We start from the raw sequence: 56,408 nt of genomic DNA, 5'->3' as shown, positions 1-56,408 counted from the left end.
TTGCCCAGAAACCACTTTGTTTCATGTTTGTATCTGTTTCCTTTTTCTTAAATACGTGCGATTTTAAAATATGGTGAATGGAAATATAAAGAAGATAAATGGCACCAATGGCTTGAACTTGCCACACATCCACTAAAAACGAAATAAGAAACAGAGAACCAAATCGCATAATAAATGCTCCTGCAAGTCCGTAAAACAGTGCCTTTTTTCTTTGTTTTTCTGGAAGGTGTTTGACCATCACGGCCATGACCAGCGCGTTATCAGCTGCTAAAATCCCTTCTAATCCAATCAGTACGAGCAGAACCCACCCGTACTCTAAAATAATGGCTGCATCCATCATCATTCCTCCTTGTTTTTTTCTATTGTCCCACAACAGACAAAGGCTTATGAATGCAAAAAAGACCTTTGCCTGTAATGGCAAAGGTCTTGCTAGACATGTGATATGTAGAATCATGCCAACAAAGCCGATGAACATCAGTCCATGTAATGACGACTTTGTTTCCGGTAAAAACCGGACGCTACTCCCCTTTGGCGGGATTTAGAATATTTAGATTACTTATATCATAATCAATAGACACTCGATTGTCAACAGGTGACTTTCTGTTCGATCCATTGATTAGGCAGTTGGCGTTTCTGTTTTTCTTTTTCTTCGTTTTATAAATAGGTAGACAACAAACAATAACACAACACCGACCCCAATTGGTAAAAGATAAGGATCTATCATGGCGCCAACCTCTTTCCAATTCTCCCCAAGCATAAACCCAAGATACACATACACAAACGTAATTGGTGTAATTGCCAAAAACGTATAAAGGCAAAAGACCCACACATTCATCTTGGCAATACCGCACGGGATGGAGATCAGCGTTCTGACTCCTGGTATGAACCGGCCGCTGAATGCGACGAATCCGCCATGCTTTTCAAAGAAAGCATCCGATTTATCAAGCGACTCAGGTTTTATAAAAAAGTACTTTCCATATTTATTTAAAAAGGGTCTGCCGCCGTAACGTCCTAACCAGTACAAGGTCAAAGGGCCAGCCACGCCGCCAATAGAGCCGGCCGCCACAACACCGATAAAGGCCATGTCTCCTTCTGAGACCCAGTAACCCGCAAGAGGCAAAACCACTTCAGCAGGTACAAATTCAATGCATAATGCGAGGAAGATGCCAAAGTATGACAAGTTCTTAAAGGCATCAGCTAAAGAAATAATAAAATCTTCGATGTTTATCAATCCCTTTCACACATAATCATTTGACTGATTCTATCTCTTTTAGAATCACACCATATATTAAACGAATAAAACCGAAGAAACGATTCGCTTTTTATCGTTTTTTTACATTAAATTTGATTTTACTATAAAAGAAGGGTGAAAAAAACGTTGATTGTTGTATTTAAGTGAAGGAAAGGTGAACACAGAAGCCATTCGATCCGATATATTAAGTATATGTCTGTTTTAAGATACAGGAGGTTTTCTTACATGACCCATTTAACAGGAAGCTACAATGGATGGCTTGTCTTTCTGTCAATCGCTGTCGCCGCTGTCGCCTCCTACTCAGCTCTTCATATAGCCAGCAGGGTAGCACAGTCAAGCGGTGCAAAGAAAAAGGTATGGCTGCTCATTGGTGCAATGATCATGGGAATGGGGATATGGTCGATGCATTTTATTGGCATGATGGCATTTCAAATGCGTGTTGGCATTACATATGATACATCCTTACTGATTCTATCGATTTTGGCCTCATTTATCGGATCCTTGATCGCTTTTTCAATATGCATTCAAAAGCAGCTCTCTACAAGACGGCTGCTCATTAGTTCAATCACCATGGGTACAGCTATTTGCAGCATGCATTATCTTGGAATGGAATCAATGGCCAATGTCTCAATCAGCTATGATCCCGTCCTCTTTTTTCTTTCATTTTTCATTGCTGCCATTGCCTCCTACTTTTCATTGAAGCTCTTCTTTCGTGTTGAGCACATTAAAAGTAAACAGAAGAATTATCTTTTAAAGAGCTTTGGTTCAATGTTGATGGGCGGTGCTATAGCAGGTATGCATTATACTGGTATGGCTGCCTCTACCATGTTTTATCATTCAAATGGACAGGCTGCTGCAGGTGGTTTTCTTGAAATGTCACCTTTTAGTCTGTCGCTTTTCATCGGATTGATGACACTTATTGTCCAAACGCTGATGATCTTTGGTGCCTATATTGATCACCGGATCATGACGCAGTCAGATCAGCTGAAAGAAAATGAACAGCGGTTTCAATCGCTTATCAAACATAATATAGACGGCATTATCGTGTTATCTGTCGATCGAAAGGTTCTTTCTGCAAATGACTCTGGTAAACAAATCTTAGAGTTGTGCAATTCTAAGATTGGTGATGATCTCAGCCAATATGTGATGCCGACTGAGTTGTGGGAAGAATTTATTTCTCAGTCAAAAAAAGCCATCACACGCGAAGCAGAACTAAAAGCAGCAGATCGTTTTTATTATTATCATGTCACTTACATACCTGTTCATGTGAACAATTCACTCGACAGCATTTATCTTGTTTTAAAAGATTTAACGCAGCAACGGATTGCAGAAAAGGAAATTCATGTGATGGCACATTATGATGCACTAACAGAGCTTCCTAACCGCCGCCACGGCATCAATCATTTAAATGATGTTCTCTCCGCTCAAGAAAAGTCAAAAACATCAACAGCGGTTCTGTTTCTGGACTTAAATCGTTTTAAAATTATTAATGATGCACTCGGGCATAACATAGGAGATTTACTGCTGAAAAATGCCGCAAACAGACTGACGCAATGTTTACCGGACAATGGCTTTATCGCAAGACTTGGCGGTGATGAATTTTTAATGATCTTTCCCCACATGGATCATGATACACATAAAATCGAACAATTTTCTAAAAATATCATCCATCAATTTGAACGTCCTTTTTTCATCCAGAACCATCAGCTCATTACTTCGATCAGCATTGGGATCGCCATCTCTCCGCAAAATGGCAAAGACGGGATGGAGCTGATGAGAAAAGCCGATATGGCCATGTATTTATCCAAAAAACATAAGCAAAGCCGATATGAGTTCTTTACCGAATCCATGGAAAGATTAAGTGAGGACAGGTTAAACCGGGAGCTGGAGCTGAGGGATGCCATTCAAAGAGAGCAATTTGTCCTTCACTACCAGCCGCAAGTCAGTGCCAAAACAAGAAAGGTGACTGGAGTTGAAGCCCTTTTAAGAATGAAGGCACCAGATGGTTCCTTAAAATCACCTGAGGCTTTTATTGAGCTGGCAGAGGAATCAGGACTGATCATCGATATTGGCAGATGGGTCATTGATACGGCTGGCAAGCAGGCAAAAATGTGGTATGACGATGGGCTGAAGATCCCTGTGGCTGTCAATTTATCTGCGAAACAATTCAATTCTGAAGACTTAATTGATTTGATCAAGCTCACACTGAAAAAATACGACCTAAAACCGTCACTCTTGGAGCTTGAAGTCACAGAAAGTATGACAATGGACAATATCAAGCAATCAAAACAGGTGTTAACGTCGCTAAAACAGCTTGGCGTCCGCATTAGTATTGATGATTTCGGTACAGGCCACAGCTCATTAAGCTATTTAAAGGATTTACCGATTCATCGACTGAAAATTGATAAATCCTTTATTGAGGATATTTTAAGTGATTCAAAGTCTGAACAGATTACAGGGGCTATTATAGCGATGGGACACCAATTATCTCTCGAAGTGATAGCAGAAGGTGTTGAAACATTTGCACAGGCTCAGCTTTTATCTGCCCAGGGCTGTGACGACCTGCAAGGGTTTTATTATGCCAAACCGCTGCCAGCAAGCGATATTGAAAAATTCATCGCCTATCCGGCGCTGCTTGACACATAAAAAAGGTGCCATCATTGGCACCTTTTCGTTTTATCTAAATAATAAATGCTGACTGTGAATACCTGCTTTTTTCAATAGACTAATCAATTGCTCTTGTTCTTCACGTGTCAGACCAGAGAATGCACGCGCAATCCGAAGAGAGTGGATCGGATAAATCTTGTCAAGATAGCTTCGCCCTTTTTCCGTTAAATGGGCATAAACCGACCGTTTATCCTTGGGGTCCTGTTCTCTTTCAATGAAACCATTTCGTTCTAATTTGTCAATTACGTACGTCACATTCCCGCTGACAAGCAGGAGTCTTGAGCCGATTTGCTGAAGCTTTTGAGCACCTCTTGTGTACAGTAATTCAAGAACGGCAAATTCAGTTGGATTGAATCCATGCTCTTTGCTGTCTCTAATACTGTGTTCTGAAACGCTTTTAAATGCTCTTGCAAAAACCTTGTAAAGCGTCATTGAGCGTTCTACTTCTTCTTCATTAAACGATAGTCTCATCACATATCTACCTCTTATAATATTTTTTTAACTTCAAGGCTGTCTTGCGGTGCAGTTGGAGCCTTTCGTAAAAAATAGAAGTACGTTTTTGAAAACCCTTTCAACCACATAAGTGACTCCATTCGTGTTATGTATAAGGTTTCGATATAAACTTTTAAAATCCTTCTTATTTTTCACAATCATCTCGAAAAAAAGCTTTTTCAGCAAACCATCAAGATGTGACACACTTTAACAAAATCTGTAAAGAATCTATGGTTTCTTGCACTTCATTCGCCAAATTTCTACAAAATTCAATATTGCTATAATATTAAACACAAAAAAAGAACCCTTTATGTGACATACGCACATTTCAAGGGATTTTTACAGATAGCGCTCTGTTTTGTTGAAAAAGAAATGATACTCTTTTTTTAAGTCACTAATTGTCATGTTCTTGGCCGCATCAGGGCTGTAAACTCCTAATGAACATAGCTGCTTCGTATAATAATGTCTTTCCTTTGCTAAAGCTTCTTTTAATATACGCCGCACCAATTATCCCTCCTATCAAGTGATTTGGATCGGGTGCTTATGAAGACTTCTTATACAAATCATTTTGCATGGCCCTTAGAAGCGCATGTGCATTCTGACCTGCTGCCTGCATGAATTGCTCAAGCAATTCATCCCTCTTCACATCTAATGCGATGATTTCTTTTGCCATACGAATGATCTGTGCTTGCTCCATCATATGCTCCTCCTCCTATGTCAATTCACCATGATTATATGCTGCCGTAAGATGTATTGCACACTCTCTGTTATCTTTCCTTCCATGGTTTTTTCATTTTTTCGTTTTTGTGTTATATTTTCTAACAAACGATAGGTTTTTTCACTTCTCGTTCTATATAATATGAAGAAAAGACTTGCAGGGGTGAGTATATGACGCAGGAAGATGTATCTTATAAAGATAAAAAAGTCATTTCAATCGGGATTGTCAGTGAGTTAACAGGGCTTTCCGTGAGGCAAATCCGATATTATGAGGAACGTAAACTCATTTACCCCCAGCGCTCAACAAGAGGCACACGGAAATATTCTTTTGCAGATGTTGAACGTTTGATGGACATCGCCAATAAACGAGAAGACGGTGTGCAGACAGCTGAAATTTTAAAAGACATGAAGAAAAAAGAACAAGCGCTAAAAAGCGGACAATTTAAGAAAAAAATGCTGGAAGGCCAGATTAACGCACACTTTCGGTATAAAAATCGTTAAACAAAAAAAGAATCGCTCTTTTGAACGATTCTTTTTATTTAGAGGAAGCTTCAGTACCTTCTACAACCCCTACAAAATCAATCAGCACGCCGCCTCTTTCAGGGTCTTCTTTCACCCGCAGGGCAAGTGCCTTTTTCTTCCTGGTTTTTGCATCTTCATAATTCGCATGGAATACATGAATGCTGGCTTCTTCCAATTGAAAATCCTCATAAGAAAGCGTGTCTATGCCCCATTTTTTTTTCAGTTTCAGAATGTCATCCGGGCTCGGGACCGCACCTTCGACGTAGATGTCTTCCATTTTTCTTTTATTTCCTTCAGTGATGGCTTCAAGCATATGTTCTGCAGCCACTAGTCTCCGGTCTTTCCCCTCGTCCTCCCTTTGACATGCACTCAGTAAAAGCATACACATCAAAATGAATAAGAATTTCTTCATGTTTCTCTCCCACCTTCTCCTTAAAATGTAAAGGATGGAAGCGCTATATGCAATCTTTATACAAAAAAAGACTGTAAAACGTCATGTTTTACAGTCTTCTTGCTACATAAGTGTATGAAGGAACGCTGTCGCAATACCAAAATAGATCAGCAGTGATAAAATATCGTTCAATGTTGTAATCAGCGGCCCAGATGCAATCGCAGGGTCGACGTTTAATCTGTGTAAAATAATAGGCACGATCGTACCTGCCATCGTTCCAATAATCAGTGTGGCAAGCAGTGAGGAACCGACAACAAATCCTAAAATCATATTGCCCTGCCACACCATTGCGACGACTGTAATAATGATGGAACAGACAATCCCAATGTAAATACTTGTTCGGAGCTCTCTAAAAATCAGGCGCATAATGGTTTTTTTCGTTAATTCTTCTTTTGAAAGCCCTCTAATGACGACGGCAAGCGACTGTGTGCCTGTATTCCCTGTCATCCCGGCAATCATTGGCATGAAGAAGGCTAAGGCGACGACTTGCTGAAGGGTATCTTCAAAGTAATTTAAAATACTGCCTGAAATCAGCCCAATGAATAAGAGCAAAATGAGCCACGGGAGACGGCGGTATGCCGCAACAAAAGCGGGCGTGTCGAACGTAATATCTTTACCAGAGGCAGCGAACTTCTCATAGTCTTCTCCTGCCTCTTGAATGACGACATCAATGATATCATCGACTGTGACGATTCCGACCAGGACATTGTTCTCTTCTACAACAGGAATAGCAAGAAAATCATACCGTTCAATCAACTTTGCGATTTCTTCCTGATCCTGAAAGGCTCCAACGGCAATGACTCTTGTAAACATAAGATCCTGCACTTTTTCATCTGGTTCACCTAAAATGAGATCCCGGTACGACAGAACCCCTACAAGCTGCTTTTGATCATTAATGACATATAAATAGTTGATCGATTCTGCAATTTCAGCAAAGCTTTTCAGCTTTACAACTGCGTCCTGAACCGTATAGTGCTGAGGAATCCATACGTATCGGTTGGTCATGATCCGGCCTGCTGTCTCAGCAGGATAATTCATGAGAAGCTGGACGGCCTTTGATTCCTCTGCCTCCATGTTTGATAAAAGCTGATCTTTCAGCTCATCATCCATTTCATCAAACAAGTTGGCTAGGTCATCGTTATCCATTTTGTTTGTGACGAAGGTGGCTTTGTCTTTCCCTACTTTTTCAAGCACAATTTCTTGGTACTCGCGCTCAAGCTCACCCATCATTTCCGTCACATCATCGACTGTTAAGAAGCTGAGGAAACGGCCGCGGTGTTTTTCTGGAAGTTCTTTAAATAAATAGGCCATATCATATGGCTGAAGTTCTTCCATAATGTTTTTAAATTCTTTGCGTTTGCCATCTCTTAATAAAATAATGATTCTTAAAATGAGTTCATCGTACGTAATGTTCTGTATCATCGCTGTTACCTCCCCAAAGTCAGGAGATACCCGAATCCCTTAGAATGTGCGGGGGTCAGGATCTCCTCTATCTGATGCGTCAATCTGATCTTTTGACATACTCTCTATGTGTCTCGAATCGGGATGATCCATCCCCACACCTCCTTTTCTCATAAAAAAGCACCTTCAACCGAATGAAGGCGCTTTGTAAGCATGACAAAATAAACACTTGCTCCTTCAATCGTAGAGCTTTAGCACTGTATGGCATAGGATAAAATCCAGCTGCATTAAAAATCACCTTATGTCGATGATTTCTGTTGACCCATTGGCGTCTTTGGACATTTTTGGGCAGCAGCGTATCTCCATACAGGAGCCTCACCTAACGAAGTCTCATATTGTTAACACACTGAGATTACAGAAAAAGCGGAATGATGTCAATAAGCAAGATGCCAAGTATCCTTATGTATTCGCTTACTTTTCAAAAAAAGAGCGATAGACAGCTCAGCCATCGCCCTTTCATGTTTTTTATTCTTCTTCCGGCTGATTCATATCCTCTTGGGAGAGGAGATGAAAGGAATCATGCAAAAACAAAGCATATCCTTCTCCATCAGGATGCGGAACGTATTCCGCGTGATCCATTGTGTGCTCTTCTTCTTTTTTCTTCATATTCTCTCGCCTCCTTTCCCGTAGTTTGTCCCAATGAAAAAACCTTACACATGAAAGTGTAAGGTTTGGTCATAGCTTAATCATCCCATTCTTGCTTCAGGATTTTGCCTGTTTTAGCGGAAATCTCAAAATCAACTTCCTCGCCGTTTGGTGTTGTGATTTCAATTTCGTAAATGTACACACCATTTTCTTTATCTAGATCAGAATCAGTGACTGTGCCTTTTACTTTTGCAAGAGCCGTTTTTTCTGCCTGTTTTTTCGTGATCTTCACGTTCTGTTTCTTTTCTTTGACTGGATCATTCAGCGCTTTTCCAGTTTTTGCATCGACATATACTTTATATTCAAAGCCGCCTTTTTTAATCTCGACCTCATACACCCATTTTCCTTTTTTACGCTCAAGATCCACATCGTCCACATAGCCTTTCACCACTTTTAAGGCTGCTTTTTCAGCTTGTTTCTTTGAAACAAATGACGATTTCTTTTGCACGACTTGCTCGGCGTTTGCTGTTTGATTTGTATTTTGCGCTTGAAGTGTGAAACCACCTGCGACAAGAGTTCCCGTTAATGCTGTAGCTACTAGTACTTTTTTCATCATGTTCATTTCCTCCTCTGTTTGATTTCTTCTATATCTTAAAAAAACAAGATGATAAAGGAAGGAAAGAAACATGAGAATATCATGAGAAAAGGATTAGTTTTCGTACGTAATGCCCTCAATGTCTCCTGTATAGGCGTTCACAAGCACCTCTGCCTCTCTGCCGTCAGGCAAATCCAGCTCTACCTCAAATACGAGCATACCGCTGAATGTTTCAAGATCAGCATCATCCACTGTTCCTCCAACTTCTTTGACGGCAATTTGGATGGCTTCCTCGACGGTGATTTTCGTGAGCTTCTTTTCTTTAGAGGTTGGTTTTTTCTTTTCTGCTTCAAGCACCTTAAATGACTGTTTGTCGACCTCGACTTGATACAATTCTTTTTTTGATTGGATGGTAAAAATGAAACGATCTGACGTCTCCTTTTTTTGAATGACGGTTCCGCTCACCTTTTTAACAGCCGCCTCTTCTGCCTGGAGCTCAGCATTTTTTTCATTTGGCTTCTGATAGCTTTTTAACTGTCTAATTTCTTTCATTTGACCGCTTGCAGAAGATGCAATGATTTGATAGATGCCATTAGCATTTTCCAGCGTCATTGTGTAGTCCTGTTTATGATTGATTAACTCAATATGTGTAATGTTTCCATTGTAGTCTTTTGAGATCATTTTTTTCATTTCTGCTTCACTTAATATTTTTTGATCAATGGTTTGAATCATGAGCATTGCAAAGGCCGCAAGAATCACAAGACATCCTGCGAGCGCAAGCACCATTTTCGTTTTTCTAGACATGCAGCGCCTCCTTCCTATTTCCTATTTTATAAGGAGGAAATGAGAAATTGATGAGAAAAGACCCATTTATTTCTGAAAAAGAATGGTCATGGCTGTTCCTTCGCCGATACGGCTGTCTACCTTCAGCTCGGCCTCATGTTCTTCTGCAATTTGCTTCGCAATTGAAAGACCGAGTCCGGTTCCGCCCGTCTCACTGTTTCTCGCTTCATCCACACGGAAAAAGCGGTCAAAGATTTTCGGCAGATCCTCTTCTTTTATGCCAATTCCTTGATCAATCACTGAAATAAATGGCTTGTCTCCTGCCCATCCGCAGGTCACATCAACTGGCTCTCTGCTATATTTGACCGCATTATCAATTAAGATAGTCAAAAGCTGTTTGATTTTCTCTTCGTCTCCTTCTGCGATCAGCGGCTGATCTGTCTGCACATGAGATTGAATCGTTCGATTGGTGGCCACTTCAAGTGTATGACATAGCTGCTTGCACAAATGACCAAGATCAACCGGCTTCATATCCAAGTATAACGGCTGGCCGTTTTTCGCCAATGTCAATAATTGATCTGTCAGTCTTTTCATTTTTTTCGCTTCATCATGAATCGCTTGGGAGGATTCTTCTACAACCTCTGGACGTGTTTGCCCCCAGCGTTTGAGTAAATTGCTGTAGCTCATAATGACGGTAATCGGTGTCTTCAATTCATGGGAGGCATCATGCAAAAATTGCTGTTCTTTTTCATAATGCTTCTCGAGAATCTCGGACATTTCATTAAAGGTTTGTCCCATTTGATATAGTTCATCCTTTGAATCGCCTGTTAATTCAATTCGTTTAAACGCCTTCTCTTTCATACTTGCCTTCATGGTATTCGTCATTCTGCTAATCGGCCGGACAATTTGCTTTGTTAAAACGTGGCCTGCAAAATAGGAAAGCACAATAAACAAAACGCCGGTAGCGATTAAAATCATTTTTAATAACGCTAAGTTCTCTTCCGTATTTTCGATTTCTTCATATACTTGAAGCGACATAATCTCACCATTTGTCCAAATGACCGGAATAGCAGCGAACGCAATCATATGCTTATTGTATTCTTTGATTTCTGCTGTCTGGCCAGATTCGTATGTAAAAGGCAGTGAGCTAAACGTTGATTCCTTTGTGACAGTCAGTTTTGACTCTCCCGTTTCTGTCACGACACGGATCATACCATTTTGAGGCAGGTACGCCTTCAGCAGCTCCGAGGACGGAAGACCCTCTTCCTCTGATTTTTTTAAAGCAATCGCAATATTTTCAGCCACCTCAGACAAGCGGGACATATCTTTTTGCGTCAAGGTCATCGAAAAAATAAAATAAATGGCTGTATGAAACAAGAGCACCATTAAAAACAAAGACAACGACGTATAAAGCTGAATCTTATTTTTTAATCTCATTCTTTATCCTTTCATCACATAACCCACACCTCTCACTGTGTGAATCAGCTGTTTTTCGAATGGGTAATCGATTTTTTTCCTTAAATAACGGATATAGACATCTACCACGTTTGTATCACCGAAATAATCAAAACCCCAAACCGCTGTTAAAAGCTGATCTCTTGTGAGCACTTGCTGCTGATGGTTCAGTAAGTGAACAAGCAGGTCATATTCTCTCGGTGTGAGTTCAAGCATTTGCCCAGCCCTTTGTATTTCTCTTGTTTTCTCGTTGACCGTTAAGTCTGCTATGCTCAGCTCTGTCTCCTTTTCTTCTTGTGCATGTATATTCAACCTTAGCTGTGCGCGAATTCGCGCTAATAATTCTTCTATGTCGAAAGGTTTTGTTATATAATCATTCGCCCCAAGATCGAGCCCGCTTACTTTATCAGGAACACTTCCCCTTGCTGTAATCAAAATAATAGGTGTCGCTGTATTTGTCTTCCGAACCCTTCTCAGCACTTCAAGCCCGCTTAACTCTGGAAGCATGACGTCAAGCAGAACCAAATCGAAGCTATCTTCTTCAAGAGCCTGAAGCCCGTCTATTCCTGTCTCTTTGACTGTCACCTCATATCCTTCATATTCAAGCTCAAGTGACAGCACCCTTGCGATTTTCTTTTCATCTTCGACTACGAGTATCTTCCCTTTGTTCATCTCTATCTCTCCTATCTAAAAGGCAAGCTTGTCTTTCCATTATTATATGTTGCCTTTCTTATTTGGAACAGTCACAATCTTCACATCTATTTTTTTATGGAGGGAACTATTTTTGAGAAAAAACATTTAACTTGAACCTTCTTCTCAATTTGTTACTTGATCTCATTATTTTTTAGTCTGCCTCTTTTAGTTCTATTCACCCATTTTGTTCTGTACAGGTGCAACCTCACTATGCAGCATTTCCTTCTTTTTCATATGATATCAAGAGTTTTCTTCAAAAGGTGAGCTCTTTCGTCAATATGTGAGGAGAACTGCACTTTTGATAATAGATTGATTATTTGAAAAATTATTACAATTGACCCTTTCCGATCAAAAGTTTCTTTTATACAATAACATTATGCAGCCTGAATCTACTTTGAAAACAAAATAAGGAGGGCTTTCTTATGAAAGGTGAAATTCGCTTAATTCCGTATGAAGTAAAAGCCAATGTGATGGAAGCGAAAGAGACGCCGGAAAGTATTCAGGAGATTAAAGCACCCGAACTTTGGTCAAGTGGCTTCAAAGGAAAAGGCATAACCATTGCTGTCCTTGATACAGGCTGTGACACAGAGCATCCCGACTTAAAGGATCAGATTATCGGTGGGAAGAACTTTACCGATGATGACGATGGAGATGCTGAAAATGTAAAAGACTACAATGGGCATGGTACCCATGTAGCAGGAACGATTGCCGCAACCGATCAAAATGGCGGAATTTTAGGGGTTGCCCCTGAAGCCAAGCTTCTCATCGTGAAAGTTCTTGGCGGTGAAAATGGCAGCGGAAAATATGAGTGGATCATTGATGGCATCAACTATGCCGCAGAGCAGAAGGTTGATATTATCTCCATGTCTCTCGGTGGTCCAAGCAATGAGCCTGCCCTGCAGGAAGCCATTCAAAATGCGGTAAAAAGCGGTGTGCTTGTTGTGTGCGCAGCAGGAAATGAAGGGGACGGGGACGAGCGTACGGAAGAGTTCTCCTACCCAGCAGCATACAATGAAGTCATTGCCGTCGGTTCTGTTTCCCTTGCTAGAGAATCCTCTGAGTTTTCTAACGCCAATAAAGAAATCGACCTCGTCGCTCCAGGAGAAGACATTTTATCCACTCTCCCTAACCATAAATATGGCAGGCTCACAGGAACTTCAATGGCTGCCCCTCACGTAAGCGGTGCACTAGCCATTATTAAAAATGCCGAAGAAGAAGCGTTCCAGCGCACGCTGACAGAGCCTGAGGTTTATGCTCAGCTTGTCAGAAGAACCCTCCCATTAAAACAGTCGAAAGCCCTTGTAGGGAATGGATTTTTATATTTAACTGCGCCTGATGTCCTTTTAGAAAAAACATTGGAAGCAGATCTTTTATCTCTATAGCTTAAATAGAGGTCCTGAGAAAAGATAGAATTTTCTCAGGATTTTTTTAATTAAAATTATTCAAAATTTACTTTGACGAAATGAAGTGAACGTTATATAATCGAACACAATAAATTCATAGTTTGAGAGTCGGTAATTCGATTACACGTCGAATTTTAATTGGGAAGACCGGTGAAAATCCGGCGCGGTCCCGCCACTGTGAGTGAGGAGAGCTTTTCTCATGAATCCACTGTCATTAGGATGGGAAGGATGAAAAGCTTGCAGATTCACCAGCCAGGATACCAGCCGCTCTATCACATCAAACCCCCTACGGTTGATAGGAGATGTCGGAAAAGCGTCAGTGATACTCACGCCTTATTTCGCACACACATTTTGTCTTTTAAACCAGACATTTACCTCATCAATCATGATCATGAGCGTAAATGTCTTTTTATATTTAGAGGAGGAATTGGAATTGACAATTGTTAAAACAAGTAATCTAGGCTTTCCGCGAATTGGTTTAAACAGAGAATGGAAAAAAGCACTTGAGTCTTACTGGAAAGGTCAAACAGACCGCGAAACCCTCTTAAGCACACTGGATGAACAATTTTTAACTGCCATTAAAACACAAATCGATCAACAAATTGATGTTGTTCCTTCTGGAGACTTTACCTTCTATGATCACGTGCTGGATACCGCTGTTATGTTCAATTGGATTCCAGAGCGCTTCCGCAGCTTAAAAGACCCGCTAGATACATACTTCGCGATGGCAAGGGGAACAAAAGATGCCGTCTCAAGTGAAATGACAAAATGGTTTAATACAAACTATCACTACATCGTTCCAGAATACGAAAAAAGCACAGAATTTAAACTCACACACAACAAACCGCTTGAAGCTTACGAAAAGGTGAAAAAGGCGTTTGGTGTTGAAACAAAACCGGTTGTACTTGGTCTATATACATTTGTCTCACTTTCTAAAGGTTATGAAGCAAATGAAGTGAAAGAAATCCAGCAGCGTCTAGTGCCGCTTTATACTCAGCTTTTAAAAGAACTTAAGGAAGCAGGCGTCAAATGGGTTCAAATTGATGAACCTGCACTTGTCACAGCTTCAAGTGAAGACGTAAAATCCGTAAAAGAAATCTATCAAACGATCAAAGAAGCCGTACCTGGGTTGAACATTCTTCTTCAAACATACTTTGATTCAGTAGATGCGTATGAAGAGCTTGTCACATATCCTGTTGAAGCAATCGGTCTTGATTTTGTCCATGATCAAGGGCGCAACCTTGATCAAGTGAAAAAGCACGGCTTCCCGAAAGATAAAATTTTAGCAGCAGGCGTCATTGATGGAAGAAATATTTGGAGATCAGACCTTGGCGAAAGATTATCCTTTATTTCTGAAGTCATTGCTGACGTTCAGCCGAAAGAAGTATGGCTGCAGCCATCAAGCAGCTTACTGCATGTGCCAGTTGCCAAACACCCAAGCGAACAGCTTGAAGAAAAACTATTAAACGGACTGTCTTATGCCACTGAAAAGCTGGCTGAATTGACACTGCTAAAAGAAGGTTTAACAAAAGGAGCAGCTGCCATTGATGCTGATATTAACGAAGCAGCACAAGCACTTCTTACCTTAAAAGAGTTCGCAAAAGGAACAAATGCGGATCTAACAGCGGAACGCAACAATCTTTCATCGAAAGATTTTAAACGTCCAGCTGCCTTTGAAGAACGCCTGCGTATCCAAAACGAATCTCTTGAGCTCCCGCTCTTGCCAACAACAACAATTGGCAGTTTCCCACAGTCTGCCGAAGTGCGCAGTGCTCGTCAAAAGTGGCGCAAAAATGAGTGGACAGATGCAGAGTATGATGAGTTTATTAAGAAAGAAACAAAACGATGGATTGATATTCAAGAAGAAATTGGTCTGGATGTGCTCGTACATGGAGAATTTGAACGTACAGACATGGTTGAATACTTCGGTGAGAAGCTAGCCGGATTTGCCTTTACGAAATTTGCTTGGGTACAATCCTATGGATCACGCTGCGTGAAGCCGCCAATCATTTATGGAGATGTAGAGTTTACAGAGCCAATGACAGTGAAAGAGACGGTTTACGCACAAAGTTTAACAGAGAAAAAAGTCAAGGGCATGCTGACAGGACCTGTTACCATCTTAAACTGGTCTTTCCCAAGAACAGATATCTCTCGCAAAGACATTGCTTTCCAAATCGCTTTCGCTTTGCGTAAAGAGGTAGAAGCTTTAGAAGCAGCTGGTATTCAAGTGATCCAAGTGGATGAGCCAGCGCTAAGAGAAGGACTTCCGCTCAAAGAAAGTGACTGGGCAGAATATTTAAACTGGGCAGCAGAGTCATTCCGTTTATCCACATCATCCGTTCAAAATGAAACACAAATTCATACACATATGTGCTACAGTAACTTCGAGGATATTGTCGATACCATCGAAGACTTGGATGCTGACGTGATTACAATTGAACATTCACGCAGTCATGGCGGATTCCTCGATTACTTAGAAAAGCACCCGTATTTGAAAGGACTTGGACTAGGCGTTTATGATATCCATAGCCCGCGCGTTCCATCTGTTGAAGAAATGAGCGAAATCATTGATGATGCGCTGAACGTTTGTCCGACAGATCGCTTCTGGGTGAATCCCGATTGTGGTCTAAAAACTAGACAAGAGCCTGAAACCATTGCTGCTTTGAAAAACATGGTCACAGCTGCTGAAGTCGCTCGTAAAAAGCTGGCGCAGCACGCATAATTGAATGTCTCTCCCCTGCTGAACGCGGCAGGGGTTTTTTATGCGCAAATTGGCCTGTTCGATCTCCTACTATGATGATTTCTTTTCTAGCATGATTCGTTTATACTAGAGAAGTCAGTCGAACAAAGGGAGGAAGACAATGAATCACGAAGATTTTTTACAACGCGCAATTGATCTTGCAGTAGAAGGAGTCAATAGTGGTACTGGCGGCCCTTTTGGAGCAGTCATTGTCAAGGATGGTCAGATTATTGCCGAGGGCAGCAACAACGTGACAACGAGTAACGATCCAACCGCACATGCAGAAGTCACAGCCATTCGCAAAGCGTGCCAAACTCTACATACATACCAATTAGAAGATTGCATTCTATACACAAGCTGCGAGCCTTGTCCGATGTGCCTTGGCGCTATTTACTGGGCTAGACCAAAAGCTGTGTATTTTGCTGCTGGACATCAGGATGCAGCGGATGCTGGTTTTGATGACTCATTTATTTATGAAGAAATCAACAAAGAATACGAATCAAGAAATATACCATTTTATAAGCTGACACCTCAAAAAACCCTTGCGCCATTTGAAGCATGGGAAACATACGATAAAAAGAAAGAATATTAAAAAAAGACACCTGCTCGTAAGCAGGTGTTGCAATTGTTGACAAGGGCTAAAATGGAGTATATTTTAGCCCTTTGTCTTTCACTATTACTCCGCCACTTCAAGCTCTACTTCAATGTTCCCTCTTGTTGCTTTTGAATATGGACAGAATTCATGTGCAGCATGGACAAGCTCTTTCACTTTGTCATGATCATGACCTTTCGCAGATACAATCAGCTTTACGCCAAGCTTAAAGCCGCCGTCACTTTCATCTTTTAAAAGACTGACATGTCCTTCTACTTCCGATTCTATTTCTATCCCTTGCTTCTTGGCTACCTGCTCAAGTGCTCCTCCGAAACAAGCTGCATAGCCTGCTGCAAATAATTGCTCTGGGTTTGTACCAGTCTCTCCATCTTTCTTAGCGTTAGGCATGACAATGTTATGATCGAGCACACCATCCTCTGAACGAACATGTCCAGCTCTTCCATGCTGCGCCTTTACTTTTGCTGTGAATAATGGTGTCATCTTCATCTCCTCCTTCATCTATTCATCCTTTTCACGTTTTATTCATTTCTCAAACATTTATGGCACATTGAAGAATTTTTCATTTTTCGTCTGTATTTATTTTAAAAAGGAAGAAAATCTTATACAATGATAAGTATGACAAAAAATAGTTGGTGACTGACATGACAAATGAATTTGAACATATGAAGCTGGAAAATCAGCTTTGTTTCTTGTTATATGCAAGTTCACGAGAGATGACGAAGCAGTATAAACCGTTGTTAGAAGAATTAAACATTACGTATCCGCAATATTTGGCACTGCTTTTATTGTGGGAGCATGGAACATTAAATGTGAAAACGATGGGAGAGCTTCTCTATTTAGACTCCGGTACACTCACGCCCATGCTGAAACGAATGGAGCAAAACGGACTCATTATCCGAGAACGTTCGAAAGAAGATGAGCGGTCTGTACAAATTCGTTTAACGGAATATGGAGAGCAGCTAAAAGAAAAGGCCACTGCGATTCCGTCTCACATGCTGACTGGGACAGGAAGATCGGAAGAAGAGCTAAAAACACTGCGTGCCTCTTTACATGAGCTTTTGCAAAATTTAACACAATCAAAAGGCTGAGGGAATGTTCCCTCAGCCTTTTATTGATATCTATTATTGTGCGACAGCTACTAGTTCTACTTCGATGTTTCCTTGAGTTGCTTTTGAATATGGGCATACGCCGTGTGCTTTATGAACAAGTTCTTCTAATGCAGACTGCTCAATTCCAGTTCCCTTTACTTCTAATTGAACACCTAGTTTGAAGCCGCCATCTGAACTGTCTTTTAATAAGCTGACATGTGCTGTTACTTCACTTTCAAAACGGATACGCTCTTGTCTTGCTACCATTTGAAGGGCTGAATCAAAACATGCAGAGTAGCCTGCTGCGAATAATTGCTCTGGATTTGTTGCTTTTTCAAGTTTTTTTGCTCTTGGTGTTCCAGGCATTGCTACATCATGCTCAAGTACACCATCTGTTGAAACAACCTTTCCTTCTCTTCCTCCGACAGCTGATACCGTTGCTGTAAATAAAACGTCTGACATGAATATAACCCTCTTTCTCTCCAATAATATTTTCTACAATTGAATTGTACACAATTTAAATTGCGGAGTCAATCAATAAATACTCTTTTTTAAGTTTTCCTGTCTGAATCCTTTTTATGAGCATGTCCGAAAATTGTTAGACAGTAAAAAAAGCCCTTTAACAAGGGCTTTTAGATCGTGTCGTGCTGCGGATTCGGTTGTTCTAGCGTATGGTTTCTGTTATCTGGGTCGGCATTTGCTGCTGCCAGCCACAATGCCATGATGGTGATGCTTGTACAGACGACTGCCCATTTTTTAAAATTCATATAAACAATCCCCTCTCTGAATATAGATTCGAGCATGTTCCGCTTCCCCATAGAACATGGAAGATTTTTCATAATCCCCCATTTCATTATAATACTTTGCGGTATCTAATGCCAGCTCCTCTATATCTGGATATGCATAGGCAGACTCTAAAAAATGGAAAATCCGTTTAATATGCTCAGCATCTTGTCTTAAATACAATGCTTCTAGAAATATGGTTTTCTGAAGATGAATGTCATCTTGAAGAGCTTCTGCTCGCTTCATACATTCTTCTCTGTAGTGTAATGCTTCATCGTGTTTTCCTTGTTTGTATAATATCTGAGCGGCTGTATAAAGAGGGTCTATAGATCGACGAAGATGATCGGATTGATTTTGATCAAATAACGAGATGGATTCTTTCATTAATTCGAGTGCGCGGCCCAAGTCTCCCATTCGGTAATAACTGTTGCCCATATTAAACAAAGAGGAGGCAATAAAACGCACATTTTGAAACTCTCTTGATCTCGCAAGTGCTCTTTCGAGATGTGGTAATGCTTTTTCATGCCTTCTCATATCATCGTAGTTACCGGCCACAATAAATTCACACTGAATCGTGCGAAGCGCATACAGTTCATGCTGAACATAAACATCCAGCGCTAGTTTAGCATGGTGCATCGAGATATGTGTTTGTTTCATGTGATAATATATTTCTGACATTTTAAAATGAAATTCCGCACGTTCAATATCATCTGATACAAAAGAAAGCTTGTGCTCTGCCTTTTGATAAGACGATATGGCAGCAATATACTCCCTCCGTCCGAATTCATACATGCCTCTAAAAAAATGATAGTAGTATTCAAGCATGCCTGTGACATGCGTTTGATGCTCATCTATTTCTTTCGAAAGCTCGGAAAAGTTGGCGCGAAGCTTTCCTTCCTTTAATGGCTTTAAATAATCGAGCATGACCTCATGCCTAAATTCCATTAAAGAAAAATAGAGAAGCAAATTCTGATCTTCTTCCATTGAATCAAGAGAGGTGCGAATTTCCTGTTTTAACTGTTCTGCTTGTTCTGAATCAAATCTGCGGATTAATTCATACCACTTGTTGATTTTCACTCCAATATCCGAAGAGGGAATGATTTTCGCCATACGTTGCCTTCTCCAATCTTCTCAAAATATAAAACATTACCATATTTTATCATACTTGACCGAAGAAATACAAAAATGAAAGGAAAAAGAGAGCCTGTTGTCACAAGACTCTCTTTTGAATTCGTTATTCTCTTATTTGTCCTTGACCACGAATGACAAATTTTTCAGACGTTAAGGCTGGCAGACCCATTGGCCCTCTTGCATGAAGTTTTTGTGTACTAATACCTATTTCCGCTCCATAGCCAAACTCAAAGCCATCTGTGAAACGAGTAGAGGCATTATGATAGACAGCGGCAGCATCGACAGCTGTTAAGAAAAGGGCTGCATGCTCATCATTTTCCGTAATGATCGCTTCAGAGTGCTTAGAGCTATATGTTTGAATATGCTGAATCGCTTGTTCTATGTTTTCTACAATTTTAATACTGACAATCGGCGCTAAAAACTCCGTTGCATAGTCCTCTGCTGTCGCTAATGCAGCACTAGGAGCAAGCGCGCAAACGGCTTCATCACCGCGTATTTCTACCCCATTTGATTGAAGGGCTTCAAATAACGAAGCACCGTAGGTTTTTGCCCATGTTTCATGAATGACAATGCTCTCGATCGCATTACAAACAGATGGTCTTTGGGTTTTGGCATTCAGCACAATCCGCTCAGCCATTTCGTTTTTCGCTGTTTCATCAATATAGATGTGACAATTTCCTGCACCTGTCTCAAGCACCGGCACAGTTGACTCTCTCACGACAAGATCAATTAAATTCTTCCCGCCGCGCGGAATGAGGACATCCAGGTATTCATTTAAGGTGAACAGCGTTTTCGCCGTTTCACGGCCAGTATCTTCAATCAATTGCACACTGTCTACTGGAATATCCGTCGTATGAAGCGCTTCATGAATCACCTTTACAATTGCTTTATTACTATGAATAGCAGATGAGCTTCCGCGCAGAATCACAGCATTTCCAGTTTTCAAGCAAAGGGTCGCAGCATCGACTGTCACGTTTGGTCTTGCTTCATAAATCATTCCAACCGTTCCAAGCGGTACACGGACCTTTTCGATGAACAGACCGTTTTCTTTTTGAATGGTTTCTAACGTTTCACCAATTGGGTCTTTTAGCTGAATGAGTTGAAGGGTCGCGTCTGCAATGGCTTCAATTCTCTCTTCCGTGAGTGTGATCCGGTCAATGACAGATGGCGTGAACTGCTTTTCCTCAGCAGCCTGAACATCCTTTTGGTTCTCCTCTATTAAATAAGCTGAAGATGCTTTTAGTGCACTTGCGATGGCGTGCAGGGCAGCATTTTTTTGTTCCGTCGTTTTTAGAAGCAGCTGATCTTTGGCTACACTTGCTTTTTTTGCTTTTTCAAGAACTTCATTCATCGTATTCCCTCCTCAGTTTTGTACATGCTGTACCCAGTGATCTCGGTGTATGACCTCAGGCTTCTCTTTTGAAAGCTCGTCACTTCGCATTCCTTTAATGCCGAGAAGCTCATCGGATGCGTACAAGGTTTGTCCCTTACCAACTAATCCGTTTGGACCGACGACTTCTACGACTTCTCCTTTAGAAAAGTCACCAGCGACATCAATGACTCCTGCCGGAAGAAGACTTCTGCCATTATGCAAAATCGCCGCTTCTGCTCCTGCATCAATCATGATCTTCCCAGAGACCGGTGAGTGGAATTGAATCCATTGACGGCGGTTGTTCACGGCTGATAAATCTTGTTCACCGATATACGTTCCATCTCCTTGTCCCGCAAGAATGCGAAGCAGTTTGTCTTCCCCAGTGCCTGTGCCAATGAAGACTTTCACGCCAAGTGAAAGTGCCGTTTGTGCAGCAGACAGCTTCGATTTCATTCCGCCTGTTCCAACCTTTGAACCGGTGCTCTTTGCATATGAAAACAATTCTTCTGAAATGTGGGTCAGGACATCAAACCGCTTCGCCTCAGGATGCTCATTTGGATTTGCATCATAAATGCCATTGATGTCTGTTAATATGATCAATTGGTCTGCATGGATTAATCCACTGACAAGAGCTGACAGCATGTCATTATCCCCAAAGGTAAGCTCCTCGATGGAGACTGAATCATTTTCATTTATGATCGGTAAAATCTTTCTTTCCAGCAGCTCCATCATCGTTGCGTAAGCATTTCGATATCTTGTTCGATCTGAAAAGTCATTACGTGTTAAAAGCATTTGAGCAGGTGTCATGTGAAATTGTGAAAAAAGCTCTGTATATTTCTGCATTAACAAGCCCTGACCAACGGCGGCAGCTGCCTGTTTCCCCTTTAAGGTCACAGGTCTTGATGGATAGCCTAAGCTGCCAAATCCTGCTGCAACGGCTCCTGATGAAATTAAAATGATTTCATGACCTGCTTCTTTGAGCTTTGCTATGGCTCTTACATGATCCTGCATCTTTTGTTCATCAATGGCTCCTTTTTGCTCTGTTAATGAACTGCTGCCAATTTTTATGACGATCCTTTGCTTTTTCATCCTTGATTCCCTCCGCTATACCTTTAGGCACAAAAAAATCCCTATTTCTCCTTATGTAAAGGACGAAAAGGGATTTTCCGTGGTACCACCTTCATTGAATAAGCATACGATCTGCTTATTCCACTCAACTCCTGTAACGCCAGGCACGCGCTTAGATTTTTCCTCTAAGGCTCAAAGGGCAGGTTCAGCAGCTGTCTGCGGCAAATGTTTCAGCACATCATTTGCTCTCTTTACGCACCAGTTTCTGCTTACTATTCCTTTTCAACGCTCGTTAATTTTTTTATATTATCACCAATTGCTAAAGAAAAGTCAAGCGGTCAATTAAAGACAATCGTTTTATTCTCATGAACAATAATTCGATCTTCAAGGTGCCATTTGACAGCACGTGCAAGCACACTGCGCTCAATTGTCCGGCCAATATTTTTTAGGGCTTCCGCATCATCCCGGTGATCTACCCGCTCAATATCCTGTTCAATGATCGGGCCTTCGTCTAAATCATTGGTGACATAATGAGAAGTCGCACCAATTAATTTGACTCCCCGCTCATATGCCCGCTTGTATGGGTTTGCACCAATAAACGCTGGCAGGAACGAATGATGAATATTAATGATTTTGTTCGGATGCTCTTCAATGAATCCAGGCGTTAAAATTTGCATGTATCTAGCAAGCACAACCACATCAATGTCGTACTCTTCTAATAAGGCGAGCTGCTCTTTTTCAGCTTCTTTGCGAATGTCTTTGTTCGCCTTTACAAAATGGAATGGGATTCCAAGCGATTCTACTGTATCTTTTGCCGTTTCATGATTGCTGATCACAACTGCGATTTCAGCCATTAAATTTCCGCTTTGCCATTCCCACAGCAGCTCATGCAGACAATGAAGTTCTTTTGAGACAAAGATTGCCAGCTTTTTAAGCTCACTTGCACGCGACATGCTCCACGTCATTTGAAATGATGCTGCGATTGGCTCAAAACTATTTTTCAATTGATCCATATTCGCCGAGATGTCTTTCCAGTCAAATTCAATTCTTAAAAAGAACCGGCCGCTTTCATGATCGGTTGTGTATTGGCTCGATTCAATGATGTTCGCTCCGTGCTCAAATAAAAAGGAAGAAACAGCTGATACAATACCAGGCTGATCTGGGCAGCTGACAAGTAATCTGCCTTTTTGCTCGTGCTTTTGTCTGTGTAATTCAAGTTTTTCTGTAATCAATGTTCTCATGTATCATGACCTCATTTACGTTTTCATTCTAATGAAATATTATACTGGACTGGAAAGAGAAAAAGCAATGAAGAGTCCATTTTTTATTGAATATTCATTCAATTCTGCACCTAGCGTGATATAATGTGAGTAGACCTTTTATCACAAAAGGAGTGATGGAGATGAAAAGCATGACTTTGTTTGGTAAAGTGAGCTTTTGGCTCGGCATCGTATGTCTGATCACAGGTATTTATCTTTTTATGGCCGGTGAGAGACTCATTCCTTTGCTCACATTTGGTGTCTGTTTTCTTCTAGTGAGTCAGCTTTACCGCAAAAATGAAAACGATTCCAATCATCATTCGATGTAACAAAAAAGGGCTAAAATGATTTTTATTTTAGCCCTTTTTCTCCTTTTTCAGCATGATAGAAAACCTTTGCAGGCCTGACAAAGAATGCGTGGGTTTGTCTACATGCTGAGGCTGGCAGACAGATGACAGCCTTTTTTATTCAATGATTTTTAACCCGACCGCCGCAGATAAAATCAGTGCGATAAAGAATATACGTTTTGCGTCCTTCGACTCACCGTAAAACAGCATGCCGACAATGGCTCCTCCAGCAGCTCCAATGCCAGTCCAAATGGCGTATGCCGTTCCCATCGGAATTGTATTCATCGCAAGAGAGAGCATGAGAAAGGACAGCGAAAATCCAGCGGCAATGAATAAAATCCATTTGACATGCCGGTCTTTCTGGAATTGATTCATCATGGTGACACAAAGCATTTCTAAAATGCCTGCCCCAATGAGTAAAAGCCAGCTCATGATTCAGTCTCTCCTTTCTTTTCACCTGTGGTTAGTTTAAGCCCTAATACACCGCTTAAAAGCACCATGATTAAAAGTAATTTCACTAGCTGTACTGGCTCTCCCAGTACCATACCTACTATGACAGTACCTGCTGTCCCAAGTCCGGTGAAAACGGCATAAAGTGTGCCAACTGGCAGTACAGTCGTGGCTTTCAGGAGTAAATAAAAGCTGACGACAATACAAACGATGGTTGCGGCCCATTCCAATAAAGAGTCAGCATATTTCAACCCCATCACCCAGCCAACTTCAAAGATGGCTGCAATCAATACATTTCCCCATTTCATCCGATTCTCTTCCTTTCTGAACGATTCCAAGCAATAAAAAAAGCCCGGAAATCGATCGGTTGATCAAATCTCCCGGGCTTTTATCCCTCCGTGTCCATACGGTCTATTGTCTAGACCCTATGTGTTTTCTCTCGGTCCAGACTGCGCCACCCGCACGGAACCCTAGAAAACCATTTCTTAATAAGCAGATCTGACTTAAAGCAGATTCTGTGTGTCAAAATTGTATCACACCCCGAAATACCGGTCTACCGCTTTGCTTTCTACATGCAAATATACTTGTTCATTTTTCGAAAGAATTTTTATGGTACCGCCGTATACTAAAGGTTAGAAACAGGTCAACTGATAAAGAAGATTTGCGGGCTGTTTCGCATGCTGCGGACTGAAGGGAAATGAGCGTATATGACAATCCATTTATTTTTTATGACATTGACGATCAAGCGTAAATACAAGGACATGGAGACCGTACTTTACGAACAAGAAGTTGAAGCATTTTATGAAGAAATGAAACAGAAGCAGCAAAAATATATGAACTAAAACAGGAATGAGAAAAGGAGGAGATTGACATGTTTATGATGCTTGATTGTAAAAAGGATCTATTCCGCATTCCTTAAAGCACGGGTACGTCAATGATCACATCGCTGATATAATGAAATCAGATTGATGTGATGAACGTTCAACTTAAGGATGATGTATTTACAGATCATCCGTCGTACCCCAAACAATGCTGAAAAACATTTTATAGAAAATGAAGAGGTGGATTCATATGATGATGACTGATGAACAAAAACATGAATTTTATCAAGCACTTGTTGACAAGAATCCGCAATATGACGGCACATTCTTTGCCTGTATTAAGACTACCGGTATCTTCTGTCATGCCACATGTACGGCCAGAAAGCCAAAATTTGAAAACTGTGAGTTTTTCTTTACAGCGGAGGAAGCACTGCTGGCAGGGTATCGCCCGTGCAAGCGCTGCACACCATTAACATACCCTAACAGCATTCCTGAAGAAGTCAAAACACTCGTTTCAGCAGTAGAAAAAAATCCTGAAAAACGCTGGAAGGAAGAGGACTTCCGCCAATTAGGGATTCACTCCGCCACAGCTCGAAGAAAGTTTAAAGACATTTACGGCATGACCTTTGTTCAATATGCAAGATCACGCCGAATGGGCCTTGCCTTTAAAGAAATTTTGAACGGAAAAAAAGTAATCGATCAGCAGGTCACTTTCGGCTATGAATCTTCAAGTGCCTTCAATGATGCATTTACGAAAATCATGGGAAATCCCCCTAAAAAAGCGCAGACTCACATTCTTTATGCTAATTTTATTTCCACACCGATCGGGCGAATGATGAGTGTGACAGATGCCACACATGTGTATTTACTGGAGTTTATGGACAGGCGGGGACTCGAAAAAGAAATTGAAACATTAAGAAAGAAGCATCATGCCCGCATTTTAGTTGGAGAAACAAACGTCCATCAGCAATTAGCAAAGGAATTGGCCTTATATTTTGAGAAAAAGCTGACCAAGTTTACTGTACCGCTTTCTTTACATGGCACCCCTTTTCAAATGAAGGTGTGGGACCAGCTCTCACGCATTCCAGCAGGCGAAACGAGATCCTATCGAGATCTAGCCACGAAACTGGGTGATCCGCATTTGGTTCGTGCCGTTGGTAATGCAAATGGTGCCAATCAATTGGCGATTATCATTCCCTGCCACCGCGTGATTCAAACAAGTGGTGAGCTTGGAGGCTACGGCGGGGGGATTGAACGGAAGAAATATTTGCTTCAGTTAGAACAGCGTGCATAAAAAAACGGCTCTGCTTAATCGGTAAGCGAGCCGTTTTCTCCGTTACGGGTGATGCTGTATACATCAATGATTTGGTCCCATTTTGAAATGGTTTTTTCTTTTTTCATGCCCATTTTTAAAGCGACCTTCACCGACGCTTCATTCTCAGGACGAATTAGGCTGACCATCCGTCTGACCTTCATTTCTTCAAATCCATAGGTAAGGCAGCCTTTTGCAGCCTCAGCAGCATAGCCATTCCCCCACACCGCTTTCTTTAGCATATAGCCGATCTCAAGCTCCGTTTGTCCTTCGATATTTTGCAGAACAATTCCGCTTTGTCCAAGACATTCATTTGTTTCTTTATCTTCGATGATCCATAATGAGGTGTGGTACGTGCGGTCATTTTTTTGATTCCATGCAATCCACTCTTTTGTCTGCGCTTTATCCTTCAAAGAAGGATAATACTTCATCACTTCTTCATCTTGAAACAGCTCGTCATATAAAAATGACGCATCATGTTCATTCATCGTTCTCAGTTTCAGGCGCTCTGTTTCAAGCACTGTCCTTGTTTGATAAGTCATTGATGATCCCCCTTTTTTACTTGCTAAAAATATCTCCGAACAATCCATTTGAATCTGGGGCAAAGTAATGGAAGCCCGCACCGGTTAAACTAGCAGCCAGCGCTGTCCACATCATTAAACTGACGGTCATCCACACCGCGACTTGCTTTCTTTTCGTTCCAAAGCTCATGCACATCAAGGCCGCTAAATGACTGCCGATGATAAAAGGACCAATGAGCGCTAATCCAGGCAGACCGTATCGTTCCCAAATCTTTCTCGCCCGCAGCTGCTTTTTCTCTCCTTTTTCATCACCTTTTTCCTCTTTTCTTTTTAACCACCATGCTTTAAACCGGTCGACGAACACAATGAGAAGCAAGACTGTGAGAAAGTTGCCGATGAATCCAATCACAGCCGTTGTCACAGGATGCAGTCCACTTAAGATTGCGAATGGAACGACACCAATCACTTCAAAAAAAGGCAAAGCAGCCAATACAAAAACGAGCACATATCCCCATATGATATCCAAAAACAGAACCCCTTTTCATTTTTGTCCTCTCCCCATTGTAATGAAAAATACAATTCCATTTCTACATTTTTTTAGAAAAAGAAAAGCACATCGGATAGGATGTGCTCAGTTTACATTCGTATTTTCATTTTTCTTATTTGTCCGGCGCAGGACAATGAGTATAAGCCCTATTAAAATCACAATAGATAGCAGACTTTGCAGCAAAATCACACTTGGTGACGTCCAGCCAATCCATTCGAATATGAGCTGCGGACCGAAAAAGATGATCGGAATGAATGAAACGACATTCGCCTTTAAGATTGCATTGAATACAACGATGCATAGCAGCATGAGCAGAATGACGCCCCACCTCTGGCCAGAAGTAAGGACAAGTAGTGGTGTGCCGACCTTTTGATCCAATAGTTTGATTGTCACCATCGCTGTCAGCTGAAAGATTCCTAACATCCAAAAGTAGAGAAATAGCCGGCTGCTTGTTTGAAAGGCGGACGCTCTAAACATCATAATGATCATGATGACATTGGCCACTAAAACGAGCGGGTATCCAATCAAAGCAAACCAAGAATACGATAAGTTTTGGCTGATTGCATCTGCTAAAATCATGTAAAAAAGCGATCCAATTAAGAAAGCACTGACGAATGGCACCCAATCTTTATGATTTCCTGTCAGCTCTTGTGCCAGTTCATCAGCATAGCTCCGCGGATCTCCGCCGAACACATCCTCACCTGTTTTCCCGTCTTTTTCAGCCTCAACCGCATGTGCTGTCAGTTCGTCCATCAGCTCATCAACCTCATCCTGATTTTTTCCCTTTGATATGAGATAAAGTTGCAGCTCTAGTAGAATGTGTCGTGTTTCTTTTGATACCATAATCTCACTTCCCTTTTTGTAATAAGCGGTTTACATTTTTTGAAAGCTCATTCCAGCGGTCAATAAACTCTGTGAGCGCTTGTTCTCCCGCTTGTGTGAGCGTATAGTATTTCCTTTTCGGGCCGGTCACTGACGCTTTTGTGACGGTGGTCACCAGCTGTTCCTTTTGCATACGCAGCAAAATCGGATAGATACTGCCTTCACTTATTTGATGAAACCCATAATGCGCGAGCTTCTTCGTCATTTCATACCCATAAATTTCGCCCTCAGAAATAATCGACAGCAGGCAGCCTTCTAAAATTCCTTTTAGCATTTGTGTGGATGTTGTCATGATTGTTCCTCCGATTCCAGTACCTTGCATCACAAGATAGCTTCATCTTACCATACACTATCTTGCCATGCAAGATACTGGCACAGAAAAAAATCACCGCTTAAAGGGTGATTTTTACGCCCAAGGCTTATCTGTCCCAAGTGCGTCAGCAAGCGCCTTACTATGCTTTCGGCGGCTTTTCCTTTCTTCTGCCCGCTGCTTCGCTGTTTGATGAAGCATGATCTCTTCCTCTGTTTCCGGCATCACCTGCGGGACTCGTTTAGGCTTTCCGTTTTCATCTAATGAGACAAATGTCAGAAATGAAGTCGCTGCGAGTCTGCGTTCTCCAGACATCAAGTTTTCTTTAATGACTTTGACGAACACTTCCATAGAAGACGTGCCGACCCATGTGACATAGGATTCCAAGCATACTGATTCCTTTTGTCCAATCGGCTCTAAAAAGTCAACAGAATCCATTGAAGCTGTGACCGTTTCACTGCGGCTGTGTCTTGCTGCCGAGATGGAGGCAATGTCATCTATATAACTCATTAATTTCCCGCCAAATAACGTTTGGTGGTTATTCGTATCAAGAGGGAATACCCTGCTGGTTTTAACAACTTTCGATTCCTTGCAGTATTTGAAATTTTCTTCACTCATCATCATAGCTCCTTCTTGCTGTTTTCGTGAATGCGGAACGACTTTTATTAAACACTATTCTTTTAGGTTTGTCTAAACTTTTTGCTTTAGTCTTATGTGAGAGATTTTCTTTCGGAAATGTTTCAACCATGGCTAGAAGAAGGAATAATAGAACTATGAACGAACAAGGAGGCCATTTGATGGATTCTATGAGAGCAGAGCAATTATACAAAATGCCGCAATGCATGAGTGAATACGACGATTTAGAAGAAGTTCTTTTATGCAGTCCCATTTATATGGAAATCAAACAAATTATTAACGAAACCCAGAAACATTTTGCGAAAGAAAATATTTCTCAAATGAAAGCAGTTGCTCAGCATAAGCAATTGATCCAAACCCTTAAAGATCATCAAGTACGGCCCATCCTGCTCCCGGCGAATGACCGCTTCCCTGAGCAAGTCTTCACTCGGGATATTGGGTTTACGATTGGACATACACTGTTTGTTTCAAGTATGGCCGCTCCGGTTCGGCAAGGGGAAGAACAATACCTAAAAGAATGGGCACAGGCAAAAGGGTGGTCAGCTGTCACTTTGACAGACGGAACGATTGAAGGCGGCGATGTGCTTGTGGATCAGAATCGTGTGTTTGTTGGCACGAGCAAAAGAACTAGTCCAGCCGCTATCTACCAGCTCAAAAAGGAACTGCCGGATCATGACATCATTCCGATTCACCTTCCTCCTCACATCTTGCATCTTGATTGTGTGATGAATATTCTGTCTCATGACGAGATCATCATTTATCCTGAAGCGTTCAAGCAAAAGGATCTCCAGCTGCTCAAAACGTATTATGATTTGATTGAAATCAGCGAACAAGAGCAATTCACACTTGGACCAAATGTTTTATCCATTGGGCAGAAAAAAGTGATCAGCTTGCCCAGCAACCAAGAAACAAATGCTGCGTTAACCGCTCACGGATACACCGTTATTGAAGTGGACTTTTCGGAAATTATTAAGTCTGGCGGCTCTTTCAGATGCTGCACATTGCCTATTCGGCGTTCATCTATTAAAAAAGCCATCGTGTAGAACAGCTTGTCTACTTGCTGGCTTTTGTCTAGCTTGTCCTATTTTCTATTATATAAATGACAGGCGACTTCATGACCTTCTTCCACCGCTTGTAATGTCGGCTTTTTTTCAGCACACACATCCATCGCGGCAGGACATCGTGTTCGAAATACACAGCCGCTAGGTGGGTTCACTGGACTTGGAATTTCTCCTTTTAAAATAAACCTTTTGCGCTTGTCCTCTACGTCAGGATCTGGAATGGGGATTGCAGACAGCAAGGCTTGTGTATATGGGTGAAGCGGTGTTTGATATAATGCATCACTCGTCGTCAATTCAACGAGATGACCTAAATACATGACACCGATCCTGTCACTAATATATTTCACCATGGACAAGTCATGTGCAATAAATAGAAAAGTTAATCCTTCCTCTTTTTGCAGTTTCTTCAGCAGATTCACGACCTGCGCTTGGACGGAGACGTCTAGTGCAGAAATCGGCTCATCTGCCACAATAAATTTTGGCGCTAAGGCAAGTGCTCTTGCAATGCCGATTCTCTGCCTTTGCCCCCCGCTAAATTCGTGCGGATAGCGGGTAGCAAAATCATAGCTTAATCCTACCGCTTCAAGCAGTTCTTTCACGCGGGCAATCCTTTTCTTTTGACTGCCATAAAGCTGATGAATCTCCATTGGCTCCAGCATAATATCTTTCACTGAAAGTCTTGGATTTAAGGAGGAATATGGATCTTGAAAGACCATTTGCATTTGCCGGTTGAAATCAAATGATTCTTTTTTAGAAAGGTGGTGAAGACTTTTCCCTTCATATAAGGCTTCACCATCTGTTGGTTCATAAAGACGCATGAGCACTTTTCCAAGTGTGGATTTGCCGCAGCCAGACTCACCAACGAGACCAAAGGTTTCACCTTGTTTCAGCTGAAAAGAGACACCATCCAGCGCTTTTAAGGTTCTCCCTTTCGATAGATGAAAATGTTTTTTAAGGTTGTTTACTTGTAAAAGTGGTTCAACTGTCATGATCGCTCCTCCTCTCGCTTGGTAAATACCGCCTTGCACCTGCCCATTCCTTTTCATATGAAGTGCCAGAAAGGGAAAGAAGCTCAATTTGTCTGCCGGTTTTAGGCGAATGAAGCATCATCCCGTTCCCAGCGTAGATCCCTACATGTCGGACCGCTCCCTTTCCGTTATCATTTGCAAAAAACAGCAAGTCACCTTGTTCTAAATGGCTTGATGTAACCGGCGTTCCTTGAACGGCTTGGTCACTTGCGTCTCTCGGCAAAAGATATCCGCACGCTTTGTACATGCTGTAAGCAAAGCCTGAACAATCATAGCCAAAGCTGCTCATGCCTCCCCATAAATAAGAAAGGCCCATAAATTGTTTTCCTGCGTCTACGACATCTTTGCCGGTCATAGAGAAAGCTTGCGAAACTGGGCGTACATCCGCTTTGTTGATTTCTCTTATTCCTAATGGGGTGACAACATGAAATTGATCATCTGTTTCTTTGGCTGCTGCCAGCTCTGTTAAAAAGCTAATCTCCATATCAGGTTCCCCGTTTTGATAGAGTGTGGCTTTTTTCTGACAAACGATAAGAGATGCAGCTGACGCACTTCCCTCTGTTACTTGTTTTAATTGCTCAGCAGGTATATAGCCTGGATAGCCTTGCGGATGTTTCCGGCTGGCCTGCTGCGGAATGACGACTTTCATCCAGCCATCTGTCTCTTCTAATCCAATCACTCGTCCGCCGAGCAGTACTTGAGATTGAATCAAATTTTCTTCACATAAAACCAGCTTTTCTTCATATGTTTGCTGGTCAATCCATTCTTTGATGTTGATGGAGTCCTGAAGTACCTTTCGATCGATTTCTCGGGGAGACTGCGGCGCTGTCCAAACGTTAGCGACTGGAACCTTTGATTCGTATATCATCATGAGACTCCTTTCACCCCTTGAATGCCTAACCCATGATGCAGTGGTAAAAATATATCTTTTCCTTTGTACACGATTCCTCCGTCTATCATGTCCTCTTTCAGCATAAGCGGGGCATCAAAATCGCAGCGGGTGATATTCGGCTGGCTTGCGGCGAAATGTGCCGCTGCTGTAATGCCAAGCTTTGACTCAATCATACTGCCAACCATGCACTGAACACCGTAGGCTTCGGCAAGGGCATTGATTTTTAATGCTTCTTTTATGCCGCCTGATTTCATTAATTTTAAATTGATCAGATCACAACTTCTCGTTTCAAGCACCTTGATGGCATCATGAAAACTGAAAATGCTTTCGTCTGCCATGATCAATGGATCAACTGCTTCTGTCACACGGCGCAGACCTTCGATATCTTCTTTCGGCACTGGCTGTTCTACTAGTTCAATATTCAGCGCTTCCATTTTTCGAATGGCTATGATCGCTTCCTTCCACGTCCAGCCCTGATTGGCGTCGAGCCTGATCTGAATGTCCGGCCCGACTTTTTCTCGAATCCGCTTGATCCGCTGAATATCCGTGTGTATATCATCTTTTCCTACTTTGATCTTTAACGTCTGAAAGCCTTCGGCTGCGTATTGCTTCGCATCTTCCGCCATCTCAAGCGGACGGTTTACACTGACCGTATAGTCGGTTTCGAGCTGATGACGATATCCGCCAAGGTATTGATAAAGCGGAAGTCCTGCCTGCTTTGCTAAGCCATCATAAATGGCCATATCGATTGCAGCCTTTGCGCTTGTGTTGCTTGCGAGCACGCGGTTCATAGCAGAAAAGATTTGCTCATACTCTGCCAAGGAAGCCCCGAGCAAAATGGGTCTGATCACTTCACGGATGGCATAGTCGATGCTTTCCAGCGTTTCTCCTGTAATCACCGATGTGGGAACTGCCTCTCCGTAGCTGGCGTCACCTTGATCATATGTGATGATGACGATCAGAGATGCTGCGTCATACACCGTTCTTAAAGCGGTTTTGAAAGGCTTTTTTAGCGGTACACTCGTTCTGCATGTACGAACATCCACGATTTTCATTTGATCGCCTCTTTCGCTGCAACGCCTGGAGAAATGTGCAGTTTTTTCCCTGCCGCATCTAGTGCAGCCTGCACGCCCATCGGAATGGCAAAGTTCGGTGATGAATGACCGATCCGAAAGCCGCCGAGTGCAGGTTTCTTTTGCGGGACAATATAGGTTTCCCATAGCTGTTCCAAGGTTAAGGACTGGTCTTTCTTTTTTGGTTCACATTGATGAAAATCGCCAATGATGAATCCTGCCGCATCATCCAATTTCCCAGCAGAGGTAAGGTGCTGCATCATGCGATCGATTTTATAGGGCTCTTCGTCAATATCTTCAATGAACAACAACTTCCCCTTCGTATCAATTTCAAAAGGTGTGCCAAGTGTTGTCACGATGAGGGCAAGATTCCCTCCTATGATGTCACCTGAAGCGGTGCCGGGGTAGAAGGTATGAAGAGGTGACAAGTGATGCGTATACGTAAAGGCCTTCGGCGTGAACAGCTGCAAAAAGGTATCCTTCGTATACGGATGGACCTCTTCAAGTCCCACATCAGAGGAAAGCATTGGTCCATGAAAAGTCACAAGACCCGTCTGCTGCTGGATGGCCGTATGTAAAAACGTAATGTCACTATAACCCCAAAAGATTTTTGGATTCCGGCGAATGAGATCATAGTCAATGGCTTCCGCAAGTCTGCCAGTTCCGTACCCTCCGCAGGCACAAATAACTGCTTTGACTTCTGGATCTTGAAACATGCCATGAAGATCTTCCACTCTTTCATGATCACGCCCTGCTAAATATCCGTACCGGGAATCGAGATACTTCCCTTTTTTCACCTTCAGCCCGAGGCTCTCTAAAAAGGCAATCCCTTTTGCTAATTTCAATTCATCAGGCGGGCTTGCTGGTGCGATAATCCCCACCGTATCCCCTGTTTGAAGCGCCGCTGGCAGCTGGTTCATGCCAATCCCCTCTTTCTCTTTATTTCTTACAATCTATGGGCATCTTCTCCATAACATGAACAAATAAAGGAACAGACGCTTTTGTTCAAAGCGTCCCATATTGTTGACAAAGGGCTAAAATGATCTTTATTTTAGCCCTTTGTCTTCTATTCAACGTGACCTGAAAACCTTTGCAGCCCTAGGAAGGACGAGCATCGGAGCGGAGCGAATTTGACATTCGTGAGCACCGAAGCGCAGGACTGACAAAGAATGCGAGGGTTTGTCCGCGCGCTGAGACGCTTTTGTTCAAAGCGTCCGTATCCCTCATTCCCTTCAATTACTCTCCATCTACTTGTGCCCATTTCAAATCGATATACCCAACAGGGTGGCGGACAATTCCCTTCACGCCCTCTTTTTGCAAATGAACTTGGTTATAAAAATGAATTGGAATGATCGGTGCTTCTTCAATGAGAAGTGCCTCTGCATCATGAAGGATGCTGTTTCTTTTTTGTTCATCTGCTTCCTGGCTCGCCTTTTTAATCAGCTGATCATAGGTGTCGTTTGACCATCCAGTCCGGTTCATCGCATTCCCTGTTTGGAAGCTCTCTAGGAAATTGATCGGATCTGCATAGTCTGCTAAAAATGAACTTTGCGAGAATTGAAATTTCAGCGCCTTTTGATCTTCTGCAAATACATTGGCTTCCATGTTTGCAAGCTTCACGTCCACACCAAGCGCTTCTTTTAATTGCTGCTGGATGGCTTCAGCTTTTTTCTTGTTCTCAGGCTTTGTGCTATATGTTAATGTGACGGGCGGCAGCTTTGAATAGTTCTCTTCTTTCAGTCCTTTTTCTAATAGCTTCGTAGCTTCACTCGTATCTTGTTTGACAAGATCGCCGCCAGCTTCTCTGAAATCCTCACCCTTTGAATCTAGAATCCCCGGCGAAACGAAGGCGCGGGCTGGCTTTTCTTTATTCTTCGTTACATAATCCACGATATCTTGCGGGTTGATCGCCATTTGAAAGGCTTTGCGAATGTTCTTATTTTGAAAAGGTTCCATATTCACATTCAGACGATAAAAGAACAGTCCAGCCTGATCTTCAATTTGTACATCTTTATTTTTCAGCAAATTTTCACTTTGTTCTGCTGGGACGAAGGCAGTATCTAAGTCTCCCGATTGATACATTTGATAATCAGTGTTTCGATCGCTGATCATCAGCCACTTTACCTGATCCAGCTTGACTGATTTTTTGTCCCAATACGTCTCACTTTTTTCCATAGTGAAGCTCTCATCATGCTTCCATTCTGTCAGCTGAAACGGTCCATTCCCAACAAAGGTTTTGGCATCCTTTGCCCAGTTTGGATTCTTCTCTGCTACCTTCTCATTGACAGGGAAAAAGGCAGGGTTTGCGGTCATATTTAAGAACGATTTCTGCGGGTATGCCAGTGTGACCTTTAGCGTTTTGTCATTTTCAGCACTGACTTTTACATCCTCTTTCTTTCCTTTTCCGCTGTTAAATGCCTCTCCGCCTTCAATCATGTAAGCTAAGAACGATGCAGAAGAGCCTGTTTTCGGATCAAGCAGACGCTTCCACGCATATTCAAAGTCACTCGCTTTCACTGGATCACCATTCGACCACTTGATGCCGTCTCTTAAATGAAATGTGTACGTTTTTCCATCCTCTGAAATTTCCCATTTTTCCGCCATTGCAGGAGATGGTTCGTGCTTTTCATTCAGTCTTGTTAATCCCTCCATTAAGTTATTCAGACCTTGCCACGATACATTATTAAAACCAATCGGCGGGTCAAATGACGTCGGTTCGTTTTCGTTATTTAAGGTTAATACTTTCTTTTCATTCTTGTTGCTCGATGATCCTTTACCTGCTTGCTCATTGGCTGTACATCCTGCGAGCAGCATGATGATGAACAAACAAACACTAATGATCCACCCTTTTTTTCTCATCAAAAACTCCCCCTTTGTGTTGAAGATAACATCGCTTGGTTCGCTCGCCCATCCTGGAGCCAGCAATGCACTGTATGAGTAGGTGACCGCTGCGTTTCGTGCGGCATGATATGATCGCACACTTTCATGGCAGCCGGGCAGCGATCGGTATACGGACAGCCCTTTGGCGGTGCAAATAAATCAGGCGGGCTTCCTTCAATTGGAATCAGTTCATCTTTCATATCAAGTCTTGGAACGGATTGCAGGAGCCCTTTTGTATAAGGATGCTGCGGACTGTAAAAAATATCTTGCCTTGTTCCGGTTTCAACCATTTTCCCTCCGTACATGACTGCTACCCGGTCGGCAACTTGGGCTACGACCCCTAAGTCGTGTGTGATTAAAATAATGGTAACCCCTGTTTTCCTCTGAATCTCTTTAAACAGCTCTAAAATTTGTGCCTGTATGGTCACATCCAGCGCCGTCGTCGGTTCATCTGCGATCAGCACCTTTGGCTCACAAATCAGTGCCATGGCAATCATAAGCCGCTGCCTCATTCCCCCGCTGAATTGGTGCGGATATTGCTTTAGTCTCTCCTTCGGCTGCGGAATACCGACCAAATCAAGCATCTGTATGGCGGCTTCTTTCACTTCTTTTTTCGTCAGCTTTTGATGCTCCTTCGCCGCCTCCATCAGCTGATCTCCTATTGTCAAGGTTGGGTTGAGTGCTGTCATCGGATCTTGGAAGATCATCGAAATATCGACACCTCGTATGGCGCGCATTTCTTTCTCGGATAATGACAGCAAGTTGCGGTCTTGAAACCAGATTTCTCCCTGATCGACTTGCGCGCTGTATGCAGGCAGAAGCCTCATAATGCTTTGTGATGTCACACTTTTTCCGCAGCCTGATTCTCCCACAATGGCGAGGGTTTCTTTTTCATATACATCGACATTCACTCCGCGTACTGCTTGAACTGAACCGCCGTATGTCCGAAAACTGACGTGCAGATCGATAATTTGTAGAACTTTTTTCAAAGCGCTTCACCTCTTCATCTTTGGATCAAGCGCATCTTGCAAGCCATCACCTAAATTGTTAAAGCAAAACATCGTGAGTGAAATAAAAAATGCCGGGAAAAATAAACGCCACCAATGTCCATTGTCTGACAGCACAGTCGGCAAAGCGTCATTAGCCATCACGCCCCAGCTTGCAAACGGCGCTTGAATACCTAAACCGAGAAAGCTTAGGAACGCTTCAGCAAATATCGCGGTCGGTACAGTCAGGGTCATTTGGACGATAATCGGCCCCATCGTATTCGGCAGCAGGTTGCGGCGAATGATCCGCAGGCTTTTGGCACCAAAGGTCTTTGAGGCAAGGACATATTCCTGGCTTTTCAGCTGAAGAACCTGACCTCTCACAATTCTTGCCATTCCAATCCATCCGGTGACAGTGAGCGCTACAATAATAGTGACTAGCCCTGGCCCCATCAGCACCATCAATAAAATGACGACCAGTAAATAAGGAAGTCCGTAGAGCACCTCGACAATCCGCATCATGACATGGTCATAGCGTCCACCTTTATAGCCGGCTATGCCCCCATAAATTACACCGATGGCAAAATCAATCAAGGCTGCCATGACACCCACAAATAATGAAATACGGGCTCCGTACCAAGTACGTGTGAACACATCTCGTCCAAGCTCATCTGTTCCAAACCAGTGAGCAGCCGAGGGCGGCAGATTTTGCATCGAAAGACGCTGCTCTGTCACACTATTTGGCGCAAGCAATGGGCCTAAGACTGCCATGACAAAAAGAAAAATCAGAACCGATAGGCTAAACATCGCAAGCTTATTTTGCTTCAGCCGCCTCCATGTATCTGCCCAATAGGAAAGAGATGGTCTTTTAATGGCATGGGCTTCCTTTTTCTTTTGCTCTCGTGGAGAAAACCATTCGTCCGGCACTTCAGGATGCCTATTCGATGGATCGTGCTGAAGGTGTATACTCATGCCTTTCCTCCTTTCTGATGCAGCTGAATCCTTGGATCAAGAAGACGATACGCCACATCGACAATGAAGAGAAGTGTGATTAAAATAATGCTGTAAAAAACAGTGGTTCCCATGATGACAGGATAATCACGGTTGTTAATACTCTCGACAAAGTATTTTCCCATTCCAGGAATGGCAAATATTTTTTCAATGACAAAACTTCCTGTTAAAATACTTGCGACAAGTGTTCCAAGAATAGTTACAACGGGTAAAAGTGCATTCCGAAGCGCATGTTTAAATACAATTTTAAAGGGAGAAAGTCCTTTTGCTTTGGCCGTACGGATATAGTCTTGCGACAGCACTTCAATCATGCTCGATCTCGTTAACCTGGCGATAATGGCCATTGGACTGACAGCAAGGGCGATTGTAGGCAGCACCATATGCATTGGACTTGTCCACATCGCTGTAGGAAAGAGCTGCAAATTGACAGCAAGCTGCTGAATTAATAAGGTAGCAAAGATAAAGTTTGGAATGGATATACCGAATACAGCAATCGTCATGGCGATGTAATCAATCAAACCATTATGCCGGAGGGCAGCCATAACCCCTAGCAGGATGCCAGAGATAACAGCAATCAATATTGAGATAAGACCAAGTTCTAATGAGACTGGGAAGCCTCTCGCCAATAGATCATTGACACTTTCAGAAGGCTTTTTAATGGAAGGACCAAAATCAAAGGTAACAATGGATTTTAAATAGATGACATATTGAACATAGAGTGGTTCGTCTAAGTGATAGTAGCTTTCGAGGTTTCGCTGGACGGTTTCGTTTGTATTTCGTTCTTCATTGAAAGGCGATCCTGGGATGACCTTCATTAAAATAAACGTTAAAGTCGTAATCGTTAAGATCGTAGCGATCATCGCAATAAAACGCTTGAGCAAAAAGCTGGCCATCTGCTGTCTCCCCCTCACTTAACAAAATGTTGTACGTGCGGCAAGCTCTGTCATGACAAGCATCGCTTGATAAGCTTCTAATATATTGTCTGCTTGGTACGTCACCGTCGTTGTTCCTTCTATGATGGCAGTACCCGGCATTAAATTCGCCCATTCAGCTTGTCCATAATTGGCAAACTCAATCTTAAGCAGCGGCTGATCAGGAGGCGTCAGCGGCTTCATTTGATCAATCTGTTTCATCGCGGCTTCCACTTGCTGTGAGATTTGTTTATTGACTTTGGCTGGAGATAAGCATTTCACAGCAGATCTTGAGATGGTCTCTTTCACTGCCACTGTTTTCACACCAGGCATCAGCTTTTCTGCCTCACGTGCTGCTTGATCATCTCCGCAAACAAGAATCACCGGCACACCATAGTAGCCTGCAACATACGCATTAAAGCCCATTTCGCCAATTGGATGATCATTTATGTAAAAATGTCTGACCCCAAAAATCATACTGTGCGACATCACACCTTTCATTGATGCCCTTGCATGATAGCCTAAGAAAACAGCTGCATCATAGGTTTGATCCAATCCTTGCACCATTGAATAAGGCTTTACGTCACCTGATATGAGAACTGCCTCTTCATGCAGTTCTTCGATCAAAAGATTATTCATTTTAGAATGACTGTCATTCACCAAAATGTCTGTGGCACCATGCTGGACAAGCGCCTCTACACAGGCGTTCACTTCACCGGTCATAATGCGTCTGCCACGCTCGTAGTTATGCTGTTGTGAATCAACAAATGTATGATCAGCTAGACCAGTAATTCCCTCCATATCGACAGATAGATAGAGCTTCATTCCCATCCCCCTTTAATTAAACATAAAATTTGTGTATATTTTTCTAAATTTTCTAAAAAATTATATGAGAACTTGATTGATTTTTCAATACAATGTCCGAAAATAAGGAGTTTAGACTTAGATAATACAGGTCAAAAGACTTTTTTAGAAAGGATTTTTTTAACAAATAAAACACCACTAACTATGTCTTTAGTGGTGTTTATCCGCTTCGTTGATCTGAGATTTCAGCTGTTCATATTTCTTTATGGTTTGTGTAAATAAATCATCAAACATCTGAGGCGCCTGCTGTTGAATGACCTCAGCACCTTCTCCTGTAATTCCCCCTTTTGTCGCCACTCTATCGACAGTTTCAGCAAAGGTTAGGCCTCGTTCTACGAGAACCTGGCCAGTTCCTAAAAGGGCATACGTTAAAAATTCATTCGCTTCCTCTAAGGAAAGATCACTATTTCTCACAGCCGCTTTCGCCATTTCTTCAAAAAGAGCAGCGATAAAACCAGGAGATGAGCTTGTCAAATTGCTCGCCGCATCAAATCGGTCTTCCTCTACCTCCCTGACGATACTAAAAGCTGAAAGCAGCCGGTGCAAGCGCTCCTTGTCCTCACGTCCTGCGGCTGCACCATGCGCAACAAGAGATACGCCTGTCCCAACAGCTGACGTGAGCGTTGGGATGTATCTGGATACTGGCTGTGTTGTATGCGCCTGTAACTTTTCTAATGTTACAGCTGCTGCTACTGACACAATATGTACCGCTCTCCCTTTAGAAGGCAGCTGATCCAGAACATTTAGTACAGCAAGCGGCGGCACGCAGACAAACAATATATCACATGACGCAGATAGTTCCTCTAATGAACAAATGTTGATTTCTTGTTGCTTTTCTTTGAGCTGATGAAGGCGCTCCGTTTCACTTCTTGTATGGATCATGATTTGATGAGCATCTAGCACCCCATTTTCCAGCCACTTTTGCACCATCATATCAGCCATACTTCCATATCCAATGATTCCAATTGTCTCCACAGTTTAATCTCCTCTATCTTGCTTAGATTCACTACTTATTTTAACAATTTCCCACAATGTTTTCATTTTTATCCCACACTTTTTTCATACGATAAAGTCAGTCCCCACCACATACGGTAAAACACCCAAACACATACATGAAAAAATCATTGAAAGAGAGTGATTGAAATGACACAGCACAAAGATGACAAACAAACAATTGAACAACCTCAAAAACAGAAAAAGCCAAACGGCTGGTTTAAGCCATTTCTCAGCGGTGTTGTAGGCGGTACATTAGCGTTAGGTGTCTACGTTCTTACGCCATATGCTCAGCATTCATCAGACAGCACCGCAAATGATTCGGCAGCAAAAACAGAAGCAGTATCGACAAATCACACAAATTCGTCAAAAACAACAGCCGTCCAAACATCAAATTCATCAAGCAACATCTCCAGCATGGTCGAAAATGTATCACCAGCTATTGTCGGCATTACAAACTACCAAGCGCAAACTCAAACAGACACGAGCTTTGGCGATTTCAATACGCCTTTTGATGAATTACCGCAAAACAAAAGCAGTCAAGAGGAAAAAACCGGTACAGGCTCAGGAGTCATTTTCAAAAAATCAGGCAATAAAGCCTATGTCTTAACAAACAACCACGTCATTGAAGGGGCAAACAAACTAACCGTATCCTTACACGATGGCAAAACCATTGAAGGAAAACTGGTTGGAGCTGATCCGCTCACTGACTTAGCCGTTGTGGAAATTAGCAGCAGTCATGTGACAAAGGTTGCGGCATTAGGCAATTCCTCCTCACTGCGTGCTGGAGAAACCGTCATTGCAATCGGAAACCCGCTTGGTGAAGATCTTTCAAGAACGGTGACACAAGGAATTGTCAGCGGCGTCGACCGAACAGTCTCTATGAACACATCAGCAGGCGAAAGCAGCATTAATGTCATTCAAACAGATGCAGCCATTAACCCAGGTAACAGCGGCGGCCCGCTTCTGACGACAGACGGAAAGGTTGTGGGGATCACGAGTATGAAAATATCTGAAACAGGTGTTGAAGGCATTGGGTTCGCACTGCCAATCAATGATGTCAAACCAATTGCTGATCAGCTTCTCGCAAAAGGAAAAATTGAACGTCCATATATCGGCATCAGCATGCTGGATCTCGAACAAGTTCCAGATGTGTATCAGAAAGAAACTCTCGGACTCAAAACCAGTCAGCTCGATAAAGGCGTTTACGTCAAAGATATCGCCGCAGGTTCACCTGCCGCCAAAGCTGGCTTAAAGTCAGAGGATGTCATTACCGGCATCAATGGGAAACAAATCAAAACTGGCAGTGAATTACGTCATGAGCTATACACGAATGCAAAAGTAGGGGACACCGTGAGCATCACCCTCATTCGAAACGGAAAACAAGAAACAAAGCAGGTCACATTAACACAATCTGAATCTAAGCAGGTCAGTTCCTAATAAAAAAACAGCTCAGTTGATGAGCTGTTTTTTTATGACGACTGAATTGGCGTTAATCTTTGTTCAATTTCTGCTCGTTTATGCTCTAGGAACGGCGGAAGGGCTAATTGATCACCAAGTTCGTCCACCCCTTCATCCACTGTAAACCCAGGGCCATCTGTTGAAATTTCAAATAAAATACCATTTGGCTCTCTAAAGTAAAGAGCTTTAAAGTAAAAGCGTTCTACAACACCAGAGTTCGTAAAGTCTGCTTTTGAGATTTTTTCATACCATTTTTCAAGCTCCTCTGCATCCTTCACGCGAAATGCGACGTGATGCACACTTCCTCTGCCGGAACGTTCAGAAGGCCCTTCTGTTTTTTCCATCACATGAATTTCTGTTCCAGCACCGCCATTTCCTGACTCAAAAATGGTCACGATCTCTCCATTATTTGATTGTTCACGTGCTCTTTCAGTGAAACCAAGGATGTCCGTTAAAACACGGATCGTCTTGTCAGCTTCTGCAACGGTTAATTCAACTGGACCTAAACCTCTAATCGCAAACTCTGCCGGAATATCGTCATGCACTGGCGGTGAGCCTGCCTCTTGCGTATTCGGTTCTACTGTTAAAAACAGCTGCTGCCCTTCTGGGTCTTTAAAACGCAAAGCAGGTCTTCCGCCTCTCAAAGAAGCTGTTTCTTGCTGCACGCCTTTATCTTCAAACCTCTTTTCCCAAAACGTGAGTGCCTCTTCAGAAGAAACGAGAAGACCTGTGCTTGTGATCGCATTCGTCCCTTCCAAACGGCGGGCAAGCATTGGAATTTCAAAGAATGTAAGCTCTGTTCCTGGTGAAGCGACCTCATCTCCATAAAACAAATGATACATAGACGGGTCATCCTGATTGACTGTTTTCTTTACAAGTTTCAAGCCAAGGATTTGGCGGTAGAAATCAACATTTTTCTGAGCATTGGCTGTTAACGCAGATACGTGGTGAATCCCATTGATTTTCATTATTTTCACTCCTATTTTAAATTATCTCGAATTCGAGATAATATCCTTATGAATAAAATAGTTCATTTTTCAAGAAAAGTCAACCATTTGGCTGCACGTTTACTGGATGTTCGGTTTCCGGTCATTAAATTAACATTTAATCAAGAATAAACTTTAAATGTTCGTTTTTAACACAACATTTACCCTAATATCTCCAATAAATGAACACTTTCAAATACAAATACGAAAATCAGAAAATTTTTTTAATTCTTGTTTTCCTAAAATCGTATTACAATGAACAAAATACATGTCACAGTAACGTACGAAAGTGATGCAGGAGGTCGTGTGTAATGAACAAAGAACAACCAGCGTTAAAACAAGACATCGGCTTATTTTTCGCCCTATCTCTTGTCATCGGGACCATTATCGGGTCAGGCGTCTTTATGAAGCCAGGCAACGTCCTTTCCTATTCAGGAAGCTCAGACATCGCCTTATTCGCTTGGCTGTTAGGTGGGATCTTAACCCTTGCAGGCGGACTGACTGTCGCTGAAATTGGTACACAAATCCCGAGAACCGGCGGTTTGTACGCCTATCTTGAAGAAGTGTATGGTGAATTTTGGGGCTACTTATGCGGCTGGGTGCAGATTATTATTTACGGACCAGCCATCATTGGTGCACTTGGTCTTTATTTTGGTTCATTATTAGCCAATTTATTTTCTCTTTCGACTTTATGGTCTACAACGATCGGCATTATCACCGTTTTATTTTTATGTATCATCAACATCATGGGAACAAAATACGGCGGATTTGTTCAGGGGCTGACCACTATCGGAAAGCTTGTCCCAATTGCCGCTATTATTGTGTTTGGCATATGGAAAGGTAACGAAAACATCTTGATGGCCGTCAACGATAGTATCGCTCAAATGAACTTCGGTGCAGCGATTTTGGCTACGCTGTTTGCCTATGATGGCTGGATTTTACTTGCGGCGCTTGGGGGAGAAATGAAAAACCCTGAGAAACTGCTGCCTCGCGCGATGGCAGGCGGAATTTTAATCGTGACGGCTTGTTATCTCTTTATTAATGTCGCACTTTTGCACGTGCTGCCAGCTGATCAAATCGTCCAGTTAGGTGAAAATGCGACAAGCACTGCTGCTACCATGCTCTTTGGACCAATTGGCGGGAAAATCATTAGTATTGGGATCATCATCAGCATCTTTGGCTGTTTGAACGGCAAGATTCTTTCATTCCCACGTGTGATTTTTGCGATGGCAGAACGAAAGCAGATTCCTTTCGCCAATGCGATTTCGCGGATTCACCCAACGTTTAAAACACCTTGGATCGCTGTATTTGTGCAAATTTTGATCGCCATTGTGTTTATGATCGTCAGTAATCCAGAGAAGCTGTCTGAGGTCTCGATTTTCATGATCTATATCTTTTATGTGATGGCCTTTTTCGCCGTCTTTAAGCTGAGAAAACAAAACAGCGGAATGAAGCGTGCTTACAGTGTACCACTTTACCCGCTGACACCGATCATTGCGATTATCGGTTCATTATTCGTTTTAATCAGCACCATGATCACCGATTGGAAAAGCTGCCTGATCTCCATGCTGATCGGGATGGCTGGACTGCCTATTTATTATTATATGAAAAAAGCACAAAAAAAAGCAGAGCACTAATCAGTGCTCTGCTTTTTTTCCTTCTTCTCAGCGTAATAGAAAACCTTTGTAGTCTAGGAAAGACGAGTACCGGAGCGGAGAAAATGTGACATTCGTGAGCACAGGAACGGAGGACTGACAAAAAATGCGAGGGTTTGCCTACACGCTGAAGCAGAGCGCTAAAAGGTCTCTGCTTCATTTTTTATATTGTTTGATCACTTTGTATGATTCGTTTAAATATCTCATCAGCCGGTATGGCTTACTAAGCACGCGGATTGGGAGCCTTGAGATAAATCCATTCAGGTTCGACTTATATTCCTGCGTGATCCGCTTTGGCTTTGTCGCTATTTTCTCGTATACTTCCTTGTAAAATTCCTTCATGATGTCGACTTGCACACTGATCTTTTGATGACACTCTGTACACTCAACGCTTTTCATCTGATCATTCACATAAACGATGCTGTGGAGGGTCTCTTCTTGGCACCGAGTACAGTGTAGGTTTGCTTCCATTTCGGTTTTCTTCAAGATACACAGCTCCTTTCTCGTTTGATGTTGCTCTTGTTATACCATTCGAACGCTGCCAGCCTTTTATTGAACGGATGCTTCCTTTAAAATGGCTGCCGCCGTTAGTTCGTCTGTCACCAGTACTTGGATGAAGCCGCCATTTAAAGCCCCTAAAATGCTCTCAGCTTTATGGGTTCCTTCTACAACAGCGATGACCGTTTTGACGCTCTTTAATTGTTCCAGCGATAAGCCAATGACCTTTTGATTCAGTTCATCTTGGACAGGTTTTCCTTCTCCATCAAAGAAACGAAAGCCAATATCACCGACAGCCCCTGATTGCCTTAAACCAGATAAGTCCTCTTCTTTTAAATAACCGACTGTTTTTAAAGTTGACCCTTTATGCGGGTTGCCAATACCGATGAGGGCAATATCCACATTTCTGCCTTCTTCAAGCACAGCTTCTATGTCCTGCATCGCCATAAGCCGTTCTTTTAATTCTTCTGTTTCTAAAATCGCAGGGGCATATAAATAGGAACACGTGCCGTTCATTTTCTTTGCCAGCTCATATGCCAGCTGATTGGCATGAATGTCGACCGCCTGCCTGCCCATTCCGCCCTCTAAAGGAATGACCTTCACATCGTTTCTTCGTTCAAACGGATATTCTTTGACAAGTTCAGCAAGCGTCGTGCCCCATGAAATACCGATTTTCTCCGCATCTTTCATGTTTTTAGACAAATAATAGGCGCCTGCTTGACCGACTGCCCGCTTCACCATCTCAGACATTGTCCCGACACTTGGGACAACGACCGCATCTGTTAATTGAAAGGTTGTTTCTAGCTGCTTTTCAAGTTCCACCGTATGAATGCTTTCGTCTTTAATGTACACTTCAACGATTCCCACATCTTTTGCTTTTTGTAAGAGCTTTGAAATGACTGGTCTTGAGACATTGAGCTTTTTTGCAATTTCCTGCTGCGTCCACCCGTCTGTATAATAAAGATGAGCAACTTTGACGAGCTGTCGTCTTTCTTCCCAATTCAGCATGTGACATCATCCTTTTAATATACTATGATTACCAGTATACCAAACATTCGTTTCCAATTGGAACAATTGTTATGAAAATGACAAAAAGAGCGATTAACTCTCCGCTCTTTTTCCCTCAGTATATTTCGGCTGATACGTTCTCCCTCCGTCTAACAGGATCATTTGTCCGTGCAAATAGCTCCCCTCGCCACGTGTGAGAAATAAAGTGAGCCCTGCGATATCCTCAGGCTTTCCTAATCTTCCAATGGGAATGAGAGATTGCAGCTGCCGTTTCTCCTCTACAGTAGGATAGAGAGTATCAAGCATTTGAGATTCAATTACGCGGGGGGCAATCACATTGATGCGTATTTGATGCGAGCCTAGTTCCTTTACGAGCGAACGCATCAATCCAAAAGCCCCTGCTTTTGATGCATAATATTGAATACCGCCGCCTGATCCGGTGATTGCCGATCCCGATCCAATAATGACAACACTGCCTTCCTGCCGCTTACACATATAGGGTGCCAACGCTTTGATGCAATAGTAAAGACCATATAAGTTCACAGCCAGTGTCTTTTTCCAAAGTGAAAAATCGACTTCTAAAAAAGGCAGTGATTTTGTCATCCCTGCTGAATACACAAGGTGAGCAATACCGCCCAGCTCCCTTTCAGCTGCTGATATCATTTGCTGAACACTTTCCCACGATGAAACGTCAGCTTGAAATATCAGCAGCTGAGGATACTGTGTCTTTAAGAGCGAAAGTCCCTTTTCGTCTATATCTGACACGGCGACTTGGTGCCCTTCTTTTAAAAACCGCTCAGCAATTTCTTTTCCGATCCCTTGGGCTCCGCCAACGATGAGAACTGGTTTTTGAACATTAGCCAGCACTCTCACCCCCATCAAGCATAATCGCCACGCCATCTGTAAATGCACCATAGGATGTACTGAGGAACACCGTCATATGGGCCACAGTCTCCTTAATTTGCTCTGTATCAGGAACCAAATGGAGAGGCGGCGGCAGCAGCGCAAGCACCCGGATGCCTTTGTCTTTAAATTCTCTCGCTAACCCTTTTGTCATGGCATTCAGCATAGAATTCGATGTAGCATGTGAGATCCCGCCATCACCTGTGATACTGCCTGATGACGATATATTAATGATGCAGCCTTGCCTCTGATCAACCATATGCCATACGGCAGCCTGACTGGAAAGAAAAACGGTATTTACAGCCGATTCCACTTCATCCACCCACTCATCAGGGCTCACGTCATCAAGCTCTGCGTCCGCTCCTTGCTCTGCTTGATTGACCAAAATATCCAGTTTACCGCATGTATCAATCACTTTCCTCAGCATCCGTGTGGCATCACGCGGCGTTTCCAGCGGGTTCTGAATAATACTCGCTTGACCGCCCATTTTTTGAATGTCTTCACGAATGGTTTTAGCCTTTGATTCATCATGAAACGTGTGTAAAAAAACATGTGCACCTGCCCGGGCTAAAGCCAGGCAGATGGCTTCTCCAAATCCATCTGTGCTACCTGTCACAAGTGCCGCTTTCTGATGAAGCTGGACGTGCACATGCATCTCCTCCCTATCCCTTGTTTGGCCATTATTTTCTCAGCTTACTCACGATATCAAGTGCTGCTTCATAAAAACCTTCTGAGATGGTCGGATGCGGATGAATCATTTTCGCCATCTCTTCTGCTGTTCCTTCTAAATACATAAAGGAGGAAGCTTCTGAAATCATCTCTGTGACGTGCGGGCCAACCATCGTCGCACCAATCACTTCACCATAGGCTGTATCGTATACCAATTTAATAAAACCTGTTTGCTCGCCTGCCGCTAGTGCTTTACCGCTTGCCGCTAAATCAAATCGTTCTGCCCGCACGTTAAGTCCTTTGGCTTTTGCCTCTTTCTCAGTCAGACCAACACTTGCTACCTCTGGTAATGTATAAATACATCTAGGCATGATATCAGCATTCATTTTTTCAGACACACCGCAAATATTACTGACCGCAACAGCGGCCTCTGCCATCGCTGCGTGAGCCAGCTGATAGCCGCCAGCGACATCCCCAACTGCATAGACACCTTCCACGCTTGTCTGCATCTTGTCATTCACCTTGATAAAAGGACCATCCAGCTGAAGGTCAAGCTGGCTGACGGCAGAAACGCTAGGTCTTCTTCCTACACAAACAAGCAGTCTTTCAGCCGTAAAGATATGCGTCTCTCCTTTATCGTCTGATGCATGAACCGCTTTGACTCCTTCGCTTTCCGTCACCTCTGTCACAGTGGTTTTCTTCGCGATATGGATGCCTTTTTTCTTTAATTCTCTTTCTAGCAGCTTAGATGCTTCCTCATCCTCTTGCGGAATAATAGACGGAGCCGCTTCAATAATCGTGACTTTTGATTGAAGACTCTGGAAGATACAAGCCAGCTCAAGTCCAATGACACCGCCGCCAATGATGACGACAGAAGCCGGAATATCTGGGATGTCAAAGATCGTATCACTTGTGTCAAATTGAATGTCTTTAAGACCCGGTATTGGCGGAATGGCAGGTGAAGATCCAGTGGCAATGATGAGCTCTTTCGTTTCGATCGATTCTGCCCCATCTTGCTTTTCAATCTCAATCCGGTGCTTTGTAACAGCTGTACCTCTGCCGTTATATACATCAATCTTTCCTTGCTTTAATAAAAAGGCAATTCCGCCTCTGAGCTTTTCAATGACGTCATCTTTGCGCTTTCTCATTTTATCGAAGGAAAGGACCAAATCACCTGTTTCAATTCCCCAGCTTTTCGCCTTCTCAATTGATTCAATGACTTCTGCATGTTTGAGCAGTGTCTTTGAAGGAATACAGCCCCGATTTAAACAAGTACCGCCTAGAAAATCCTCTTCAATCAATGCGACCTTCCGTCCACGCTCAGCTGCTTGAAGGGCGGCAGTATACCCGCCAGGCCCTCCGCCAATGACTGTCAGATCATACGTTTTCGTCATCCGATTCATCTCCTACATTAGCAATTCAAATGGTTGTTCAAGCACTTTTTTAAGATCTGTTAAAAAGGCAGCCGCTGGTGCGCCATCTACCACTCGATGATCAAACGATAAACTAACACCCATCATCGGCCGCACCTGAATTTCTCCATCTACTACAACAGGTTTTTCTTGAATGCGCCCAACCCCTAAGATCGCCACTTCCGGCTGATTAATAATCGGGGTAAAGGTATCAATGGCATACATCCCTAAGTTACTAATAGTAAAAGTGGACCCTTTCAGCTGGTCTGGCAGCAGTTTTTGGTCACGTGCGTTTCGGCCGATTTCTTTCGCCTCTTTTGTCAGCTGTTTCAACCCTTTTTGGTTCGCATGAGAAATGACTGGAACCATTAAGCCATCTTTTACAGCGACAGCGAGACCAATGTGCACATCATCATGGAAATGGAGCTCATTTTGTTCAAACGTCATATTGATATGCGGGTGGCGCGTGAGTACGTTGCTGACCGCATGAATGATAATTTCTGTAAACGACAGTCTGTAGCCTGTCCCTTTTTCAATCGCTGGCAATAGCTGTTTGCGTATTTCTTTCGCTTTTGTCATATCGATTTCACTTGTTAATGTCACGTGCGGTGCTGTAAAGGCACTTTGTGACATGCGATCAGCGATCACTTTTCTCATACCAGCTAGTTTTTGTGTTTTCACTGGAGAAGTTTCTGCTGTTTGTACAGCTGTTGCCGTTACATCACTCTTCATAATTTTCCCGTTTGCACCAGATCCAGCAACATTCGCTAAATTGATTCCTTCACGAGCAGCCACTTTTTCTGCAAGCGGTGACACGCGCTGCTCTTTCTCACTAGAGTGGACGGCCGCCTCGACGTCCCGCTTTTGAACTCTGCCATTAGGTCCTGTGCCAGATACCTCGTGAATCGCTACATGATGATCCTTTGCCGTTTTTCTCGCCGCAGGTGTGGCACGTACTTTTTCATTAGGTGTTTTTGGGGCTTCAGCAGAACTGGAAGAAGCCGCGTCTGATGAGGACGATTCGCTGCTGCCTGGTGAATCTTCATCTGATTGTGCTGGCGGTTCGCTTGGCACCTGTTCATTTGCCTCTCCGATATATCCAATGACAGCATTGACTGGAATTTGATCATCGGCTTCATAATATTTCTTTAGAAAAATACCATCATCATAGGCTTCCACCTCAATATTGATCTTGTCTGTCATAATTTCAAAAAGAGGCTCACCGATTTCAACCGAATCTCCTTCTTCTTTAAACCATTGAAGCAAGGTGCCGACTTCCATCGTACTGCTCAGCTTCGGCATAAATATCTCTTTTGGCATGATCTTCTCCCCTTTACTTAAGAGCGCACAAGCTCTTTTGCTGCTTCAATAATATCTGGCACTTGTGGAATGACCGCTTTTTCCAGCGTCGGGTTGTATGGTATTGGGACCGCAAGACCGCCAAGTCGTTTAATTGGAGCATCTAAGTAGTCAAAGGCTTCACTTTCCGCTATCATACTTGCAATCTCTCCGCCATAGCCGCCTCGTTTTACCGCTTCATGAACGACGATACATTTACCTGTTTTCTTCACAGATTCGATAATCGTTTCTTCATCTAATGGGACGAGTGTTCTTGGGTCAATGATTTCAACATCGATTCCCTCTGCTTCTAGTTCCTTCGCCGCTTCTAACGCTTTGTGTACCATAATTGCTGTTGCTACAATCGTGACGTCTTTCCCGCTTCTTTTCACATCTGCTTTCCCTAGAGGAATGGAATATTGCTCTTCAGGCACTTCACCGATTGTTTTATATAAAAGCTTGTGCTCGTAGAAAATGACAGGGTTGTCATCATCCATCGCCGCTTTTAAAAGTCCTTTTGCATCATAGGCTGTTGAAGGCTGAACCACTTTAAGTCCTGGAATATGCGCCATCCACGCTTCTAAGCTTTGGGAGTGCTGCGCCGCTGCACCCGTTCCTGATCCTGCTGGTGTTCTTACGACAAGCGGCACCTTTCCTTTTCCGCCAAACATGTATCGTGTTTTGGCTGCTTGGTTCACAAGCTGATCCATTGCAATTGTAATAAAGTCAGAGAATTGAAGTTCTAAAATCGGACGCATACCAGTTAAAGCCGCTCCGACTGCCCCACCTGCGATGGCAGCCTCTGAGATAGGTGTATTGCGAACGCGCTCTGGCCCGAATTCTTCAATCATGCCGCGCGTGACACCAAAAGCACCTCCATATACGCCGATATCTTCACCTAAAATGAAGACATCTTGGTTTTCTCTCATTTCCTGACTCATAGCCTCTCGAACGGCTTCTAAATATGAAATCTCTCTCACTGTTGTTTTTGTCACGTGATTCCCCTCCTAATTAGGCGTATACATCCTCTAATAGTGTGTCAATTGACGGTTCTTTACTTTTTTTGGCGAATTCGACAGACGCTTCAATTTCCTGCTTTGCTTCTTCCTGTAAGCTTGCTGCCTGCTCTTCTGTCAAAACATTCAGTTCAATCAAGAGAGACTTAAAGCGCTTGATTCCGTCTTTTTGTCTCCACTCTGTCTCTTCTTCACGTGTACGGTATTTTTTCGCATCACTCTTAGAGTGACCCTTCCAGCGGTACGTTTTCATTTCAATGAGCGATGGGCCTTCTCCCGCTCTCGCACGGCTGACTGCTTCATCTACTGTGTTCATAATTTCGACCATGTCATTTCCATCAACCGTTTTCCCTGGCATTCCGTAGCTTTCTGCTCTTGTTGAAATGTCTTCAATGTTGATCATTTCTTTCACAGGGCCAGACATGCCGTACTGGTTGTTTTCACAAATAAACACAACCGGTAAATCCCAAATGGATGCAAGGTTTAATGCTTCATGGAAGCTGCCTTCATTTGTGGCACCATCTCCGAAGAAACAAAGAACAACAAAGTCTTCCTGCTTCATTTTAGATGTGAGCGCTGCACCTGTTGCCAGCGGGATACCGCCGCCAACGATTCCATTTGCCCCAAGATTTCCTTTTTCTAAGTCCGCAATATGCATGGAGCCGCCTTTTCCTTTACAATAGCCGGTTTCACGTCCAAACAATTCAGCCATCATTTTATTGACCTCGGCCCCTTTTGCAATACAGTGACCGTGTCCTCGGTGTGTGCTGACGATCTTATCTTTATCTTTTAACACGGCAATCGATCCAACAGCTGATGCTTCCTGCCCAACACATAAATGAGTGGTGCCATGGATAAGTCCTTTTGCAAAAAATTGATCAACCTTTTCATCAAAATATCTCACTAACCACATTTGTTTATATAAATCTGCTAATTTCTCATGACTAATCTGTTCAGGCAAAGTGATTTGTTTTTGCATTTCTTCTCTCCCCTTTACATTTGTTCTTACATGTTACATTTGTAATCATCATACGTTTAAGTGTCATCGAAGTCAAGCATTTCTCTCTCATTTTTAAGCGTTTTCATCTTTTATCAGAAAAAAAAAGAAAGGCAAAGCCCTTTTCCAAAGAACTTCTCTTTCTCTTTTAATCTCATACACTCATTCATCTGGATACATCATGATTTTGACGCTCTCACCCTCTGGATGCCTCGCACATTCTATCGCCTGAAGCAGCTGGCTTAACGGATAACGATGCGTCACCATCTTTTCAGTGTTGACTACTTTTGCTTTCAAAAGCTCAAGGGCTTCACGATAGTGATATGGATGAGAGGAATAGGCTCCTACTACCTTCACTTCATCATTGAAAAATCGTTCAGCAGGAATAGCCACATCTCCCTTTGGAAAATGAGCAAACACCAAAATCGTCCCGCCTCGCGCTACAGCCTGAAACGCCTCTTTTAAAAGTGCACTGCTCCCAACAGAAATAATAACGAGGTCTGCTCCCTTTCCATTTGTTTCTTTCATCACACGGTTTTCCACCGGCTCAGCTGCTGGATGGAAAGCGACATCTGCACCTAAACTCCTCGCTTGCAGCAGCCTGTTCTCATTCACGTCTGTTATCATCACTTTCCCAGCCAAATAATATTTGGCGAGCTGCAATTGAATACAGCCAATTTGCCCCGCTCCAAGGATCAAAACGGAATCTCCTGGATGAACAGGTGCTCGTTCAAATCCGTGCAGGCAGCAAGCAACCGGTTCTACCATCGCCCCTTGCTCATACGATACATCTTTTGGAAGCTTGCCCATCGTGTGCTTGACATGCAAAGCAGGTACACGGATATATTCTGAAAACCCGCCCGGCTCTACATTTGTGGCTGTAAACTGCGGACACATCGTATAAAATCCCTTTTGACAAAAGTCACAGGTGAAACAAGGCACATGATGCGCCACATAAACCCTGTCTCCCGTCTGGACATTTGTCACACGCTTGCCGGTCTCGACAATATCACCAGCGATTTCATGCCCCAGCACTGTCCCAGGAGGTACTGTCTCATGTGTTGCTTTGTAAATATCCGTTCCACATAAGCCGCAGGCTCGCAGCTTTAACAAAACTTCATCATCACCGATGACTGGCCGGTTCCGCTCCTCATACCGAATGTCCTCTGAAGAATAAAAGACAGCTGATTTCATGTAGCGGCATCCTCCTTTTCATCACCCTTCGCAAAATCCTGTAACGTTTGAACAAGCTGCTTGTACTCACTCATCTCGCTGGATATCCAGTAACGCCCTCCGAATATACGAGATGGCCCCACCCTGACATAGACTTTCCCGATATGAGGATAAGGCTTCAAAAATAGCTTTCCTTTAATATCAGAAACTGCATATGTGTGCCATCTTCCAAAAGCCCCTATCTTCAGTTGATCTTCACTAATGATGACGCTTGTCGGCTGGTTCAGTCCTGTGATACTAGAAAGCATGAGAATAGGCAGTGTATAAACGCCTAACACAGCTAACGGCTCAGGTCCTGCTGACCATAACGTATAAAGAGACCAGAGAAAAAACAGACAAATGAGCACAGCCGGAAGAAAAATAGACAACACTGCAGACGTTCGGCTATAAGCGTGATGCTGCATAAGACTTCCTCCTTCAGATCACTAGAAGGAGCCCGAAAGCTCCTCCTTGAAATAGTCTTCTACTTGATATGATTGATGATTTTCTCGATATCATCTTCAATACCAAATCCAGTTAAAAAGGATAATGTTTGAATCACAGGTGTCCCTTTTGTATCACTTACAGGCGTTGTTGTCACGATTAAATCAGCACCCTCTGCTTTTTGCGGGACTTCAGATGCCTTACACTGTTCCACCACGACATCATATCCTTTTTCCTTTAACGTCTCTTCTACCTTTTTAGCGACAACCGTTGATGTTGCAACTGCCGTTCCGCATGATACTAATATTTTCTTCGCCATTAGAATCCCTCCAGCTCATTTATTGTTCTTTCTGATCTAAGCCCATTTCTTTTGCATACTGCTTTTTAATATCATTTCGCACCCAGTACCATAGAAGCCCATAAGCCAGAGCACAGATGATGGCTGCAATAAAGTAAGGGTTGCTCGGATCAAGAAGTCTCACCATGATCCAAGGAATGACGTGAGAACCAAGGTCAATACCTGAAATCATGTTTGCCCCTTCTGGGAAATCAAAGCCGACTGCTTTCCCCATTGTTGTCGCAAGCGGAGCAAGGTTCGTTGCGATAAAGAAGACAATCATTAATGTAAAAATACTGTTAATAAGGCCGCGAATAATATTTCCACGAGCGGCTGCTACTGCCCAGACAACTGTAAATGGCAGAACCGATAAGTCAGCAAACGGGAGCATGCCATTGTAAGGGAGAACAACTGCGAGCAAAATCGTAATCGGCACCATTAAAAGGGCTACCGCCATATTCGCTGGATGACCAATCACAATCGCTGTATCTAAACCAATATAGACATTTTTCCCTGGGAAACGCTTTTGAATATAAGAACGAGCGCCCTCAGAGATTGGAATGAGTCCTTCCATTAATAGCGCAACCATTCTTGGCATTAAGACAAGAACTGCCGCCATTTGAATACCGAGTGTCATCACGCCTTTTGCATCATAGCCGCCGAGAAGACCAATAATGATACCAAGTATGAGACCCATCACAAGCGGTTCACCAAAGATGCCAAAGCGTTTCTTCAATGTTTCTGGATCAGCATGAATTTTGTTTAAACCAGGGATCTTATCAATGATGCGGTTGGACGCATACATCAGCGGGGCGAAGTTGACCGTTTCAGCATGAGCCATCGATACGCCTTTTAATCCGAAATGGTGTTCAATTGTCGGCGCCGTCCAATCGGCTAATTTTAGCGTGATCGCAGAGACAATCAAGCCAACAGCAAGAGCCAAGAACATATTATGATAAGCGTAGTAAGTAACAGAGGCTGCGAAAATCAAATGCCAGAAGTTCCAAATATCCACATTCAGCGTTTTCGTAAAGTTCACGGACAATAAGATGACATTTAATAAAAGCACAAGAGGAATCATGAGCGGGGCAACGGGTGTACCAAAGGATATGGCAGCTCCAATCGGCCATCCAACATCCAAAATATCGAGCTTTAGCCCAAGGGAATTAACCATGGCTTTCGCTGCTGGCCCAAGACCGCTCACGAGCAAATTAATGACAAGATTGACACCAACAAATCCAATCCCGATCGTAATACCGGCCCTGAAGGATTTCTTAAAGCCCTGCCTTAAAATCATACCGAAAAGCGTCATAATAATCGGGAGCATAATAGTTGGTCCAAGGTCTAATATAAAATCGACGGCTTGCTTGATCATACATCCACCTCCTGATTTTTTCAGATAAAGCGCTTACATATTTTCGTGAATGACTATTGGTTTAGTTCTTGCTGAAGCACGTCAACCGCTTCTTCATAAGATGTCATATAAGAGAGCTTCGTCATCACTTCTTCTTTTCTAAAAAGTGTCATCAGCTTCTCAAGCATCACAAGCTGTTTGCTAGGCTCAGAGATTGCTAGGACAAACACAATTTTGGCTTGCACTGTTTCATCAGGGCTTCCCATCTTATGAAAAATAACAGGTTCCTTTAAAGTAGCTACACTAATCGCCGGTTTGTTCACATGCTCAGGATCTGTATGCGGAATCGCTACCCCAAAGGCTGCAAGTGGAAGGCCTGTAGGATATGTTTTTTCTCTTTCAAGCACTGCTGGTAAAAAGCTCGATTTAATGTACCCTCCAGCTTCTAACCGCCCTGCTAAAT

The 56,408-nt window shown here is 42.8% G+C and carries 62 protein-coding genes, 4 riboswitches and 1 other annotated feature (2 of these 67 only partly in view); of the genes, 12 read left to right on the top strand and 50 right to left on the bottom strand.

What is annotated here, in order from left to right:
• Window positions 1-337 carry the 5' portion of a TerC family protein gene (locus tag BAE31_RS16025; RefSeq protein WP_041116428.1) on the bottom strand. The gene continues 455 nt to the left of window position 1, outside the view, so 337 of the gene's 792 nt are visible here — the first part of the coding sequence; its start codon is at window positions 335-337; the stop codon falls past the left edge of the window.
• Window positions 338-368: 31 nt separating this feature from the next.
• A riboswitch (yybP-ykoY riboswitch) is annotated at window positions 369-539 on the bottom strand.
• Between the two features lie 77 nt (window positions 540-616).
• The gene (locus BAE31_RS16020) at window positions 617-1,231 is read right to left on the bottom strand and encodes a DedA family protein (protein ID WP_076840937.1); all 615 of its coding nucleotides are present in this window, start codon (window positions 1,229-1,231) and stop codon (window positions 617-619) included.
• Between the two features lie 246 nt (window positions 1,232-1,477).
• Between BAE31_RS16020 and BAE31_RS16015 the strand changes: the two genes are divergently transcribed.
• Window positions 1,478-3,898, top strand: a complete 2,421-nt coding sequence (locus tag BAE31_RS16015) for a bifunctional diguanylate cyclase/phosphodiesterase (RefSeq protein WP_076840936.1) — start codon at window positions 1,478-1,480, stop codon at window positions 3,896-3,898.
• Window positions 3,899-3,928: 30 nt separating this feature from the next.
• On the opposite strand, the gene BAE31_RS16010 is transcribed toward BAE31_RS16015, so the two are convergent.
• The 3 genes from BAE31_RS16010 to BAE31_RS19750 form a co-directional block, all read right to left on the bottom strand.
• A complete protein-coding gene (locus BAE31_RS16010; RefSeq protein WP_087975546.1) occupies window positions 3,929-4,393 on the bottom strand; it encodes a MarR family winged helix-turn-helix transcriptional regulator in 465 nt (154 codons plus the stop codon).
• 357 nt (window positions 4,394-4,750) lie between these two features.
• On the bottom strand, window positions 4,751-4,915 hold the full coding sequence (locus tag BAE31_RS16005; protein ID WP_041106000.1) for a hypothetical protein: 165 nt from the start codon (window positions 4,913-4,915) through the stop codon (window positions 4,751-4,753).
• Between the two features lie 37 nt (window positions 4,916-4,952).
• Window positions 4,953-5,108: a hypothetical protein gene (locus tag BAE31_RS19750; RefSeq protein WP_087975683.1), complete on the bottom strand. Its 156-nt coding sequence runs from the start codon at window positions 5,106-5,108 to the stop codon at window positions 4,953-4,955.
• 191 nt (window positions 5,109-5,299) lie between these two features.
• Between BAE31_RS19750 and BAE31_RS16000 the strand changes: the two genes are divergently transcribed.
• Window positions 5,300-5,629, top strand: coding sequence for a MerR family transcriptional regulator (locus BAE31_RS16000; RefSeq protein ID WP_024424656.1), 330 nt, complete (start codon window positions 5,300-5,302; stop codon window positions 5,627-5,629).
• 34 nt (window positions 5,630-5,663) lie between these two features.
• On the opposite strand, the gene BAE31_RS15995 is transcribed toward BAE31_RS16000, so the two are convergent.
• The 7 genes from BAE31_RS15995 to BAE31_RS15965 form a co-directional block, all read right to left on the bottom strand.
• Entirely contained in the window at window positions 5,664-6,062 is a 399-nt protein-coding gene (locus BAE31_RS15995) for a metal ABC transporter substrate-binding protein (protein ID WP_076840935.1), read from the bottom strand.
• 102 nt (window positions 6,063-6,164) lie between these two features.
• Complete coding sequence (gene mgtE / locus BAE31_RS15990) at window positions 6,165-7,523, bottom strand: magnesium transporter (protein WP_039178033.1); 1,359 nt, start codon at window positions 7,521-7,523, stop codon at window positions 6,165-6,167.
• Between the two features lie 208 nt (window positions 7,524-7,731).
• Window positions 7,732-7,896, bottom strand: a riboswitch (M-box (ykoK) riboswitch).
• 131 nt (window positions 7,897-8,027) lie between these two features.
• On the bottom strand, window positions 8,028-8,168 hold the full coding sequence (locus BAE31_RS19745) for a hypothetical protein (protein WP_087975549.1): 141 nt from the start codon (window positions 8,166-8,168) through the stop codon (window positions 8,028-8,030).
• Window positions 8,169-8,244: 76 nt separating this feature from the next.
• Entirely contained in the window at window positions 8,245-8,763 is a 519-nt protein-coding gene (locus BAE31_RS15980) for a PepSY domain-containing protein (RefSeq protein WP_041105996.1), read from the bottom strand.
• Between the two features lie 93 nt (window positions 8,764-8,856).
• The gene (locus tag BAE31_RS15975; protein ID WP_075622899.1) at window positions 8,857-9,546 is read right to left on the bottom strand and encodes a PepSY domain-containing protein; all 690 of its coding nucleotides are present in this window, start codon (window positions 9,544-9,546) and stop codon (window positions 8,857-8,859) included.
• Window positions 9,547-9,612: 66 nt separating this feature from the next.
• The gene (locus tag BAE31_RS15970; protein ID WP_076840934.1) at window positions 9,613-10,962 is read right to left on the bottom strand and encodes an ATP-binding protein; all 1,350 of its coding nucleotides are present in this window, start codon (window positions 10,960-10,962) and stop codon (window positions 9,613-9,615) included.
• Window positions 10,963-10,965: 3 nt separating this feature from the next.
• Window positions 10,966-11,652 carry a response regulator transcription factor gene (locus tag BAE31_RS15965; RefSeq protein WP_024424649.1) on the bottom strand — a complete coding sequence of 229 codons (687 nt, stop codon included), beginning with the start codon at window positions 11,650-11,652 and terminating at the stop codon, window positions 10,966-10,968.
• 443 nt (window positions 11,653-12,095) lie between these two features.
• Between BAE31_RS15965 and BAE31_RS15960 the strand changes: the two genes are divergently transcribed.
• The 3 genes from BAE31_RS15960 (at window position 12,096) to guaD (ending at window position 16,408) form a co-directional block, all read left to right on the top strand.
• Complete coding sequence (locus BAE31_RS15960; protein ID WP_076840933.1) at window positions 12,096-13,055, top strand: S8 family peptidase; 960 nt, start codon at window positions 12,096-12,098, stop codon at window positions 13,053-13,055.
• A 112-nt stretch (window positions 13,056-13,167) separates the two neighbouring features.
• Window positions 13,168-13,359: riboswitch (cobalamin riboswitch) on the top strand.
• Between the two features lie 150 nt (window positions 13,360-13,509).
• On the top strand, window positions 13,510-15,798 hold the full coding sequence (gene metE, locus BAE31_RS15955) for a 5-methyltetrahydropteroyltriglutamate--homocysteine S-methyltransferase (RefSeq protein ID WP_046310735.1): 2,289 nt from the start codon (window positions 13,510-13,512) through the stop codon (window positions 15,796-15,798).
• 139 nt (window positions 15,799-15,937) lie between these two features.
• Entirely contained in the window at window positions 15,938-16,408 is a 471-nt protein-coding gene (gene guaD, locus BAE31_RS15950) for a guanine deaminase (protein ID WP_075622897.1), read from the top strand.
• An 84-nt stretch (window positions 16,409-16,492) separates the two neighbouring features.
• On the opposite strand, the gene ohrB is transcribed toward guaD, so the two are convergent.
• Window positions 16,493-16,909, bottom strand: coding sequence for an organic hydroperoxide resistance protein OhrB (gene ohrB / locus BAE31_RS15945; protein ID WP_076840932.1), 417 nt, complete (start codon window positions 16,907-16,909; stop codon window positions 16,493-16,495).
• 161 nt (window positions 16,910-17,070) lie between these two features.
• On the opposite strand from ohrB, the gene BAE31_RS15940 reads away from it, so the two are divergent.
• Window positions 17,071-17,517 carry a MarR family winged helix-turn-helix transcriptional regulator gene (locus BAE31_RS15940; RefSeq protein ID WP_024424644.1) on the top strand — a complete coding sequence of 149 codons (447 nt, stop codon included), beginning with the start codon at window positions 17,071-17,073 and terminating at the stop codon, window positions 17,515-17,517.
• 33 nt (window positions 17,518-17,550) lie between these two features.
• Here BAE31_RS15940 and BAE31_RS15935 read toward each other — a convergent pair whose 3' ends face one another.
• The 6 genes from BAE31_RS15935 to purU all read right to left on the bottom strand — a co-directional run bounded on the left by BAE31_RS15935 (window position 17,551) and on the right by purU (window position 23,112).
• Window positions 17,551-17,979, bottom strand: a complete 429-nt coding sequence (locus tag BAE31_RS15935) for an organic hydroperoxide resistance protein (RefSeq protein ID WP_024424643.1) — start codon at window positions 17,977-17,979, stop codon at window positions 17,551-17,553.
• A 170-nt stretch (window positions 17,980-18,149) separates the two neighbouring features.
• Window positions 18,150-18,284: a hypothetical protein gene (locus tag BAE31_RS15930; protein ID WP_024424642.1), complete on the bottom strand. Its 135-nt coding sequence runs from the start codon at window positions 18,282-18,284 to the stop codon at window positions 18,150-18,152.
• A complete protein-coding gene (locus BAE31_RS15925) occupies window positions 18,274-19,410 on the bottom strand; it encodes a response regulator aspartate phosphatase (protein WP_076840931.1) in 1,137 nt (378 codons plus the stop codon). The genes BAE31_RS15930 and BAE31_RS15925 overlap by 11 nt, the downstream gene beginning before the upstream one ends.
• 124 nt (window positions 19,411-19,534) lie before the next feature.
• On the bottom strand, window positions 19,535-20,782 hold the full coding sequence (locus tag BAE31_RS15920; protein WP_041105982.1) for a glutamate-5-semialdehyde dehydrogenase: 1,248 nt from the start codon (window positions 20,780-20,782) through the stop codon (window positions 19,535-19,537).
• Between the two features lie 12 nt (window positions 20,783-20,794).
• Window positions 20,795-21,892 (bottom strand): glutamate 5-kinase, encoded by a 1,098-nt coding sequence (gene proB / locus BAE31_RS15915; RefSeq protein WP_041085058.1) that lies wholly within the window; start codon window positions 21,890-21,892, stop codon window positions 20,795-20,797.
• Between the two features lie 55 nt (window positions 21,893-21,947).
• Window positions 21,948-22,166, bottom strand: a binding site (T-box leader).
• Between the two features lie 43 nt (window positions 22,167-22,209).
• Window positions 22,210-23,112, bottom strand: coding sequence for a formyltetrahydrofolate deformylase (gene purU / locus BAE31_RS15910; RefSeq protein WP_024424638.1), 903 nt, complete (start codon window positions 23,110-23,112; stop codon window positions 22,210-22,212).
• 161 nt (window positions 23,113-23,273) lie between these two features.
• Between purU and BAE31_RS15905 the strand changes: the two genes are divergently transcribed.
• Complete coding sequence (locus BAE31_RS15905) at window positions 23,274-23,459, top strand: hypothetical protein (protein ID WP_024424637.1); 186 nt, start codon at window positions 23,274-23,276, stop codon at window positions 23,457-23,459.
• A gap of 135 nt (window positions 23,460-23,594) precedes the next feature.
• On the opposite strand, the gene BAE31_RS15900 is transcribed toward BAE31_RS15905, so the two are convergent.
• Window positions 23,595-23,909, bottom strand: a complete 315-nt coding sequence (locus tag BAE31_RS15900) for a DMT family transporter (protein WP_024424636.1) — start codon at window positions 23,907-23,909, stop codon at window positions 23,595-23,597.
• Complete coding sequence (locus BAE31_RS15895) at window positions 23,906-24,235, bottom strand: DMT family transporter (protein WP_025092310.1); 330 nt, start codon at window positions 24,233-24,235, stop codon at window positions 23,906-23,908. Before BAE31_RS15895 ends, BAE31_RS15900 begins: the two co-directional genes overlap by 4 nt.
• Window positions 24,236-24,302: 67 nt before the next feature.
• Window positions 24,303-24,412: riboswitch (guanidine-I (ykkC/yxkD leader) on the bottom strand.
• Between the two features lie 222 nt (window positions 24,413-24,634).
• Between BAE31_RS15895 and BAE31_RS15890 the strand changes: the two genes are divergently transcribed.
• Both BAE31_RS15890 and BAE31_RS15885 read left to right on the top strand, forming a co-directional pair.
• On the top strand, window positions 24,635-24,769 hold the full coding sequence (locus BAE31_RS15890) for a YrzI family small protein (protein ID WP_076840930.1): 135 nt from the start codon (window positions 24,635-24,637) through the stop codon (window positions 24,767-24,769).
• Window positions 24,770-24,998: 229 nt separating this feature from the next.
• Window positions 24,999-26,042, top strand: coding sequence for a bifunctional transcriptional activator/DNA repair enzyme AdaA (locus tag BAE31_RS15885; protein WP_076840929.1), 1,044 nt, complete (start codon window positions 24,999-25,001; stop codon window positions 26,040-26,042).
• A 14-nt stretch (window positions 26,043-26,056) separates the two neighbouring features.
• Here the strand turns inward: BAE31_RS15885 and BAE31_RS15880 are convergent, their stop codons facing one another.
• From BAE31_RS15880 to BAE31_RS15860, 5 genes are all read right to left on the bottom strand, one after another.
• Window positions 26,057-26,602 carry a GNAT family N-acetyltransferase gene (locus tag BAE31_RS15880; RefSeq protein WP_076840928.1) on the bottom strand — a complete coding sequence of 182 codons (546 nt, stop codon included), beginning with the start codon at window positions 26,600-26,602 and terminating at the stop codon, window positions 26,057-26,059.
• A 16-nt stretch (window positions 26,603-26,618) separates the two neighbouring features.
• The gene (locus BAE31_RS15875; protein ID WP_041105976.1) at window positions 26,619-27,107 is read right to left on the bottom strand and encodes a small multi-drug export protein; all 489 of its coding nucleotides are present in this window, start codon (window positions 27,105-27,107) and stop codon (window positions 26,619-26,621) included.
• A gap of 105 nt (window positions 27,108-27,212) precedes the next feature.
• The gene (locus tag BAE31_RS15870) at window positions 27,213-27,971 is read right to left on the bottom strand and encodes an HAAS domain-containing protein (RefSeq protein ID WP_076840927.1); all 759 of its coding nucleotides are present in this window, start codon (window positions 27,969-27,971) and stop codon (window positions 27,213-27,215) included.
• Window positions 27,972-27,975: 4 nt separating this feature from the next.
• Window positions 27,976-28,302, bottom strand: a complete 327-nt coding sequence (locus BAE31_RS15865; RefSeq protein WP_076840926.1) for a PadR family transcriptional regulator — start codon at window positions 28,300-28,302, stop codon at window positions 27,976-27,978.
• A 114-nt stretch (window positions 28,303-28,416) separates the two neighbouring features.
• On the bottom strand, window positions 28,417-28,938 hold the full coding sequence (locus BAE31_RS15860) for an acyl-CoA thioesterase (RefSeq protein WP_008346212.1): 522 nt from the start codon (window positions 28,936-28,938) through the stop codon (window positions 28,417-28,419).
• Window positions 28,939-29,117: 179 nt separating this feature from the next.
• Between BAE31_RS15860 and BAE31_RS15855 the strand changes: the two genes are divergently transcribed.
• Window positions 29,118-29,999, top strand: a complete 882-nt coding sequence (locus tag BAE31_RS15855) for a dimethylarginine dimethylaminohydrolase family protein (protein WP_076840925.1) — start codon at window positions 29,118-29,120, stop codon at window positions 29,997-29,999.
• Window positions 30,000-30,037: 38 nt separating this feature from the next.
• Here the strand turns inward: BAE31_RS15855 and BAE31_RS15850 are convergent, their stop codons facing one another.
• The 10 genes from BAE31_RS15850 to proG form a co-directional block, all read right to left on the bottom strand.
• Window positions 30,038-31,006 (bottom strand): ABC transporter ATP-binding protein, encoded by a 969-nt coding sequence (locus BAE31_RS15850; protein WP_041116397.1) that lies wholly within the window; start codon window positions 31,004-31,006, stop codon window positions 30,038-30,040.
• Window positions 30,996-31,913: a C40 family peptidase gene (locus tag BAE31_RS15845; RefSeq protein ID WP_076840924.1), complete on the bottom strand. Its 918-nt coding sequence runs from the start codon at window positions 31,911-31,913 to the stop codon at window positions 30,996-30,998. The genes BAE31_RS15850 and BAE31_RS15845 overlap by 11 nt, the downstream gene beginning before the upstream one ends.
• Window positions 31,913-32,992, bottom strand: coding sequence for a dipeptide epimerase (locus tag BAE31_RS15840; RefSeq protein ID WP_076840923.1), 1,080 nt, complete (start codon window positions 32,990-32,992; stop codon window positions 31,913-31,915). Before BAE31_RS15840 ends, BAE31_RS15845 begins: the two co-directional genes overlap by 1 nt.
• Window positions 32,989-33,930 carry a S66 peptidase family protein gene (locus tag BAE31_RS15835; RefSeq protein ID WP_039177981.1) on the bottom strand — a complete coding sequence of 314 codons (942 nt, stop codon included), beginning with the start codon at window positions 33,928-33,930 and terminating at the stop codon, window positions 32,989-32,991. The genes BAE31_RS15840 and BAE31_RS15835 overlap by 4 nt, the downstream gene beginning before the upstream one ends.
• A gap of 316 nt (window positions 33,931-34,246) precedes the next feature.
• Window positions 34,247-35,869 carry a peptide ABC transporter substrate-binding protein gene (locus tag BAE31_RS15830; protein WP_076840922.1) on the bottom strand — a complete coding sequence of 541 codons (1,623 nt, stop codon included), beginning with the start codon at window positions 35,867-35,869 and terminating at the stop codon, window positions 34,247-34,249.
• Entirely contained in the window at window positions 35,869-36,879 is a 1,011-nt protein-coding gene (locus BAE31_RS15825; protein WP_024426795.1) for an ABC transporter ATP-binding protein, read from the bottom strand. The genes BAE31_RS15830 and BAE31_RS15825 overlap by 1 nt, the downstream gene beginning before the upstream one ends.
• Window positions 36,880-36,885: 6 nt before the next feature.
• Window positions 36,886-37,848: an ABC transporter permease gene (locus BAE31_RS15820; RefSeq protein ID WP_076840921.1), complete on the bottom strand. Its 963-nt coding sequence runs from the start codon at window positions 37,846-37,848 to the stop codon at window positions 36,886-36,888.
• Window positions 37,845-38,780, bottom strand: coding sequence for an ABC transporter permease (locus tag BAE31_RS15815; protein ID WP_041105958.1), 936 nt, complete (start codon window positions 38,778-38,780; stop codon window positions 37,845-37,847). The genes BAE31_RS15820 and BAE31_RS15815 overlap by 4 nt, the downstream gene beginning before the upstream one ends.
• An 18-nt stretch (window positions 38,781-38,798) precedes the next feature.
• Entirely contained in the window at window positions 38,799-39,623 is an 825-nt protein-coding gene (locus BAE31_RS15810) for a M55 family metallopeptidase (RefSeq protein WP_076840920.1), read from the bottom strand.
• Between the two features lie 189 nt (window positions 39,624-39,812).
• Window positions 39,813-40,637 (bottom strand): pyrroline-5-carboxylate reductase ProG, encoded by an 825-nt coding sequence (gene proG / locus BAE31_RS15805; protein WP_076840919.1) that lies wholly within the window; start codon window positions 40,635-40,637, stop codon window positions 39,813-39,815.
• A gap of 168 nt (window positions 40,638-40,805) precedes the next feature.
• Between proG and BAE31_RS15800 the strand changes: the two genes are divergently transcribed.
• Window positions 40,806-42,095, top strand: coding sequence for a S1C family serine protease (locus tag BAE31_RS15800; RefSeq protein WP_041105952.1), 1,290 nt, complete (start codon window positions 40,806-40,808; stop codon window positions 42,093-42,095).
• Window positions 42,096-42,127: 32 nt separating this feature from the next.
• On the opposite strand, the gene BAE31_RS15795 is transcribed toward BAE31_RS15800, so the two are convergent.
• Window positions 42,128-43,084, bottom strand: coding sequence for a ring-cleaving dioxygenase (locus tag BAE31_RS15795; protein WP_076840918.1), 957 nt, complete (start codon window positions 43,082-43,084; stop codon window positions 42,128-42,130).
• Window positions 43,085-43,413: 329 nt separating this feature from the next.
• On the opposite strand from BAE31_RS15795, the gene BAE31_RS15790 reads away from it, so the two are divergent.
• The gene (locus tag BAE31_RS15790) at window positions 43,414-44,739 is read left to right on the top strand and encodes an APC family permease (RefSeq protein WP_076840917.1); all 1,326 of its coding nucleotides are present in this window, start codon (window positions 43,414-43,416) and stop codon (window positions 44,737-44,739) included.
• 174 nt (window positions 44,740-44,913) lie between these two features.
• Here BAE31_RS15790 and BAE31_RS15780 read toward each other — a convergent pair whose 3' ends face one another.
• The 13 genes from BAE31_RS15780 to BAE31_RS15720 form a co-directional block, all read right to left on the bottom strand.
• Entirely contained in the window at window positions 44,914-45,243 is a 330-nt protein-coding gene (locus tag BAE31_RS15780; protein WP_024426788.1) for a hypothetical protein, read from the bottom strand.
• 63 nt (window positions 45,244-45,306) lie between these two features.
• On the bottom strand, window positions 45,307-46,263 hold the full coding sequence (locus BAE31_RS15775) for a sugar-binding transcriptional regulator (protein WP_024426787.1): 957 nt from the start codon (window positions 46,261-46,263) through the stop codon (window positions 45,307-45,309).
• Window positions 46,264-46,356: 93 nt separating this feature from the next.
• Window positions 46,357-47,142: an SDR family NAD(P)-dependent oxidoreductase gene (locus BAE31_RS15770; protein ID WP_076840915.1), complete on the bottom strand. Its 786-nt coding sequence runs from the start codon at window positions 47,140-47,142 to the stop codon at window positions 46,357-46,359.
• On the bottom strand, window positions 47,120-47,821 hold the full coding sequence (locus tag BAE31_RS15765; protein WP_249895871.1) for an SDR family NAD(P)-dependent oxidoreductase: 702 nt from the start codon (window positions 47,819-47,821) through the stop codon (window positions 47,120-47,122). The genes BAE31_RS15770 and BAE31_RS15765 overlap by 23 nt, the downstream gene beginning before the upstream one ends.
• A 25-nt stretch (window positions 47,822-47,846) precedes the next feature.
• Window positions 47,847-49,229, bottom strand: coding sequence for a dihydrolipoyl dehydrogenase (gene lpdA, locus BAE31_RS15760; protein WP_076840913.1), 1,383 nt, complete (start codon window positions 49,227-49,229; stop codon window positions 47,847-47,849).
• 12 nt (window positions 49,230-49,241) lie between these two features.
• Complete coding sequence (locus BAE31_RS15755; RefSeq protein ID WP_076840912.1) at window positions 49,242-50,567, bottom strand: dihydrolipoamide acetyltransferase family protein; 1,326 nt, start codon at window positions 50,565-50,567, stop codon at window positions 49,242-49,244.
• A gap of 17 nt (window positions 50,568-50,584) precedes the next feature.
• On the bottom strand, window positions 50,585-51,565 hold the full coding sequence (locus BAE31_RS15750; RefSeq protein ID WP_034281944.1) for an alpha-ketoacid dehydrogenase subunit beta: 981 nt from the start codon (window positions 51,563-51,565) through the stop codon (window positions 50,585-50,587).
• A gap of 31 nt (window positions 51,566-51,596) precedes the next feature.
• Complete coding sequence (gene pdhA / locus BAE31_RS15745) at window positions 51,597-52,580, bottom strand: pyruvate dehydrogenase (acetyl-transferring) E1 component subunit alpha (RefSeq protein ID WP_076840911.1); 984 nt, start codon at window positions 52,578-52,580, stop codon at window positions 51,597-51,599.
• A gap of 180 nt (window positions 52,581-52,760) precedes the next feature.
• Entirely contained in the window at window positions 52,761-53,792 is a 1,032-nt protein-coding gene (locus tag BAE31_RS15740; RefSeq protein WP_076840910.1) for an alcohol dehydrogenase catalytic domain-containing protein, read from the bottom strand.
• Window positions 53,789-54,235, bottom strand: a complete 447-nt coding sequence (locus tag BAE31_RS15735) for a hypothetical protein (RefSeq protein WP_076840909.1) — start codon at window positions 54,233-54,235, stop codon at window positions 53,789-53,791. Before BAE31_RS15735 ends, BAE31_RS15740 begins: the two co-directional genes overlap by 4 nt.
• 59 nt (window positions 54,236-54,294) lie before the next feature.
• Window positions 54,295-54,573 (bottom strand): PTS sugar transporter subunit IIB, encoded by a 279-nt coding sequence (locus BAE31_RS15730; RefSeq protein WP_076840908.1) that lies wholly within the window; start codon window positions 54,571-54,573, stop codon window positions 54,295-54,297.
• Between the two features lie 19 nt (window positions 54,574-54,592).
• A complete protein-coding gene (locus BAE31_RS15725) occupies window positions 54,593-55,966 on the bottom strand; it encodes a PTS galactitol transporter subunit IIC (protein ID WP_041105932.1) in 1,374 nt (457 codons plus the stop codon).
• A gap of 53 nt (window positions 55,967-56,019) precedes the next feature.
• A protein-coding gene (locus BAE31_RS15720; RefSeq protein ID WP_041105930.1) for a PTS sugar transporter subunit IIA crosses the window boundary here: on the bottom strand, window positions 56,020-56,408 show its 3' portion. It continues 79 nt past the right edge of the window; only the last 389 of its 468 coding nucleotides appear in the window; its start codon lies off the right edge, out of view; it ends in the stop codon at window positions 56,020-56,022.

Source organism: Bacillus sp. I-2 (assembly GCF_001974945.1).
Classification (GTDB): Bacteria; Bacillota; Bacilli; order Bacillales; family Bacillaceae; genus Bacillus; species Bacillus safensis.
The sequence above is the reverse complement of the archived record's forward strand: the minus strand, read 5'-3'. Positions and strand labels throughout refer to the sequence as shown.

Coding starts and splice junctions, on each gene's coding strand:
- BAE31_RS16015 (WP_076840936.1), top strand. CDS start 1,478: ATGACCCATTTAACAGGAAGCTACAATGGATGGCTTGTCTTTCTGTCA.
- BAE31_RS19750 (WP_087975683.1), bottom strand. CDS start 5,108: ATGGAGCAAGCACAGATCATTCGTATGGCAAAAGAAATCATCGCATTA.
- BAE31_RS16000 (WP_024424656.1), top strand. CDS start 5,300: ATGACGCAGGAAGATGTATCTTATAAAGATAAAAAAGTCATTTCAATC.
- BAE31_RS15995 (WP_076840935.1), bottom strand. CDS start 6,062: ATGAAGAAATTCTTATTCATTTTGATGTGTATGCTTTTACTGAGTGCA.
- mgtE (WP_039178033.1), bottom strand. CDS start 7,523: ATGATACAGAACATTACGTACGATGAACTCATTTTAAGAATCATTATT.
- BAE31_RS19745 (WP_087975549.1), bottom strand. CDS start 8,168: ATGAAGAAAAAAGAAGAAGAGCACACAATGGATCACGCGGAATACGTT.
- BAE31_RS15980 (WP_041105996.1), bottom strand. CDS start 8,763: ATGATGAAAAAAGTACTAGTAGCTACAGCATTAACGGGAACTCTTGTC.
- BAE31_RS15975 (WP_075622899.1), bottom strand. CDS start 9,546: ATGTCTAGAAAAACGAAAATGGTGCTTGCGCTCGCAGGATGTCTTGTG.
- BAE31_RS15970 (WP_076840934.1), bottom strand. CDS start 10,962: ATGAGATTAAAAAATAAGATTCAGCTTTATACGTCGTTGTCTTTGTTT.
- BAE31_RS15965 (WP_024424649.1), bottom strand. CDS start 11,652: ATGAACAAAGGGAAGATACTCGTAGTCGAAGATGAAAAGAAAATCGCA.
- BAE31_RS15960 (WP_076840933.1), top strand. CDS start 12,096: ATGAAAGGTGAAATTCGCTTAATTCCGTATGAAGTAAAAGCCAATGTG.
- guaD (WP_075622897.1), top strand. CDS start 15,938: ATGAATCACGAAGATTTTTTACAACGCGCAATTGATCTTGCAGTAGAA.
- ohrB (WP_076840932.1), bottom strand. CDS start 16,909: ATGACACCATTATTCACAGCAAAAGTAAAGGCGCAGCATGGAAGAGCT.
- BAE31_RS15940 (WP_024424644.1), top strand. CDS start 17,071: ATGACAAATGAATTTGAACATATGAAGCTGGAAAATCAGCTTTGTTTC.
- BAE31_RS15935 (WP_024424643.1), bottom strand. CDS start 17,979: ATGTCAGACGTTTTATTTACAGCAACGGTATCAGCTGTCGGAGGAAGA.
- BAE31_RS15930 (WP_024424642.1), bottom strand. CDS start 18,284: ATGAATTTTAAAAAATGGGCAGTCGTCTGTACAAGCATCACCATCATG.
- BAE31_RS15925 (WP_076840931.1), bottom strand. CDS start 19,410: ATGGCGAAAATCATTCCCTCTTCGGATATTGGAGTGAAAATCAACAAG.
- BAE31_RS15920 (WP_041105982.1), bottom strand. CDS start 20,782: ATGAATGAAGTTCTTGAAAAAGCAAAAAAAGCAAGTGTAGCCAAAGAT.
- proB (WP_041085058.1), bottom strand. CDS start 21,892: ATGAAAAAGCAAAGGATCGTCATAAAAATTGGCAGCAGTTCATTAACA.
- purU (WP_024424638.1), bottom strand. CDS start 23,112: ATGAGAACATTGATTACAGAAAAACTTGAATTACACAGACAAAAGCAC.
- BAE31_RS15905 (WP_024424637.1), top strand. CDS start 23,274: ATGAAAAGCATGACTTTGTTTGGTAAAGTGAGCTTTTGGCTCGGCATC.
- BAE31_RS15900 (WP_024424636.1), bottom strand. CDS start 23,909: ATGAGCTGGCTTTTACTCATTGGGGCAGGCATTTTAGAAATGCTTTGT.
- BAE31_RS15895 (WP_025092310.1), bottom strand. CDS start 24,235: ATGAAATGGGGAAATGTATTGATTGCAGCCATCTTTGAAGTTGGCTGG.
- BAE31_RS15890 (WP_076840930.1), top strand. CDS start 24,635: ATGACAATCCATTTATTTTTTATGACATTGACGATCAAGCGTAAATAC.
- BAE31_RS15885 (WP_076840929.1), top strand. CDS start 24,999: ATGATGATGACTGATGAACAAAAACATGAATTTTATCAAGCACTTGTT.
- BAE31_RS15880 (WP_076840928.1), bottom strand. CDS start 26,602: ATGACTTATCAAACAAGGACAGTGCTTGAAACAGAGCGCCTGAAACTG.
- BAE31_RS15870 (WP_076840927.1), bottom strand. CDS start 27,971: ATGGTATCAAAAGAAACACGACACATTCTACTAGAGCTGCAACTTTAT.
- BAE31_RS15865 (WP_076840926.1), bottom strand. CDS start 28,302: ATGACAACATCCACACAAATGCTAAAAGGAATTTTAGAAGGCTGCCTG.
- BAE31_RS15860 (WP_008346212.1), bottom strand. CDS start 28,938: ATGAGTGAAGAAAATTTCAAATACTGCAAGGAATCGAAAGTTGTTAAA.
- BAE31_RS15855 (WP_076840925.1), top strand. CDS start 29,118: ATGGATTCTATGAGAGCAGAGCAATTATACAAAATGCCGCAATGCATG.
- BAE31_RS15850 (WP_041116397.1), bottom strand. CDS start 31,006: ATGACAGTTGAACCACTTTTACAAGTAAACAACCTTAAAAAACATTTT.
- BAE31_RS15845 (WP_076840924.1), bottom strand. CDS start 31,913: ATGATATACGAATCAAAGGTTCCAGTCGCTAACGTTTGGACAGCGCCG.
- BAE31_RS15840 (WP_076840923.1), bottom strand. CDS start 32,992: ATGAAAATCGTGGATGTTCGTACATGCAGAACGAGTGTACCGCTAAAA.
- BAE31_RS15835 (WP_039177981.1), bottom strand. CDS start 33,930: ATGAACCAGCTGCCAGCGGCGCTTCAAACAGGGGATACGGTGGGGATT.
- BAE31_RS15830 (WP_076840922.1), bottom strand. CDS start 35,869: ATGAGAAAAAAAGGGTGGATCATTAGTGTTTGTTTGTTCATCATCATG.
- BAE31_RS15820 (WP_076840921.1), bottom strand. CDS start 37,848: ATGAGTATACACCTTCAGCACGATCCATCGAATAGGCATCCTGAAGTG.
- BAE31_RS15815 (WP_041105958.1), bottom strand. CDS start 38,780: ATGGCCAGCTTTTTGCTCAAGCGTTTTATTGCGATGATCGCTACGATC.
- BAE31_RS15810 (WP_076840920.1), bottom strand. CDS start 39,623: ATGAAGCTCTATCTATCTGTCGATATGGAGGGAATTACTGGTCTAGCT.
- BAE31_RS15800 (WP_041105952.1), top strand. CDS start 40,806: ATGACACAGCACAAAGATGACAAACAAACAATTGAACAACCTCAAAAA.
- BAE31_RS15795 (WP_076840918.1), bottom strand. CDS start 43,084: ATGAAAATCAATGGGATTCACCACGTATCTGCGTTAACAGCCAATGCT.
- BAE31_RS15790 (WP_076840917.1), top strand. CDS start 43,414: ATGAACAAAGAACAACCAGCGTTAAAACAAGACATCGGCTTATTTTTC.
- BAE31_RS15775 (WP_024426787.1), bottom strand. CDS start 46,263: ATGCTGAATTGGGAAGAAAGACGACAGCTCGTCAAAGTTGCTCATCTT.
- BAE31_RS15770 (WP_076840915.1), bottom strand. CDS start 47,142: ATGGGGGTGAGAGTGCTGGCTAATGTTCAAAAACCAGTTCTCATCGTT.
- BAE31_RS15765 (WP_249895871.1), bottom strand. CDS start 47,821: ATGCATGTGCACGTCCAGCTTCATCAGAAAGCGGCACTTGTGACAGGT.
- lpdA (WP_076840913.1), bottom strand. CDS start 49,229: ATGACGAAAACGTATGATCTGACAGTCATTGGCGGAGGGCCTGGCGGG.
- BAE31_RS15755 (WP_076840912.1), bottom strand. CDS start 50,567: ATGCCAAAAGAGATATTTATGCCGAAGCTGAGCAGTACGATGGAAGTC.
- pdhA (WP_076840911.1), bottom strand. CDS start 52,580: ATGCAAAAACAAATCACTTTGCCTGAACAGATTAGTCATGAGAAATTA.
- BAE31_RS15740 (WP_076840910.1), bottom strand. CDS start 53,792: ATGAAATCAGCTGTCTTTTATTCTTCAGAGGACATTCGGTATGAGGAG.
- BAE31_RS15735 (WP_076840909.1), bottom strand. CDS start 54,235: ATGCAGCATCACGCTTATAGCCGAACGTCTGCAGTGTTGTCTATTTTT.
- BAE31_RS15730 (WP_076840908.1), bottom strand. CDS start 54,573: ATGGCGAAGAAAATATTAGTATCATGCGGAACGGCAGTTGCAACATCA.
- BAE31_RS15725 (WP_041105932.1), bottom strand. CDS start 55,966: ATGATCAAGCAAGCCGTCGATTTTATATTAGACCTTGGACCAACTATT.